Source organism: Cyclobacterium sp. 10D3-21 (assembly GCF_055809755.1).
Genome location: NZ_CM147924.1, coordinates 6,900,069 through 6,957,739, shown reverse-complemented (window position 1 = coordinate 6,957,739; position 57,671 = coordinate 6,900,069). Strand labels below are relative to the sequence as shown.

Here is a 57,671-nt window from a genome sequence, read left to right as displayed (position 1 = left end):
GTGTAAAGGTAAATACTTAATAATATATTTTGATAGAGCGCTATTGGACGAAAATTAGAAAATTAAGTAAGAGTTTGTTCTACTGGGAGGGAAACCCTTCCATGGAAGTACAGATTTATAATGCTCTTCTGGTAATCACAATTTTCAGTTGCCTAATATTCGTTGTTTTAAACTTGGTTTTATCCAACTTTATATTGGTTTGGGCGAGCTTAGGTGCTGCCTTATTTCTCGTAGGATGTTTTTATTTATTAAGGGTAAAAAATGCCTATAAAATATCCTTTATTCTGGCCATTACAATTAGTTATCCTGCTTTTGCCTATAGTTTTTTAAACCATGCAGGCATTTATGGGCCAACATTTTATATGTTATTACTTGTCCATTTAATCGTCCACAGTATCGTTAGATTAAAGTATCATTATTTTTGGAGTGTGTTAAATGCATTGTTTTTTTTAGGTCTTTATTATATTGGTCTTTATCATGAAGAATTGATATCACATAATTACACGAGCAAAGATGCCAATTTTGCTGACCATGCTTTTACCTACATTGTAGCCATAATAGGCTTTACCTTATTGATAAATAGTGTAAGGCGATTTTATGAAAATCAAAGAAATAAAGTGAAAGAACAGACGATTGCTTTGGTCCAGACCAACAGTAGTTTGCGAAAGACAAGTGCTCAAAAGGACAGGATCATTACCATTATTTCACATGATCTAAAAAACCCCTTACAATCGATTATTCAAACGTTGGAGTTGGTAAATACCGGAGAGCTAACCCCAGAAGAAGTCAAGTTCCTGCATGAAGAATTGATTAATACGACCAATAGAACTTTTCAAATGATGGAAAATATTTTGGAATGGTCCTCTTTTGAACTGAAAAATGAAGCTTCTCAAACAAAAAAAATCCTGATTAAAGACCTTATCGACGACACGGTAGAAATTTTGAAAGTAATTGCCAAACAGAAAAAGATAACCATTGAAGTCAATTACCTTAAAAACCCGTTGGTTAATATAGAAACAGACAGGTTATTGCTTATTTTTAGAAATTTAGTACAAAATGCAATTAAATTTACTCCTGCAGATGGATTAATTAAAATCACAATTAATAGCGAAGATGATTTCGTTATACTTGAGGTGTCAGACAATGGAATAGGCATTTCCCCAGATAGGTTGAAACGTATTTTTGATCAAGATATTAAATCTACCTATGGAACGGAACAAGAAAAGGGTACCGGCATGGGACTCCATTTATGCAATCAGAGTGCACATAAACTTAGTGGAACTTTAGAAGTTAAAAGCACTGAGGGTGTAGGTTCGAGGTTTAAACTCATCATTCCCGATGGTCTTAATAAATTTGCCTCCATTTGAGGAAAATGATTGCTCCATATGGAATGGTTTTTTGTAAATTTGGGACATACTTTAGCATTTGTACCATGACATTAATTTTTAGGCCTTTTTCACACCGTATATTTCAGTTTTTTGTTTTTCACTGGTAATTATAAATCTTATTTAACACCATTACTTCTATTCTTAAATTCTCAGCATAAAACTACCTTTTTAGAAAAAAAATTAATGAAAGCGAATGAAAATCAACTTTATAGCAGCGGAAATTTTTATCCAAGGCTGTCGTCGCTGGTTTGCTATTAGCCAATAGGGCAATTCAATGTAGCATTTCCATAATAGGGAAAAATGAGAAATACTGATGGTTTTTTGGAGACTAAAGATTATATTGAAAATGATTAATTTGAGGGGAAAGTGTTTGGGGATTTATAACAGTCAACCTTTTAAATTTTAAGTATAATTAATGCCCAAATCAGGTGAAAAAGGAATATTTGATGGGCGTCATTTACATATATACAAGTTTTTCAATAGGTTGTATTGTTTTAAATAATAGCAGGTTTTGAAAGTAGGTTCTTGGAAGAAAATTATAAAATTAAGTAAGAATTTGTTCTACTGGGAGGGTAACCCATCCATGGAAATTCAGATTTTTAATGCCACGTTGATTATAATTTTTATATTCAACTTTTTCCTGATGGCCTTGAATCTTTTTCTAACCAATTATGTGTTGTTTGGGCTATGTTTATACGTTTCGATAGCCTTAGCGTTCTATTTGTATTTATTAAGGGTAAAAAAAGCCTATAAGACAGCGTTTTATTTGGCAAGCCTTACCACTTACCCTATTTTAGCATATAATTTTTTATACAATGACGGTATTGATGGTCCTACTTTTTATGTTTTCATACTTGTCCATTTAATTATAATCTGCATTGTTAAGGTCAAGTATTATTTATACTGGGGCATCTTGAATGTGTTGTTTTTTCTAGGCCTGTATTATATAGACCTTTATCACGAAGATTGGGTGCCGATTAACTACGACAATAAAGAAGATGTTTTTATTGATCAATTCTTAACTTATACAGCCTGCATTATCGGAGCATCAATATTGGTTGCTAGTTTGAAACGTTTTTATGGCATTCAAAAAAGCCGGGTAAAAAAACAAAAGATTGAGTTGACTAATGTAAATAAAAGCTTGAAACAAACAAGTGATAAAAAAGACAAAATTATTACCATCATATCCCATGATCTGAAGAACCCTCTTCAATCCATTATACAAACACTTGAGTTAATAGATTCGGAGGATATTTCAGATGAGGATGCTAAATACCTTCGTCAGGAATTGTTGAAAACTACCAACAGAACCTACCAAATGTTGGAGAATATTCTGGAATGGTCCTCTTTTGAATTGAAAAATGTTTCCATGCGAGTGAAAAAGACTTTCGTAAAAGGGCTCATTGAAAACACAATAGAAATATTGATCGTAATTGCCAAACAAAAAAGAATTCAACTTGAGGTCAATTACCATAAAAACCCTATGGTTTATATTGAAACAGATAGGCTGCTACTTATTTTTAGGAACCTTGTTCAAAACGCAATCAAATTCACCCCTACAGGTGGGCTTGTTACTGTAGACATTAATTGTATAGATGAACTGTTAATCCTTGAAATAACGGACAATGGAATTGGAATATCTCCGGATCGATTGAGAAACATTTATGAGCAAGATATAAAATCTACCTACGGAACAGAACAAGAAAAGGGAACAGGAATGGGACTTCACCTGTGTTTTCAAAGTGCACATAGACTTAATGGTCAATTAAATGTGGAAAGTACAGAGGGCTTTGGCTCAAGCTTTAAGCTCGTTATTCCAACGGGGATAAATAAATAGCTTTACCTCTTGGATTGTGGTCAGAACCAATTCAATCGCATAATATGCAATCATTAAACTGATTTGAGGTAAAATCGCCTTAAAACAGGCTAAATCGTCACCGTGAACTCTTTTTGATGCTACTCGAGCGATAGAAGGTGTGGCAGTCACATATGTGAAATCAGCCTAATCTTTTTTAGCTTCCCATGCATGAACGAGCATAGGTAGTTGAGCGTAGCTTTTTACGCCTTCCTTCACACCCTGAGATTTTAAAAACAAGTCATTGGATTTCCTACTAAGTTCAATGGAATAGGGAATAATGGCACTATTGCTTGCCTGAATTTCTCTTATATCTCTTTTGATTAGCGCTGGGATATTGGCTACAAAATTGGAGTAAACTCCCTCATCCATTCTATAAAGATCATTGAGCTGATACCGAAATAATTTCATTGTAGCTGAATATCGAATAAATGGTTCTGCACTTTCCGAACAAATCAACCAAGCCATAAAATTGGCTTCCCCTTCATTCGTAATACCGAAACCATGGGCCAATTCATGGGCCATGGTAAAACTTTTTTCTAATGGGTGAAGGCTGGGGTCAAGGTATGCCTCGCCTGTAAAAGGGAAATAAATGCCGAAAATGCCTAGTTTTCTGAGCGTACCTTCGGGGTGAAATTGCTTTACCATAGGAGCTCCTTTCCAGCCAATATTCCTTTTTTTTAACAACCCTTTCATTTCACCTCGAACCAAGCATTTTTGATAGGTGAATTCTGGTGCAACGGGTAGCGAAGTTGTGTCATTCTGAAGCCCTTTTCGTAGGGAAACCAGTGCATTTTGAGTAGCCTCCATATCTTCAACCAAAAGGCCCAATGGTAAAGGTTCCGGATTTAGATTGAGATGTTGGTAAAGAGGAATACGATAATAATTATACCCCCAAAGCATTAAGAATAAAAAAATCACCCAGCCAGAAAAATTAATCAGAACCCTGGGCAAAAACAATAGTTTTTGCTTTCTGCTTTTATATTGTTTCAGGCCTCGGATTAAGCGATACCCAAGGAATAGCAAGAGCAACAACAAAAGGTAAAAGCTCGGGAAAGGCAAAAGAACAAAAGTGTAGTCAAACAGTCCTCTGATAATCGGATATAAGGTAACCGAATACCATTTTTCTGTCAGTTGAGGAGACTGTGCTGCTAAGAATCTTACTATTATTGCAAACAATCCCAAGCAACCACCTACCCACTTGCTAAACCCCATAACCTACCTAAGTGTATTATAATCTACAGCCACGAAAGGTTAAACCCCTTCGGCTTCCACACTTTTAACTTCAGGTAACATTCTGGTCAATAAATTTTCAATGCCAGCTTTTAGGGTAATGGTACTTGATGGGCATCCAGAGCATGAACCTTGCAATAATACCTTGACTACTCCCTCTTGAAAGCTATGGAAGACAATCGCACCTCCGTCTTGTTCTACAGCAGGACGAATGTACTCATCCAAAATGCCTTTAATTTTTTTGACAACCTCACTGTCGGTTTCGTCAAAAAGCGGGTCACTTTCAAATTGAGTCGTTATTGCTTGCTTACCCGTTTCCAAATAGCTTTTGATCTGGTTTCTGATATGTTCTTGAATATCTTCCCAAGGGATGTCTGCCTTTTTGGTAACCGTAACAAAATTGGAGGAAATGAAAACTCTTTCCACAGCAGCAAAATTAAATAATTCTAATGCAAGAGGAGAATTGGTAGCACTTTGCTCGTCAGGAAAATCAAAACTGACCCCATCATCTGCCAACATAAAATTGGCTACAAATTTTAAGGAATTTGGATTTGGATTGGCCTCCATGTACATGTGTACAGGTTTTTTTTGTGCTTCTAGCATTATTTTATGATTATAATTCTTAAATTTTTCCCTTTGATACTTTTAGAACGAAAGCGGATACATCTTGGTTCGATCCCTTGCCAATTCACATAGAATTATATTTCAGGTATTGGTCAAGGGGTTTGATTTCCTTATTAAACCTTCTGGTAATTCACCTTCTGTGGAAGCTACTACCGTGCATACCATCGCATCCCCTGTTACATTTACTATGGTCCTAAACATGTCCAATATTCTATCAGGAGCCAGGATCAACGCAATTCCCGCAGAAGGTACACCGATGGATTCCAAAACAATGATCAACATAATAATGCCAGCACCCGGCACTCCAGCGGTGCCAATTGATGCCAGTGTAGCCGTCATTACAATCATTAGTTGTTGGCTTAAGGAAAGGTCAAAACCCATGGCTTGTGCGATAAAAACTGCTGCCACCCCTTGATACAAACTTGTACCATCCATATTGATGGTGGCTCCCAATGGAAGGACAAAACTACTGATTTCCTCTGAGACTCCTAATTCTTCCTCAACTTGCTTCATCGTTACAGGCAAGGTAGCGGAGCTTGAGCTAGTTGTAAAAGCCAATAATTGTGCTGGGCGTAGTGCTTTAAAGAAATCCATGTATTTGACCTTGGTGAAGATCTTCAGTATCATCGGATAAAAGAAGACGACCATTAAAAGCAATCCTCCGATCACTACAAGACTGTATTTCAATAATGCCAATAACAATTCAACTGCCGAATCCGGATTGTCCCCTGTTATGTCTACGATTAGTGAAGCCATCAATGCAAACACCCCATAGGGCGCTAGAATCATGATAAATCCTACTATTTCGATAATTACATCATTTATACCTTCAAAAAAAGCAATTACTGGTGCAGATTTGGCTTTTGGAATTCGAATCAATGCAATCCCCATAATAATGGCAAAAAACACCACCTGTAACATCATTTCATTGGCTGCCGCTGCTTGAAAGATATTTTCAGGCACCATATCTACCAATGGTTGCAAAGGGCTTTGTTCTTGAAGTTGCTCCGCTTCCTGTGATTTGCTGCCGGCTGTTTCATCATACAATGCCATCAACTTATCTCTGGTATCGGAAGGAAGGCTTTTTCCAGGATTGAAAATATTAACCAATATCAAACCAACCGATACCGAAAGGGCAGTTGTACATACATAAATCAATATGGTCTTTCCGCCTATTCTACTCAGTTTGGAGATGTCTCCCAAATTTGAAACACCTACGATCAAGGAGGCCAAAACTAGTGGCACTGCGATCATTTTAAGCGCAGTGATAAAAACAGTTCCTATTGGTTTGACATAATCATTGATGAAGTCTGGTGAAAGCCCAAACTTCACTACCCCAAGGCCAACAGCCAATCCCAAAACCAGTCCTATAATGATTTGAGTGTGTAGAGGAATTTTTCTTTTCATAAATAATGGAGCTAGCGAAAATTAAATTTTGCTGGACCTGTTGAGTAGGAGATAATCTGCCAAAACCAAAGCACACATGGCTTCTACTATTGGTACAGCTCTAGGAACCACACATGGGTCATGACGCCCTTTGCCAGAAACAGTAGCAGATTCTCCTTTTGAATTTACACTCTCTTGATCCTGCATAATTGTAGCCACAGGTTTGAAGGCTACTTTAAAATAAATGTCTTCACCATTTGAGATACCCCCCTGGATTCCTCCAGAATGATTGGTTCTGGTTCTAACCCTGTCCCCTTCTTTATAAAAGGCATCATTGTGCTGAGAACCTTTCATGGTTACTCCTTCAAAACCACTTCCAAACTCAAATCCTTTGACGGCATTGATGCTTAGCATGGCATGGCCCAGAACAGCATGAAGCCTGTCAAAAACAGGCTCGCCTAAACCAACGGGAACGCCCTTTGCTACGCAACTTACTACGCCACCTATGGTGTCTTTTTCTTTTCTTGTCTGGTCGATCACTTGAATCATTTTATCCGCAGTCTCCTGATCTGGGCACCGGACGATATTTGATTCTGTAAGGCTAAAATCTAATTCCTGGTATGGTTTTTCAAGACGCACAGCACCGGCCTGGCTTACATAGGCATTGATTTCAACGCCATAAGTGGCAAGCATAAGCTTGGCAACCGCTCCTGCAGCTACTCTGGCAGCAGTTTCTCTGGCGCTACTTCTTCCTCCACCTCTGTAATCCCTTACACCAAATTTTTCGTGGTAAGTATAATCGGCGTGGGATGGCCTGAATTTTTCTGCAATATGTGAATAGTCTTTGCTTTTCTGGTCAGTGTTATAGATGACCATGGCGATAGGAGTACCCGTACTTTGCCCTTCAAAAACCCCAGAAAGAATTTCAAAATCGTCTTCTTCCTTTCTTTGGGTAGTTATTTTGGATTGGCCTGGTTTTCTCCGCTGCAATTCCAACTTGATAAAATCCTCATCGATCTTAATACCGGCTGGGCAGCCATCTATAATCACTCCGAGTCCTTTGCCATGGGATTCTCCGAATGTGGTAATTGTGAATATGTTTCCGAATGTATTACGCATGTATTATTTTTTCTTAACAATCAAATAGGCCAATAATATCAATGCCAGTAACAGCAAAATATTAATCAGACTGGAAAAATAAGACTTATATCCTTGGTTTAAAAGTTTATTGTCTTCTACTTCTATGAGGTCATATAATCCACCAAGCCTGGAAGAAGAAATGGCTTGATTTATTCTACTCTCCCCGGTAACCCTTACAACCGACTTTGGTAAGAGGGTGTCATATTGGGCCAATTCCGGATTAAAATAGATCCATTCAAAATGGTCTTTTAAAGGCACCACTTCTGCTTCATTTAAAGTGATAAAATAGCTGAATTCCTTCATTCCTGTAACCTTGCCTCTTCCCCTATTGATTTGGACTTGCTCATTGGGATCAAATGTATTTAGCTTTTGTCCTTTGTTAACTTTAGGAGGATGTATCGAACTAATATTGCCTTCACCGGTGATGATGAAATCGTAGGTAAAGCCTTCTCCAGTTTTGACATCCAAGTCACTAAAGTTCTCTCTAAGCCTGTAATTTCCCACACTTACTTCATTTTTTAGCGGGTGTGGAGGAAGTTCTTTTACTTTTATGGATTTTGGTTGGGAATAGAAAGTTTTAAAATCCTGCAACCTGTTGCTCCCAAAGAAACTAGGGTTTTTGGCCACCTTGTATTTTATCATTTCCCATCCTACAGAAGGGAAATCTACCGTACCGGCATTGAAAGGATAAAAATTGGCTTCATAAACCTTGTATTTTGTCCATTTCTTACCTCCGAACTCTACCCTTTCAGGTTGGATGCTTGTGATATTAAAATTTTCTTCCCAGGCATTTCCTGGTTTAATTTCATTGATGATCCTTTCAAGTTGTTTGCCGGGTTCGTGAAAATTAAAAGGTGCTTGATTACTTTCAGACATGTAGAAGGCAAAACTTACGCTGAAACCTTCACCTACATAAACCTCATCTTTGCTAACCGAAAGTGAGAAAAAGGCATCGTCCTCCACCTCAACATACTCAGGTTGGTCTGGAGTGGTTCTTCCAAAAAGGTCGTCAAAAGGATCCAGGGCGCGATTGCTTTGTGCACTGGTTCGGGCATCTACTACTGTAATGGATGTTCCTGAGGAAGAAGTCGAAATACCATTTACAGCTATTTTAAATCCTTGAAGGGTAAACTGCCCCTTTCTTAGAGGTTTATAATACTGAATGATACTGTTTGTACTACTCATCTGTCCATTAATGATATTCATCGATGAGCTTTGGGAAATACCTTGCTTTTGAAACCCGGGAATATCCGGTAATTGGTCATAGGATCTGATTTTATCCCCGGACACGATCACCTTTATTGTGAAAGTTTCATTGAGTGCGACTTCATTTTCGCCCAATTCGATTTTGACATCCTGAGCATGAGCGGATAATGAAAAAAGACCCAACAGGCATACAAAAAGAAAATGGTTTTTCGTTAAAGACATATAAAACGATTGTGTTTTTGTAATTTAATAACTGCAAATAAACAAGTATATTTTATACGTAACAAATCTAATCCAAAACCGTTAGTAGTATTTAAAACAATCTTTTTAATCAAAAACCTAAATTAAAATATCTCAAACCATGATGGAATATGTTAAGACTATTTTATTAAAGGTAAGTTTTGACGGCAAACTCTTCGAGAAAGAGTTAAGAAAAGGTCTGAATATGCTGGTTCCTGGGGAGCTGGAAGAATTCAGAAAGTGGTGTTACGGCACTTTTTCAAAAGTATATGAGCCAATATTGAATAAATACTTTATCTTATTGGCAGGTTAGTCCAACTACTTTAGCCCCACTTGATATTGGGGCTTTTTTTATGAGTGAGAGGACTATTCCTATATACAACACTTATTTTTAGGTGTTTTATACATTTTTTTACTTACTTTTAAAAAGTTAAACTTTGTTAAGCAATGGAAAAAAAGAACACAGGATTTGATGAAATTGAAAAAATGCTTCAGGAAGTTGGGAGCAAAATTGAAACTTTAATCCAAAAAGGAACCAAAGCAACAGGGGAGGCAAGTGAGGAAATTGAAAAGAAAATCAAAGACCTTCGCCAGAACAAAGAAAAATTAGAAAAAGAATTTAAGGAAAAGAAAGCAAAATTTGAGGATAAATACCAAAGCAAGTCCAGTACAGCCAAACCTTTTCTGGATGATTCCATCGCTCATTTTAAGCAAGGAGTCAAATCTTTGATGCATGCCATCAACGAAATGCTAAGGTAGTACCAAAATTTTATTCCTAATATGCTATAAACACTGAAGTCCTTAGTCTTGGCTTGACCTGTGGATTTGCATATAACATTGAGTAAATTTTCACAGATTCTTAATTTTAGAAATACTGAAGTGTTGTAACAGGGTTTGGCTTGCCAATGCAATACTAGGCATTTACTCTTTGAGATACCTCCTGAATTTTGCTCACTTAAGGTGATAAAAAGTCAATATTATTGAGGTATCATAGTTCATTTTTTCCAATTCATTGTATAATTCAAGATTAAAGCTTTTTAAATCCTTCAAAAGCGCCAAATCATCATTTTTTTTATATGTTAAAAACGTTTCATACTCAATGGAATTTATAAATCTATTGTTGCTATCCACTCCGCTAGGAACAGGGAGCAAAAAACGAATTAGATGTTGAAATTTATTAGAATTATTTGAAGTATAAACCTGTTGATTAGGTATATTGTAGTAGCCGTATAAATTCATGTTTTTATCTGTATAACTAAATATGAACCAATCAGACATTATTTTATAATTACTGTTTAAATAGGATACCTTAAGGTTCATTATTTCTTTATCAAACGCATGATGGTTATATATTTCACTTTCTGCCCATGTACTTGCTCCAAAATTTAATTTGTAAAGTGGCAAAAGATCAGCAGGTGGGCTTATTTTATAAATTAAGGATGATGTTGGAGCGCTATAATAGGTGTCCAACCCGTTCCCATTCATTCCCCCAGTAAATTCAAAATTCATGTAATTTCCTGCCTTAGGAAATTTTGCGGCTTTCTCCTTTACATTTCCATTTATGTCAGTAATTATTAGATTATAAAGTACATTACTATTCATTCTTACATTAAATGCGATATGATCATCATCTAATATTGATAATGTATTGAGGTATAGGTCATTACCTAAAGTAATTTTATTTTTAAAATCACCATTTAAATTGTAAAAAAGCATGCTTTTATGGTCGATGATAATAATTTCATTCCTATTTTCATGTACGGAAAAATCATTTATTGAAGTATACTCATTTGGTCCATCTCCTTTTTCACCAATATTTTTTATAAAGTCACCATCTAAACTAAAAACAAGTAAATTTGATCTTTTTTTATCTAGGAGTAGCAGCTTTTCATCATACTCAACAACTTTGTTTACTTTAAGTATAGATTTATCAGGTGGAATACCTTTTAAAGCTAAAAATTCAAAATCCGTTACCTGATCAAGGACATTGCTCTTAACAGTCTCTTGGTTACTAACATTAATTTCTATTGGAGCTTTTGTAATTTTTCCCTGTTTATTACGAATTTCATTTTTCTCCTTACAGGAAAAAGTGATCAAACCAAGTATTAAGAAAACATGGATTAATTTCATGTCTATGTGTGGAAAATTTGTATTATAGGTTTATGTTTCTTTGAAATATTTATTTTAATAATTGCCTAAATAATCCTTCAGCGTTTTTTAATCTAACTTGCCATGTTTTTTGAATGCCTTAATTTTCAGCCATGCTTTAAATGGCTCATTTCACATAAATAATTTCCTAATATCAAAGTAGCTTTGACTAACTATATCTACGTTTTTAAGTGATCTTGTCGCTAACAAGGTGTGATTCAGGATAAAAACCTTCGTGAATATATTAATTATGCGTTAATTTTACTATAAATAATAACCTTTTAGTTGATAAAGAGTTTTAATCATAAATTTTAAAATTCAGCTTTTTATTTTTTTTACATTTTGCTAAACATCAAATTTCCCCATTGGTCTCCTACACCTTGACCGCGAAAGAATAATTGCTTACTACGATTGTTCAAAATTTCGAATGATATTCGATTCCAATTTTCTGATTTAGGAGGAATCCTATATTACTCCTTTATGAAGCCATTGTTTGGCCATCAGTATATTTTTCCTTGCCAACTCCGTTCTTTAAACTATATGTAATGGAGGTCGGAAATATTTATAAATTCAAAATGAACTGCGAAACCTAGGTCATAATTCGGGATTATCCGAAATACCGTTGTAATTTTGTGCCATGAATTACCTTTCAGTAGATACACTTAGCAAGTCCTTTGGAGAAAGAGTCTTGTTTTCAGAAATTTCCTTCGGGATTGAACAAGGCCAGAAAACAGCTTTAGTAGGAATAAATGGGGCAGGAAAGTCCACCTTAATGAAAATCATTATGGGGGAAGAAATCGCAGATGCTGGGCAAGTCGTGATCAACCAGGAGATAAAAATGGCTTACGTTAACCAAAATCCTATTTTCACAGGTGGGAAGACGATTTATGAAACCATTTTTGATGACCCTGACAATGAAATCATTCAAGTGATCCATGCGTACCAGGAAGCCATGTTGGTGGCTGAAGATGGTACTGACAATAGCGAAGATTTGCAGCCCATCTTTGAGAAGATGGACAGACTGCAGGCCTGGGATTTTGAATACCAGATCAAAGAAGTACTTGGAAGATTGGGCTTACATGATACCACCCTTCAAGTGACGGCACTCAGTGGAGGGCAAAGAAAACGAGTAGCAATTGCCAGTGCAATTCTACATTTCCCTGATTTACTTCTTCTGGATGAGCCTACCAATCACCTGGATTTAGAAACCATTGAGTGGTTGGAAGATTACCTGTCCAAAGCAAACCTTTCCCTTTTGATGGTGACTCACGATAGGTATTTTCTGGATAAAGTAACCAACAATATTCTTGAATTGGAAAATGGTGAATTGTACCGATACGCAGGCAATTACAGTTATTTCCTGGAAAAGAAAGAAGAAAGAAAGGCCAATCAAGCTACTGAGCTTGGGAAAGCCAAAAGTCTTTACAAGAAAGAGCTTGACTGGATTAGAAGACAACCTAAGGCACGTGGGACCAAATCAAAGTCCAGAATAGAAGCCTTTAACGATACCAAGGAGAAGGCCTTTAAAAAACCAGAAGAAAGAGACATTAGCCTTGGAGTAACGGCGCAAAGGCTAGGGAAGAAAATTGTAGAAATAGAAAAAATCCATAAATCATACGGAGACCTAAATTTGGTTGATGATTTCAGCTATACTTTCAAAAAAGGAGACAAAGTAGGAATTGTTGGTCCTAATGGTGCCGGGAAAACGACTTTTTTGAATATGCTTATTGGTAAAAATGCTCCTGACAAAGGTGCTGTTACTATTGGGCAAACCACCGCCTTTGGCTATTATAAGCAAGAAGAAGATAGTTTTGATGAGACCATGCGGCTTATCGATATTGTGAAGGAAGTAGCTGAAGTGGTTACTGTGGCCGGTGGAGCTACGATCACGGTTAGTCAGTTTTTGACGCAGTTTGGTTTCTTACCTAAGCAACAGCATACCCCAATTGCCAAATTGAGTGGGGGAGAAAGAAGGCGACTTCAGTTGCTTATGATACTGGTTAAAAGCCCCAATTTTCTGATTCTCGATGAGCCAACCAATGATTTGGACATTGTGACGCTCAATACACTTGAGGAGTTTTTGGATGCCTTTCCAGGATGTTTGGTGATTGTTTCGCATGATAGGTACTTCATGGACAGGTTGGTTGACCACCTGTTTGTTTTTGAAGGAGAAGGGCAGATCAGTGACTTCCCTGGCAACTACACTGACCTTAGAGAAAAAGAGAAATCAGACAAAGCGCAAGCGCCTAAGCAAGTTGCCGAAAAGAAACCAGTCGCTGCTACCAAAGCAGCAGATAAAAACACAGACAAAGCTACTTTTAAGGAGAAGCAGGAATTCGAAACGATTTCAGCTAGCTTGGAAGAATTGATCGGTAAAAAAGACATTTTTATCCAAAAGATCAATAAAGGAACAGAGGACCACGAAGAATTGTTGAAATGGTCCCTAGAAATAGAAGGTCTAGACAAAAAAATAGAAGAATTGGAAATGAGATGGCTCGAATTAAGTGAGCTTGACGGTATTTCTTAATCAATTAGGCTCCCCAAAAAAGAATGACATATTCTATTTTGGGGAGCATTTTATTTTCTATAAATACAAATTAAAACCCGTAAGAAAATACCAAGGTTTAGGAATTAGTGCTTATTTTTTCCAGAACCTTGTTAATCAATTTGTCAATGATCAGATGAGGCGAGCTGGCGAACTTTCCTGAGATTCGGTTGGCTACGATGGCGTTCATACTAAGGACATCATGTCCTAACATTTTCCCCATGGCGTAGTAGCCAGCTGTTTCCATTTCAAAATTTGTAAAGGCCAATCCCTGATAAGAATTTGTGCCGAGTAAACTAAAAATTTGCGGTATACGAGGTTTTAACCTCACTTCTCTTCCTTGTGGTCCGAAAAACCCTGGGCAAGTAACCGTAATGCCAGAAGGAATACCTTCTCCAATTTTTGCCAATAATTTTGCTGAACCAGCCACACAGTATGGCAAAAAAGGCAAGGCCAGACATTTTTGAACATGATTGGCAATTTGACTTTCGAGCGTAGTTTGAGGGATGGTATAAAAGGCCATCAGAGTATCCAAGCCTACAGCCATAGAAGAAGCAAGCAAACTGCCTTCAGGTAGACTGCTTTGCATGCTTCCAGAGGTACCTATTCGGATTATATTGAGTCGTTTATGGCTGGATTTTGGTTTGCGGGTGTTGAAATCCACATTGAACAAAGCATCCAGCTCAGTCATAAAAATCTCCACGTTGTCTGTACCCATGCCGGTACTGATGACACTGATTCTTTTGCCTTGGTACAAGCCTGTATGGGTAACAAACTCCCTATGCTCAACCTCTAGCTCTATGCTATCGAAGCGAGCCGAAATCTTTCCCACCCGATTAGGGTCTCCAACCGTAATGACAGTATCAGCCACTTGCCCAGGCTTGAGCTTTAGGTGGTAAATACTGCCATCAGGATTGATGATTAGTTCCGATTCAGGTATCGGATTGGACATGTAGGGTGGTTTTTATTTTGTCAGCATTGGGCTTTTGGTAAAGGCCCTTATACGGATTGTAACCATTGGTATTTTTCTGGTAATAACCAGTACCATTATAAGGCCTCTTCTGAGGAGCAGTTTTGCAGCTTTCAGAGCAGGCACCTTCCATTTCCCAACCACAGGACTCACATATGGCCACGTGAGCATTGCACTCGGGATTAGCACAATTGACCATTCGGTCAGATAGGGTGTCGCAAACAAAGCACTTGGATACTGTTTTGGGGTTTACCTTGTTTACGTCTACAGCCAAGCGGTTGTCAAAAACGTAGCATTTACCTTCAAAATCTTCTCCACCTGCATCAAAACCATATTTTATGATCCCTCCATGAAGCTGGTAGACATCCTCAAAACCCTGCTCCAGTAAGAAGGCAGATGCTTTTTCACATTTAATTCCTCCCGTGCAATAGGTAAGGATTTTTTTGTTTTTGAGATGTTCTAGCTCTTTTACCTTCTCTGGAAAATCTCTAAAATTATCGATATCCAATCGTAGCGCATTCTTAAAATGACCCAACTCATGTTCATAGTTGGAGCGTACATCCAAAATCACTACGTCCTCTTGGTCTTTTAGGGCCTTAAATTCCTCAGGTTCCAGGTGTTTCCCTGTGTTTTCGCGAGGATTAAGATGCCTCAGACCAGAGTGTACAATCTCTTCCTTTGCCCTGACATTGATTTTAGCAAAAGCATGTTCGGGATGTTGGTCGATTTTGAATTCAGTGTCAGCAAATCTGGGATCTGACTTGACATAAGCCATGTATTTTTCACTGTCTTCTTTCAATCCTGAAACAGTTCCATTTAGGCCTTCCGAAGAAATAATAATGCGTCCTCTGATATTGTTTTCAACGCAAAAGAGGTGGTGTTCTTCTCGGTATGCTTCCAGATCCTCGATCTGGGCATAGCAGTAATACAATAATATGTTGTAATCCATAACTTAAGCCCTGTTTCAAGCAGGGTGTTATTTGTAAAATAAATATATAAAACTATTTCTTTATGACTTGTGCAGGGTTGCCAAATACCGTTTGGTTGGCTTCCACATCAGCAATGACCACTGAGCCTGCACCAATTCTTGCATTTTTTCCAATTTTAACTCCTGAAACTACAGTAACTCCTGAGCCTATGAAAACACCATTTTCAATAGATACATTGGAATTAATTACCGCTCCTGCACCTACTTGCACAAAATCTCCAAGTGTAGCTTGATGTTCTATCGTTGCATTGGTATGCAATATACAATGGTTTCCGATTTCAGCACCAGCTCCAATTGTAACTTTTGCATTGATAAAGTTTCCATGGCCAATACCTGCATCAGTAGAGATATAAGACAATCTGTGTAAGGCATTTACTGGCTGTACCTTTCTTCTTTTATTCAGTAATTTCACCAAGGCTTCTCTGTACTTTGGATCATCTACGGCTACAAATGCATCACACTTACTTCCAATAAGTTTTAAAAATCCGTCGTCTTCAAGTTTTCCCAGAATGGAAATGTTGTTAATTTCTTTTTGGTGCAGGGTCGCATCATCATCCAAAAATCCATAGACCACAACATCGTGACTATTGAATATTTCTAATGCAGGATGGGCAATTCCTTTGGCGCCAAAGATAATAATTGGTTTTTCCATAATTATGTTTTTCTAAAGACAAAATTACGGAAATTACCAACCTATGCAAAATATCATTTTCAATTTGGTCTAAGTAAGTTTTGACCGATTTTACATTGCAAACACATCCGCTTGTTACAATATTCATGGTAAAGACCCAACATGCCCTGACTGTCATACGCATTGGCTGCTGACCAGTCTACTTCCTGGTAGATACTTATCAGGCTATTTTTCTCTGCAGGGATTTCCTGAAGAAGATTAAAGCATTTCTCCTGCCAAACCGAAAGGTCAGTATACCTTCCATAAGCGTACCACAAGGGCACTATAAAGTTAATTGCCAGGAGATTCATAACACCGCTGGACAATGTCCCTTTTGTTGCCCGAAGGTTTGGTTTTCCAAAGTGATAATGCTTTTTCCAGTAATCACTGACTGATAGGTCAAACATCCGTTCAAAAGAGCTACTACTGTCCAATTCATGTAACACCGAATCAAAAAGGTGCGGACTCTTGTTGAGCAGGTTGGCAATCTGGGCAAGTCTAAAAGAGGGGAAATTGCTGGGCCTGACCTTCATAAACTTCCACTCTGAAGGGAAAAGGCTATTTTTTAGGGTGTATTTCTTAGCCAAATAAGCATATTCGTATTTGAGATTTTTTTCATAGCCTGGGTTTAAATCTAAAGTGTTGGTAAACATTCCCGCCTGACCAAAAAGCATTGCTTCTATCTGCATTAAATTCCCAGCATTCTTTTTTATCAACTTGTAGGGAAGGCTTTGAGCTAGTTTAAGCATTGGGAGGCTATTGGTTTTAAAACCGAAAGAATAAAACAACCATTGATAGGCTGTTTCTTCCCAATCATTTTCATTTTCTTTCAGCAATGTTAAAACTCGGTCACTCTTTTCCTGAAGTCGCTCCACAAGCGCTTTTTCTAACATGGAGAATTTTAAAATTTCAGGAGTGGAAGGAAGGCTATCAGTGCAAAGTAGTTTTTTCGGGGAACTTTGAAGTTTTTGGTAATTTCTGATTACATCCAATGGCACCTTACCATCAAGGACCAATGTAGGAATAAGTGTGCCGTCTTTTCTTTTTACTTCCACGTCATGTTGCCAGACCACATGTAGGACCACCGCATTGTAGGCATGGTCTGTCTGGTGATGATGGGATTTCCAATCAGAAGTGCGTAGGTGAATTTCGATATGACCAAAATGTCTGATGCCAGAAAGGGATATTTCAGCCTCTTTAAAATCAGGCCCTTCATGATGGTTGTGGAAACCGATTTTATGAATGAACAATGGTACTCCACCCTCAGTTTCCAGTGCATTTTTATCAAAATACTGGTACTTCCAAATTAGCTGAAGAAAATCTTCCTGAAAACGAAACATAGGCCAATTTCATGATTGCCTCATGAAATTACCTAAAATTAAAAGAAATACGAAATATATGCGTTGGATATTCTATTTACAGTAACTATCCAATAGCTGAGACATAGCTAATTGAAGGGCCAATGCTTCTTTCCTGGAAGCTTCGCCAAAATCCTTTTCGGCTGATGCATAAATAATGCCACGGGAAGAATTGACCAAAAGGCCGCACTGTTTATTCATTCCAAACTTGGCGACTTCTTCCAGACTTCCTCCTTGAGCACCAACTCCAGGAACCAACAGGAAATGATCGGGAACAAGCTTTCTTACTTCGGCAATTGACTCGCCTCTTGTGGCACCTACCACATACATCATGTTTTCAGTATTTCCCCAGGTTTTGCTTTTTTCCAGCACAGAAGCGTAAAGTGGCTGGTTGTCTTTGTTTTCTATTAATTGAAAATCCTGACTACCTTGATTGGAAGTTAAGGCGAGCAATATCACCCATTTACCATCAAATTCTAAAAATGGTCCAACGCTGTCCTCTCCCATATATGGGGCCACAGTGATGGCATCAAAATTCATTTGCTCAAAAAAAGCTTTGGCGTATAATCTTGAGGTATTTCCTATATCACCTCTTTTGGCATCTGCGATAGTAAAGACTTCTTCAGGAAGGTATTCCAGTGTTTTGGCAAGTGTTTCTAAACCTGCCGGCCCCATCGCTTCATAAAAGGCAAGGTTTGGCTTATAAGCCACAGCATGGTCTATGGTGTTGTCAATAATAACCTTATTGAAAGTGAATACAGGATCCTTTTCTTTTAATAGATGTTTGGGGATTCGCTGTGGATCGGGATCAAGACCTACACACAAAAAGGAGGCTTTCTTTTTTATTTGGGCAAATATTTCTTGAGAAGTCATGTGGTAAATTTATAAAAAAATGAAATGATTAACCTGGATCTGGGGCATTACCTCAAATCAATAACCTCTACATCTTGATTTTCACTTGCTTTAAACACAAAATAATCGTCTACAATCTGCACATTTGGATTCAATTCCTTAAAGGTATATTTGAAAGTTCCTCCCACATCATCCTTTATTTCCCAGGCAAGTATTTCATTTTTCACTTTATCTACGTAAAGTTTAATTTTTTTAAACCGTGCATTGGGTTTTTCAGAAGTTAGCAGAATCTCATTGGCAGGCACACCATTGATCTCGCTGCTACCTATAAGTTTGGAAATGTATCCTTTTTTATAAATGTTGTAAACGTTTGAGGGAGTCAACTCATCTGCATCGTCCTCTACATTATTGATAGTGACTTCTTTGTATTTGCTGGATTTGATCAGTGTCCATACTGTTTTTCCATCATTAAATATTTCCTGATCATTCAGTGTGAGCCTGTATTTGTCACCCTTAACCGTCACATTTCCCGTGTTGGTTTGGATGAGTCCTTCATCTTCAGTAGAATAGTTGTACTCGAAAAGGCCAGTGAAACCGTTTAGATTTTTATAGTTTTCGCTCACTTTAGAGAGTATTTTTACTGCTTTGGCGTCACTTTGTGCAAGTAAAGCATGGGAAAAGCAGGTAAAAAGGAGAATTAAGGTGATTATTTTTTTACTTAACATTTTATAAATCAATATATTTTAAAGGTTCTTCAATAACTGTTCCAAAGTGTTTTCATCCTGGACCAATACCTCCCTGGCTTTGCTGCCTTCAAAAGAGCCCACGACTCCTGCTGCCTCTAATTGGTCAATTATTCTTCCTGCTCGGTTGTAACCTAGCTTCAATTTTCTTTGTATTAGCGATGTACTTCCCTGCTGATGCATCACAATCAGCCTTGCCGCATCATCGAACAATGCATCTCGCTCAGCCAAGTCAACTTCTCCCACGCCACTATCACCTTCTTCGCCTACAAATTCAGGCAATAGGTAGGCATCCGAGTAGCCTCGCTGGTCACCTATCCAGTCACATACCGCTTCCACTTCAGGGGTGTCTAAGAAAGCACATTGCAAACGGATAACATCAGAGCCCATGGAGAGTAACATGTCACCCATGCCGATCAATTGTTCTGCACCACCTGCGTCGAGAATGGTACGGCTATCAATTTTACTCGTAACCCTAAAGGACAGTCTTGCCGGAAAGTTGGCTTTAATTATACCCGTGATTACATTTACAGATGGTCTTTGGGTCGCTAGGACAAGGTGTATACCGATGGCCCTGGCCAATTGAGCCAGTCTGGCTATTGGGCCTTCAATCTCTTTGCCTGCAGTCATCATCAAGTCGGCTAACTCATCGATGACCAATACGATATAGGGCATAAATTTATGCCCTTTCTCTGGGCTAAGCTTTCTTGCCACAAATTTCGTATTGTATTCTTTCAAGTTTCTACAACCGGCATCTTTCAAAAGATCGTAGCGGTTGTCCATTTCGATACAAAGTGAATTTAAGGTATAAATTACCTTTTTCGTATCTGTTATTATGGCCTCTTCAGCATTGGGCAGTTTGGCTAGAAAATGCCTTTCAATTTTATTAAATAAGGTAAGCTCCACTTTTTTAGGATCCACTAAAATAAGCTTCAGCTGTGAAGGGTGCTTCTTGTAGATAAGAGAAGCCAGGATCATGTTCAAACCTACCGACTTACCCTGACCTGTTGCTCCCGCCATAAGGAGGTGAGGCATTTTAGCCAGGTCAACAACAAACACCTCATTGGAAATGGTTTTACCCAAAGCCACAGGCAGCTCTTTGTCACTCTTCATGAATTTCTCAGTGCCCAATACCGATCGGGCGGCCACCAATTCTCTATTCTTGTTCGGCACTTCTATTCCTATTGTTCCTTTGCCGGGAATCGGAGCAATAATACGGATTCCTAATGCCGCCAGACTAAGGGCGATATCATCTTCCAGATTTTTAATTTTGCTTATTTTTACCCCTGGTTCAGGAATTATTTCATAAAGTGTTACCGTGGGTCCAATGGTTGCTTTAATTTCCTGGATACCTATTTTAAAGTTTATCAGGGTTTCAACAATCTTGTTTTTATTCTCCTCTAATTCCTGCCTTGTTACGGTTACTTTTTGTTGGTCGTATTCGTTTAGTAGGTTTAAAGTGGGGAATTGATAACTTGGAAGGTCTAAAGTAGGATCATAAGGGTCCAGGTTTTCGACCATTTCAGCAGTTTTTTCTTCCTTGCCGTTGTTGACCACAAAGTCATTTGTTGCCACTGATTCCTCTGATCTTACAGGGTTATCTTTGGTAGTGTCCTCTATTTTAAAAGCTGGAGCTACGGGTTTGTCTTTTTTAGCTGTATGGGCAGATTTATCAGCATCGGACACTTTCCAACTGTTAGTGTCCACTTCTGCTTCCTCTTCTTCTATCTCATCAATCTCTTCTTCCAGTGATTGTTCTTCGTAAGCGTCTTCGCTGAGGTATTCATTTTCACTTTGAGAATCCTCGTTTGGTTGCGTAGGCTCTTTATCAGCAGTATTAAACCAGGTGATTTGATCTACATTAAAAAAGACGATCACAAATATCAATAGCGTACCGAAAATCAGGATAAATGTTCCCCAACCTAGAAAGGCATCAGATAGGATAGCAAGTTCATAACCAAATCCGCCACTGAGGAAAGCCAGGTAATTGAAGCCATCAATAAGGTGTACCAAATATCCCATCAACAAGCCCAGCCAAACCAAAAAGAAAAGCGAGAACCCTGCATAACGGGTAAGGGACACCAATGAATCTTTGAAGGACAATTTATACCCCCAAAAGAACAGAAATGGGGGAAAGAACAATGCGGCGATCCCAAACCAACGGTAAATCATAAAATAACTTATAACTGACCCCGTGTAGCCAAGTAGGTTTTGGGTTTCACCAGCCTTGGTGCGAAGAGGCATCCCTGAGGCATTCACCAGGCTTTGATCTGCTTGACCAACAAATAAGTAGCTTAAAAAAGCCAAAAGCATAAAAATGGAAAGCATCATAAAAATGATTCCAAAAGACAAACTCCAGCGCTTATCTGTGAATAAAGCGAAGTTAAACTTCCTTTTGCTTTTAGGGGCTGGTTTCCCAGGCGTTTCCTTCTTCTTAAATGTATTTTTTTTGTACGTATTTGCAGCCATGGTGCTTCCTTTCTCCGCTGTAGGGATGTAATTTAATGCTTGCTTTGGAAATAAAAAAGTTCTGTTATTTCCCTGAATTATTTATCAGACCTTTTTTCAAGCGCTTAACCAAGCTGGGCCCCTCATAAATCATACCAGTATAGACCTGAACCAGACTAGCTCCCGCTGCTAATTTTGCTTTTGCATCTGCCACAGAAAAAATACCGCCTACTCCAATTACTGGAAAAGCATTTCCTGAGTTTTGGGTCAGGTATCGGATGACTTCTGTACTTCTTTCGTTCAATACTTTGCCGCTAATGCCTCCGGCACCCATGGCTTTTACCTGGTCTGCTGGTGTACGCAATACTTCCCTGTCTATGGTCGTATTGGTTGCAATTACTCCTGCGATCTTTGTTTCCTGTACTATTGAGATGATGTCGTCAAGCTGGCCATCTGTAAGATCTGGCGCTATTTTCAACAGTATAGGTTTGGGTTTGTCGTAAGTAAGATTGGCTTCATTGACAACTGCCAACAATTTTTTTAATGGCTCTTTTTCTTGTAACTCTCTTAAGTTTGGGGTATTGGGAGAACTTACATTTACTACAAAATAATCTACATGAGCATGTAATGCATGCAAACAGAAAAGGTAATCTTGTATGGCATTTTCATTGGGAGTAATTTTATTTTTACCAATATTGCCTCCCACCAATACACCAGACTTTCTGTTTTTTAATCTTTCTACAGCCGCAGCCACGCCGCCATTATTAAAACCCATCCTGTTGATCAGTGCTTCGTCCTCTGGAAGGCGAAACATCCTTGGTTTGGGATTCCCCTCCTGAGGTTTAGGAGTTAAGGTGCCAATTTCAATGAAACCAAACCCTAGAAGTGACATTTCATCAATAAGCCTCGCATCTTTGTCAAATCCAGCGGCCAAACCAATTGGGTTTTTAAACTTTAACCCAAACACTTCTCTCTCCAATTCTTTGTGTTCAAATGCAAAATTTCCCTTTATCGCTTGTTTAAGCAAGGGTAAATTGAACAGTCTTTTGATCCAGGAAAAGGTGAAATGATGCGCAGATTCCGGGTTTTTTAGAAAAAGAAGGGGCTTTATGATTTGTTTGTACACGACGATGAATTTTTCTCAGGCACAAAAATAACGCAATTCTTTGACAATCGACCGGAATTGTTCCAGCAATGTGACAGATATTAAATTTCTTGGGAGGAAATAATGACTGAAATTTTATTAAACTGAATTCAAGATAAAATTACCTTAAAAAAACCGAACTAACTGTCCCTTTGACACCTTTTGGGAAGGACTCGGTGTAGAAGTCTCAGCTTTTGAATATATATCTAGCTAAAGTGAGCAGGAAAAGGGTGAATTTTAAAAATGAGTTCTACCTTCTTATACCGGCTTCAGTACCGATCTGGATTTTCATCCTTCCAATCATCCATTAAAAATAATGCTGTTCCCTCGTCAATCACTCCAGTTATGACTTGAATTTGCAAACATTGGTACACAACTATCTGGTCCGTTGCTTTTTCAATAATGGAATTGAGGTTTTGAATAAATTTATCATCTAATTCATCCTCAGAAAGGCTAAAATAATTTTCCAGTCCTTCCAAAGCAGTAAACTGTTCATTTTTATTTTTACTATTTATTGAATTTATCAGAACCTCTTTTACTCCTGGAACCTGGTAAAAATCTTGTAATTCAACAATTAATTTCAATGAACCAGACCGCCTTAAGTCACTGCCTTTGCTGTTATCATCTTTAAGTGCGAGAATTTCATAGGCTAGTCCCAACAATTTTGACAATATTGTTTTTTCTGGGAAGGTGTAGGAAATATTGGGCAATAATTCTTCCTCTTCATCAATAGAAAGACCTTGTATTCCTATAAATTCAAATGGAATTATGTCGATGAAAGACCAATACTGGTTTTCCAGGTATCTCAAAATTCTGTTTTTTGTTCTTGCGATTTTTACTACCGCTTTGCAGAACAATTCTATATCTTCAACACTTAAATTGTTTTTCAATGCATTATTCAAATGCATCCGATTGTATTTATAGTTAATCTTTTCTGTCGATCCCTCAATAATCAGATCAATTTCCTTACAGATTTCTTTTATAGATTTTTTTTCTATTTTACTCATAGATTACTAGGGTTGGATGTCAGTATTAATTTGTCTAGCAAATTCAATCATGTTATAAATTTTAATTTTTACCTTTCCTTTAAAATTAGTGGAGGCTTATGTTTTTGCTGGAATATTAAAATACTTTTTTCTTAGCCAAAAGGAAACCCGAACCAATAAAATCAATGCTGGCACTTCTACCAAAGGGCCGATTACGCCTGCAAATGCTTGTCCTGAATTTAGCCCGAAAACAGCGATGGATACTGCGATGGCCAACTCAAAATTATTTCCGGCTGCCGTGAAGGCAACAGCTGCCGTTTGGTCGTATTTTGCGCCCATTGCTTTTGTAACGAAAAAGCCAATGATAAACATCAAGGTGAAATACAGTAGCAAAGGGATGGAAATGAGCAAAACGTCCATCGGAATTTCTACAATCAATTCGCCCTTTAAAGAAAACATAACCACGATTGTAAACAATAAGGCGATCAAAGTCATCGGAGAGATCCTTGGAATAAATACGCTATTGTACCATTCTTCGCCTTTAAGTTTAACCAATAGGAGTCGGCTCAAAATTCCCATCAGAAATGGGATGCCCAAATAGATGGCTACACTTTCAGCTATGGTTGCGATCGAAATATCCACTATGGCACCTTCAAAGCCAAAATAGGGGGGAAGGACGGTTATAAATAGCCAGGCATAAAAACTGTAAGCGAAAACCTGAAAAATACTGTTTAAGGCCACTAAACCGGCACCATATTCAGCACTTCCCTCTGCAAGGTCATTCCAAACGAATACCATGGCAATGCACCTGGCCAAACCAATTAGAATTAGGCCAACCATGTATTCAGGGTAATCCCTTAAAAAAGTGATCGCTAATAAAAACATCAAGACCGGGCCAATAATCCAATTGAGGACAAGAGAAATGGAAAGGATTTTTGTGTTTCTGAAAACCTTGGGCAGGAGGGAATAGTTGACCTTTGCCAAAGGAGGATACATCATTAAAATTAGACCTATGGCTATGGGGATATTGGTTGTCCCACTATTGAAGGAGTTGATAATAGAAGGAAAGGTTGGAAAGAAATAGCCCAAACTCACCCCAATTGCCATCGCCACAAAAATCCAAAGTGTTAAGTTCCTGTCTAAAAACCCTAATTTTTTAGCTGTCATTTTATGATTTGATTTGAGAGAAAACGTAGTAGCATTCAGTTGCAATCTGTAGGCTTCTTTCCTGGTATTTTTCCGCTTGCTCAGGTGTGTTGTCAAATGCTTTTGGATCGTCAAAAGTTATCGGAATCCGTTTCTCTGCCCCTGCGATATTGGGGCAAGCTTCATCTGCCTGTGAGCAGGTCATGATCGCTGCGAAGTTAGATTTTGGATTGAATTCATCGTCTAAGCTTTTGGAAAAACCTATGATAGGATGCTGATTTTGAGAATATTTTATGCTGTAAATTGGGTTGTTATCTCCTGAGATAGCTTTAATATGGAACCCTGAATTTTGTAGGGTTGCGGCAACCATTGGAAAAAGCGCTGTGGCTTCTGTTCCTGCTGAGTAGCAAAAAACATTTTTTACACCAAAATAATAAGCCATCGTTTGTGCCCAAATCTGGGACAAGTGGCTCCTCCTCGAATTGTGGGTACAAATGAAATTGATGCGAATTTCTTGTTGGTTGTCCACTTTGAGCTGAATAAATTCAATCAGGGGTTTTAACACTGTTTTGCGGGCATCCGTAATTTCTTCAGGTTTTAAATTTCGGATGGTGTTTATTATTTCCGGAAAAAGTGTAGACCGAGTTGCTTGCATTGGTAGGTGGATTGGATTAGGAATTTTTATCTATTTATTGCTATAATACGATTAATAAAGTAAAATTTTTTTAGCAGCAATTGGGTTTATTTGAAATGTCCTGGTCTAGAAATTCAGCCATAATTGTCTTCATGGCTGCCCATTTTTCTGTATTGATACAGTAGCAAACACTTGTTCCTTCCACATTGCCTTTTATCAAACCCAGGTGTTTTAGTTCCTTTAAATGTTGTGATATGGTAGGTTGGGCCAGGCCGATTTCATTTACTATGTCGCCGCAAACACAGGAATCTATTTTGAATAAGTATTGTAAAATGGAAACTCTGGCAGGATGCCCGAAAGCCTTTGCAAACAAAGCAATTTCGTTTTGTTTATCGGTAAATATCTCTGTTTTTGCTAGTCCCATGTTCCTGCATTATTTAATTGCAATATTACGATAAATAATTAAATCATCAAAATTGGCTATACGCTTTTGGTTGTTCTTTCCAGTGAAATATTAGTTCAAACCCATTGACAAAGGTCAAATGGAAACCCTGTCAACAACTTATTCCCTACAGGTTTGTTCAACCCGAAATATGCAATAGACAATCTATTACGTGCTGAAATCGCTTTAAAATCAGCCACTTCGTTGCTGTTTTCAATTTCACCATAGCGGTGCTATGCTAAAATCTCCAAACAGCCTGATTTTCTTGCGATTGCAACACTCATCACGAATTCTATTACATAATCCGGGTTCAATGGAGAAAATATGCCACCCTTCCAGGGCTTGGGAAATTATAAACCATTTAACACACACAGGGCTGACACCCTGTGCTGATATATATCGCCCTTTCAGGGCTAGGAATGGATAATCTGGAAAAATGTAGGAAATGTGGAAGTATAAAGGTTAAAATAATTTCTTGATCAGAATTATCTTGTAAAAGGAGTTTAATTGTGGATTTCGAAAAATCAAGCCCTGACCTCAGTAAAGAAGAAATATACAAGCCGAATTAGAAGGACAATTTAAGGAAAGGGTGAAATACTTATTGCATCGGAAGGTCCAAGTCCTGAAATGGCGATTAAAACTCGGAAGTGGTATTCCATAAAATGGATCGTAAATACTTGTGACAAAGCTCAAATAGAAACCGAAACCTAAAATTAATTGGTAATAGGTTTGTTGTGCAAACAGAAAAATTTCTCGCCCTTACAGCTTGTGAAAATATAAACCATATAACGATGGACTTCATCAATCGCTTGGAGATATCACCCTTTCAGGCCAAGATCACTATAATGCTTAGCTTTTGACTTCCTATTGAGGTTGATGGAGAATTGGTAATAAGGATGACCCGAAGAAGCCTGAGGGGCTTCACCAATAATAGCCACGGGTGAAAACCCGTGGACCAGAACTGGCATCATTTTTCTCAACCCCGAAGGGTTGAACATCTTTCAATAAGTTGCTTTTTTGTAGCTTTAATCATACGCCTGTGAGTAAAGCCATGATCATTTTAGTTCAGATCCTTTCAGGCCATGGGAAAGAAGATAAATCCAAGTCCTGAAAAGGTGGTATACTATTCTTCTGCCTCCAGGTTTAAATTGTACCAGTCAATTTTACGGGAGAAATACATCACGATACCTAGAATTATAAATACACCAATACTGCCTATTAGTAGGGCGTAATCCTGAAGTTGTATGATAACAAAAATAAAGGAATACAGCACTGCCAAAACCCCTGAAATCAGCATCGTCAATTTTGTTGATTTCAAAATCGCTTTGACATAACCAGCTATGAGAGAAAGTGTAGCAACGGCAGAAATAATAAATGCCAGGTTAAATTTTAAGTGTTCCGAGATGGCCAGTAATAGGGTGTAAAAAACGATCAGAGATACCCCAACCAGAATGTATTGAATAGGGTGAATGAAAATTTTATTAAGCACTTCAATAAAGAAAAACACCAGGAAGGTAAAACCGATAAACAATATGGCATACCGAATGGATCTATAGGACTTTTGGTAATTGTCAACGGGTAGGAGTAGGTCTATCCCAAAAGCCGAGTGCTCAATTGAATGGCGGCTACTTGCCCAAATTTGCGGATAGTTCCTGTTCAAGTGCAGCACATTCCAATTGGCATTGAACCCTTCTTCGCTTACTTCTCTGTTGTCTGGTAAAAAAGCCCCGTTGAAACTTGGGTTGGGCCATTCTGAGGAGAGGTCAATGTCCGTTACTTTGCCTACGGGTGTGAAGTATAGTTTTTGGCTTCCTTTTAGGTCCAGACTAAAATCGAAATTGTAGATTTTATCCGCATTTGGGTCGATTGCTAATGATGCATTGATGCCGCTGCCAGTGATGTCATTGGAGGGTACACCGGGATTGAATGAAATCTTTTCCTTGTCCCAGTTTAAATTCACTTGCTTTTCAATTCCTCTCAGGTCATTTATACCAACCACAAATTCTGCCTTGTCAAATAAAATATTTTCAGGTTGAATGTCCAGGGCCTTAAGGTCAAATTGGTTGAAAGTTCCTGAAATATCAAGTTTTGAATTGTAGACGACTATTTCGTAGATGCCCCTATGGCGCTTTTCCGGGTTAATTTGGCCTGAAATGGTAAGCTGTGTGGGCAATACATGGAGGTATTCCTTTAGCTGAACAATTTTCTCTATAGAGTCTTTCTGTGAGAATTGCTTTACATATCGATGATAGGGAATTGAAATAAATGGTCCTGAAATGGTCTGTTCCTCACCCCATTTGGCACTTACTTCCCTGATAGCATCATTTTGTGTCCACTCCCTTTCTGTAATTAAGGTCCTTATCATGAAAGTAGGAATAAGCAGTAATAAGGTAATGATTACGATTGTCGTCACCTTAAAGTAAATATTGGTTTTCATGTTTTTCATGAGGAGGAAGGCTTACTTAATTTGTATAATGTATCATAAAAAGGAGCTTGACTTTTTTCAGTTTTACAAAGAGCGTGCCTTACTAAGTTAATTTTGGTTAAACCCGGATTCGAGAAGAAAATATCTCGCCCTTCCACGGCTTGTGAAATTATAAACCCATGTAAGGACGGGTCAATACCCATCGCTGTGAGATGTCAGCCTTTACGAGGACTCAATAAAGAAGCAAAATTCCAGCCCTGAAAGGGCAAAATATCAAAGCCCAGGGTGAAGCCCTGTGTGAGCTTTAATCACAATTAGTTATAGATTTGACTCCACATCAGCGTTACAGTGACTTATATCATATAGTTTCTTATAAGTTTCAAGTAGGTTTAATGAGTAAACCAAAAGAAGCTTGTTATGAAAAAGATTTTGTATGCTACGGATTTTTCGCAAAATGCCGAAAAGTCTCTGGATTTTGCTTTGAACCTTGCCAGAAACCATGGTGCTGAAGTGGTAATGCTTAATGTTTTTGAAGTACCTACTGCCTGGGATTATCCCTATTTAGAAGACCCTCTTGATATGGAAAAATCAGGAATTAGGGAAGCAGATAAAAAATTAGTCAAGCTCTTCGAAGCACATACTGGCAGTGATGAAATTTTGGATGTCAGCTACCTGACTGTTGAAAATGATTCCGTGACAAAAGGGATATTAGAGGCAATTGAAAAAAGTGGGGCTGACCTTTTAGTGATGGGGACCAAAGGAGGAAGTAAAGTCAAAGAATTGTTGATTGGAAGTACCACCAAATCCTTATTGAGTAAATCTCCCATTCCGATTTTGGCCGTACCCGAGAATATCCTAAAGTTTAAATTGAAAACAGTGCTATTCGCCTCTGACTTCCAAAAAGAAGACCTTAAGGCTTTACAGCATTTGGTTCAAATCTTGTCTCCATTTCATCCAGAGATCATTGTTACGCATGTAAGCAAATATGATGAGGCCGAAAGTGCTGAGTTTTTAGAGTACTTTAAAAAACAAATTCATGACTTGATAAACTATCCCAGTATTAGTTTTCAAGGGCTGTATTCAGAGAAAGCCGAAGATCGGTTGGTGAATTTCATTGACCAAAACCAAATAGATTTATTGGTTATGCTTGAAAAAAAAGAGACAGGATTATTGGAAAAATTGTTTCATCCGGATCTGGTGAAAAAAATGGAATTCCAGAGCCATGTCCCTGTGCTGAGTTTAATGAAAAACAACTATACCAATTGATTCAAAATCAATAATTCACTTCATAACCCCTTAAAATCATGATAGCTAAAAGAATATCCTGGATTTTAATTGTCCTCTCCATTCTTATTGGTGGCTACTTTTATGGTGTGGCCTACCAAAATTACGCCGCTAGTTTCTTGCAATTATTTGCCGTTGTCCCATTTCTAATGTTTATGGGAGGAGTTCATGGCTTATTGTCACACAATATCTCTCCACAGACCAAACACAATATGCTTGTATATCCTCTGGTGATGGGAATGGTCTATGTGCTTTTGTTTTTCATACACCTCTTTATAATTTTTCCTTTGATATGTCCGGGCTATAATCTCATGGGATTTTAATTGCCTATAGTAAGAATGAAGCTGGACCAAAGGGACTTTTTTGTTTCATTTGGAGAGAAGGAAGTAGGAATGCTGTGGAGCCTTGGATTAGGCAATAGGTCAGCTAAATCTACCATTTAGTTATTTCAAGCATTGTGCTTTCGCTATTCTTTGTTAATTTCATTCGATTTTAACTAAGCATATTATAGCTCACTTTATGAAAGTCTTTTCTACTCTTCTTATTGCAGCATTTCTTTTTGTTGGATTCTCGGCATTTAGCCAGACAAAGTCCCAGGCGCTTTCCAAAATCAACACAGAAGGCTTTCAGCGATCGCAGGTCATGCAACTCATTGGAGATTTGTCTGATGTTTATGGGCCTAGGTTGACCGGAACAGATCAATACCTTACTGCAGCCCAATGGGCGAAGAAAACCCTGGAAAACTGGGGCGTGGACAAGGTGTACTTTGAGAATTATTGTGACGATTGCATGGGTTGGGAAGTAAAGTCCTTTAATGTGGAAATGATTGAACCGGCCTATATGAAAATACATGCCTATCCTTATGCCTGGACCGAAAGTTCAAATGGGGTGCAAATAGGGGACATGGTTTGGATAGAAAATTATGGCGACATAGAAGCCGTGAAAAAACAATGGGCAGGCAAACTGGAAGGCAAGACTGTTTTGATAGGTTCAGTTCCCAAGCAAAACATGTTATTTGATCCGCTCTCAACTCGATTTACCAATGAAGAAATAGAAGGTGCTAAAAAAGACATCCTACCTGCTTCCCCAAGCCCCCTGGGGCCAACTTCCGGAAATGTGGACTTGGTGGCCAATAAGGATGTTGTTTTCGAAAAAGGAATGCGGAAGAACGATGCTTTTTATGCCTTTTTGAAAGAGCAGGGAGCACTTAGCATTTTAGGAACTACCCCTTTATTTCCTGGCATTGTTCATCCGAGTGGTACCTACAGTTTTAGAGAAAGCCATATCAAATCCGTTCCCTATTTTGCGATTTCCCCTGAAAGTTTCGGGAAATTAAAACGTTTGGTAGACAGGTCCATTCAACCAAAAATCAAATTTCACCTGGACTCAGAACTTTATTTGAAGCCTAAAAATAATGTGAACATCATCGGAGAAATTACCGGTTCAGATCCCGTATTAAAGGATGAGGTGGTGATGATAGGTGCCCATTTTGATACCTGGCATCCGGCATCCGGAGCTACAGACAATGGGGCAGGCACGGGAGTGATGATGGAAGTGATGCGCATCATCAAAGCCACAGGATTAAAACCTAAGCGAACCATAAGAATTGCCCTTTGGGGAGGGGAGGAGCAAGGTTTTTTAGGTTCTTTGGCCTATGCTGAAGACCACTATGGCAAAGTGGGGGAAAGCAGCAGAAAAAAGGAAGTTGAAAAAATTTCCGCCTATTTGAATATGGACAATGGAGCGGGTAAAATGCGAGGCATCTACCTGCAAGGCAACGAAGGCGTACGGCCTATTTTTGAAGAAATGCTGACTCCCTACAAGCATCTCGACGTGGATAACCTAAGCATCCAAAACACCAATTACACAGACCACGATGTTTTCGATTATTACAAGATCCCCGGATTCCAGATCATTCAGGACATGCTAAACTATTTCACCGTAACCCACCATACCAATCTGGATGCTTTGGAATACGTACCGGAAAGAGATGTGATGATCAATGCCACAGTGATTGCTGCCCTTGTCTATCAGATTTCAGAAAGGGATGAAAGAATGCCTAGGGAGGAGTAGGGGGTTGATTTTATGGGTTTGGATCATGTATTAAAACACCTGGGATTTCATGTATGATTGATAAATTTCTTAGGGCAATAGGAAAGCTCTTTCGATTATTTTTTTAAATGCACAGGGTTTATAGTTTATAACTAACTAATGGCCATTGGTTATTAAAGTCGTTCTCTTCTTCTTCAAAATTAAATATAGGGTTGACACTTGAATACTTGTCCTAAATTCTTAATTTGACAGTTGGAAATTGAGGAGATAGGCTGTATATATGCAACTCTGAAGGTAAACATAGCTACATACAATTGTTGTGGTGCATTAAGAATGGACGAAATAAAAACATATCAAAGAAAAAAAGTTGTTTGTACTGATATGGATGGTAAAAACAGAAATGCAGAAATAACTGATTATCTCAACCGATTTGAACAAGGATGGTTCCCAAAAGATTGAATATGAATAGCTGGAAACCAATATAGATTAATGAACTGAATACGGAAATTGAAAAAGGTCTTAAACAAATGACACAAGTTCAGTTAGACTATTGGCAAAAGATTTCAATCGAACCTGAAAAATGGATTGAAAAGGAATTTGGAAAAGAAGGAGGAGGATTTCTGGTAGTAGCAATAAGTGGAGACCTTGCTGTATGGTATAATGATATAGAAGAAGGTTTTAATATTTCAACTTTTTCAACCTGCGGAGAGATTAGCGGGTATAAGGCTGAACAAGATGAATTGCAATGGACATTAAATAAATTAAAACGACACCATAACACTGTGTAAAAATGCATTTTACACCAAACGTTTGCGAGAATCATGAAACGCATAAGTAAAATAGTTTTTTTGGTGATCATCTTGAATTGCTGGGCTTGTCAGGCATTTGCTTGTTCTTGCGTGTCAGAATTACTGGAAAAAGAAATTGAAGAAACTGCCTTAATTTTCACGGGTAAAGCAATAAGTATTGAAACCTTCAAAGTATCTTCAAATGGATATGAACAAGAATATCACAGAACGACTTTTGAAGTTATAGAAAACCTAAAAGGAGAACCCAATGACAGACTAACATTAATCACCGATCCTTATGGTAGTTCTTGTGGCTATTCCTTTGATAAAGATTCATTGTACGTTGTTTTCGGAAGTTATGACTATTACGGAAATCTCTTTGAGAACTCAGAAATAACAACTGGATTATGCACCAGAACAGGCCCCCTTCCTAGAAGTTTGGGTTTAATTCGAAAACTGAAAAAACTTGGAAATAAGATTACATCCATAGGATCAATTAATTCAAACAGATTATACGAAGAAATTTGGCGAGGAGAAAAATTTACATGGACAGATGAATATACTGAACTTTTGCTTTCAGAGGAAGAACAACTAATGCTTATTCAGACCAACTTAATGTATTGCGAAACTGATTCTATTTTTCCTGAGAATACAATGGATTCAATAGCGCTTGATTATTGGAACTATAAACCAACTCGAGTAACAGTAGTATTTGATGTTGACGAACATGGAAAGACATCCAACTTCGATGTTTTTCCTTTTGGCAACACAGACAAACAATGTCAAGAAATCGCAATTCAATTTGTGAAAAGCCTTGAATCTTGGAAACCAGCAACCATAAAAGGTATAAATGTGCGATCGAATGGTTTTTACGAAGTTGATTTTGCTAAATGTAAATCCCGCTAACATATGCAATGAATGATTGGGGTTTGATCGGTCAGGATATTTTCGTAGGGATTGGAAAGTCCGACACAAGTTTTATATTTAAATCAAGGCGTGGCTTTGAGAAGTTTAAGAGGTTAGAGCTTTCTGATCCCCACTCATCATAGCTTAATCCTTATGTGCAAATCAAAAAAACACAAAATATGAAGAAGCTATTGTTAGTTCAAATGACTCTTTTCTTTTCAATAGTATCTTTTGCCCAAGAGAAAGAATACATTAATAAGGAAGACGGGTTTGCAATCAATTACTATCCGAACTGGAAAGCCGTAGAAAAGAAGTACAGCGCCTTGTCTCTTTTTGCCCCACCTGAAGGCCCAAACGACAAACAGGCTGAGACATTAGGCATAAACATAAATGACTCACAGGGCATGTCTCTCGATGAATATTATCAGACATTTGTTACTTATGGTGGTCTTGAAGAACTAAGTAGTTATGAAAAATTGAGTGAAGGGGAAGAAACGATTAATGGATTGAAAGGTAAATGGTTTGAGTGTAAGTATAAAGATCGCGGAATTTTTGTAACTAACTTGATATACCTGATAGCCAAAGGTGATAAGATATTTATGCTAACAAGCTTTTCTTCTACCGAGAAGTATCCTAAATATAAAGATAACTTTCTAGGTATGATCAAATCTTTTGAAGTAATGTGAACTCAGCACATAACACCTTGCAGCATAAACCCCTGTTTGCACCATATTAGAATACTAAATACCCCAACGGCAATCATTGATCAACGGAAGATAAGGTGCAAACAGGACCGGGGCATCTGCTGCATTTATCGTTTTTGTGCCACGAAGCTTTGGTAATCCAGTAGGCGAAAATCCTACCTAAACAATCTCCTATTCGATTAGGAATTAAACCCGTGAGAGTTTCGCTGAAGCTTTATATGCTCAAATGAGCAAGCCGTATAAGGGAAAACTTCTTAGACTGAGCCATGTTTTCGGGGTGTGGTTTGATGAAATTGGTGCTGGTTATTAAGGTTACTAAAGGGGAGGAATTTACCCTTATGATTTTTAGCACTGGGAGATTGAAAATGTAACTGTTTTTATTTGGACGTTGGTTTGGATATCTTTTTTTTGTGGTGGATCTCCATTGGCCCAAAGAGAGGAGTAGTTAATGGGGGGATTATTTTAGGTAGTAGCGAGGTTCATATACTTTAAAATTACAGGGACCTATTCCTATTATTGGTAAATAGAACAAGGAATACAATCAAATGACGGCAAAGTGGCATAAGCTTTTAAGGACCGGACGAGTCATAAACATAGGAGCAATTTAATTATGTTCACGTTTATTTCTTGTTCACGTAACGTGAACATGTTATATTTGTGAACGTATGGAGAGAGAAATATTAAATATTGCCTTAGAGAATGTACAAAAAGAAATTCCTTTGCAATTTCACTATACACCAAAAGGACAATTCGATGGTGAACTTGCACTGAATTATAACCAACAGCAATATCTCTTTTTTATTGAAGTAAAAAAAGAAGTACGGCAATACATTGTAGCTCAGCTAGAAGCGTATAAAGGAACAGATTCAGACGTCCTTTTAGTGGCAGAACGGATTCCTAGCAAAGTAAAAATTGCCTTGCGTGAACGAAAAATGCCTTATATAGAGGCAAATGGGAATGTTTATATAGAAAAAAGGGAATTATTCTTATTAGTAGATACCCACAAACCGATTAACCACACAAAAGAAAAAGGAAATAGAGCGTTTACAAAAACGGGTTTAAAAGTACTCTTTCATTTTTTACTTAAGCCAGAGCTCGTGAATAAAACCCAACGAGAAATCGCAGAATATACAGGTGTAGGTTTAGGTAATATCCCGCAAGTCTTAGATGGGCTGAAAGCAACTGGATATCTTCTACCACTAAATAAAAAAGAATATACTTGGCAAAAAAGAAAAGAACTGTTATTTCGCTGGGTCGAAGATTATGAAACTATCCTCAAGCCAGGGTTAAAGAAAAAGACTTACCAAATGAGGATAGATTGGAAAGATATTCAATTAAATGAAAGGATTGCTGCTTGGGGAGGGGAGCCAGCAGCCGACTTGATTACCAATTACCTGCGACCTGAGAAATTTATTCTTTATACGAATGAAGATCAAGCTAACCTAATAAGGAACTATAAACTTAAACCTAAAAAGGAAGGTGATCTAGAAGTCGTAGAAATGTTCTGGAATCAAAACCTGAATACCCAAATAGCTCCTTCAGTAATTGTTTATGCTGAACTTTTAATTGGAGGAGGTAAACGAAATAAGGAAACTGCAGAAATGATATTTAATGAGCAAATCAAACCAATCTTATAAAGAGTTAGCGATACCCCATTTTTCCGAGGTCTTTCATCTCATTGATGAAGTAATGAAACAATTTGGAGTCCCATATTATCTTATTGGTGCAAGTGCGATTGCCTTAGAATTACTTAAAGACAATATTAAACCAAGCCGAGGAACAAAAGATATAGATTTTGCCATTATGCTCTCTTCAATGAAAGAATACGAGGCGATTGGAGAAGCTTTAAAAATAAAAGGCTTTCGTAAAGCAAAAGAACCATGGACTTATTATTTTGAAAAGGATAATGTAGTTATAGATTTACTACCATTTGGTCAAATACAAGAAAATGACACAGAGGATTTTAATAAACGGTATTCAGATTTGCACATCCTAGGTTTTCAAGAAGTGCTAGAATCACCATCTCCTATACAAATAGAAAATAAATGGGTTAACGTCCCCCCTTTAGCTGGTATGATACTTTTAAAATTAATTGCATGGAGTGATAGGCCAGAAGAAAGAGATAATGATTTAGGAGATATCCTAAAAATAATAACGCATTTCTATGATATAGGATTCGATAAAATTACCGAAGAACATTACGACACGATGATTACCGATGATTTCGATGAGAAAATAATTGGGGCAGAGGTACTAGGTAGAGAGGCAAGGAAATACCTGAAAAAATCGAAACCATTTAATGACCGTATTCAGAAAGTAGTAGCTGAAAATCTTACTGAAGTACACCTTTCAGCTATTGCAAAAGAATGGGCCCGGCAATCTGAAGATGATGTAGAATATACATTTAGTTTACTGAAGGCATTTCAAAAAGGAATTACAAAAGGAAACGACTTGAAGAAGCGGCGCTGGTAGTTTACTCATTATTATTATCTTTAATGGTATTAAGTGGTTAGCTATCAGTATGTAGAAGCCTCACCATCAAAAAAGGAAATAATGATTGAAATACTTGAAAAATTAAAAAGCATTCTTTCTATTTTTGGAATGAAGCTCGATATGTTTCCTGGAATTCCAATAGCACTAATTCCAATATACTTTTTTGTTAACCATTTTAAAGAGGAAGTCTTGATAATAATTCGTGCAGAAGAGCTAAATGAAAGCGCCCAAACAGCGTTAATTATGATAATAATTTTGATATTGGCCATTACTTTATGGAAAGCATCAGGGTTTTTATTGGATTGGATTTATGATTTACTTTCCCCGCAAAAGAGAAATAAAGAATCCGATTTGAATAGACATATTAAACAGGCAAGAGAAAAGTGGGCAGAAAGAAATCCAATATATAAAAGTGAAAATGTTTCAATTTATGGAGATACAATAAAACTACTTGAAGAGAGTGATCAAAAGGGTTATAATGATGTTAAACTAATATTAGCTGCTTCTAAATTTTTCAGAATATTGGTTATTCCAACTTTAGGGTTATCTATTGTTAACTTTACTTCGAACCAAGTTTCCATTGGAATTATTTTATTGATGTTGGGGATATTATTTTTAATGATTTCATTTTCATTTAGAGCAGAGCAAAGTAGAAAGTTGTATAACTGGTTCATAATGAAAGGGTAAACATGAATGCTTCCGAAAACAATTGCTAAATTATAATACTTGTGCTAAGAAATTCATTGAGTAAGTATAAGATAGGTATTCAATTAAATAGGTTGTCGAAAAATAAAAACGACGCGAAGTCTATGTACTTCGCTTAGTATCATCAGTAGTAAGAATTCACAGAAGTCTAGCATAGTGGAACTTTTAATTTATGAAGTCTAATGGAGAATTATTTACTTAGATAAAGTTGTTTTCATGATAACTAAGACGCAGCTATTGAATTCTTTAGATCAACTTCCTGAAAATCTAACGTTTGATCAACGGTGGATCATTTGATTTTCATACAGAAAGTAGAAAAGGGGTTGGAGGATAGCTCAAATGGGGGAATCCATTCTAAAGTGGAAGCCAAACAAAAACTGAATCGATGGTTAAGTTAGTTAGGACTGATTCAGCCATTCTCGATTTAGACATTATTGGTGAATATATCGCAAAGGATTGCATTCGTTTGCATTCGATGAATGCTTGTAAGGGGAAAATAAAAAGCATATCCGGATGTTATCTGCAATTTCGATAAGATGAAAAAAGTAGCCATTGACATTGAATCAAAAATTTGGGCTGAAATAATTAGAGCTCTCCGAAAAGAAGGATGGATAGTAACAGCTAAATATTGGGGATTTGATGCTGGGATAGATGCTGATTATTGGTGTCTAAGAAAAGGGCTGAGAAAAATAGAATTTGGTTGGTCTAATTGGACGGAAGGAGAAATAAGAGCAAAAGAATCATTATTGAGTGAAATTGAAGAGAAATATAAAATCAAATTTAAATATGGAGAACCTTCGAACCTAAAGAGGTCTGTAATTGTAACATTTAAGTTACAATCCTTGCCACTTTGGATTCTCAATAGGTTTAATTTCTTAGATAATAAATTATGAATCAAAAATCACCTACACCATCCTTTAAATTTTTGTTGGTACTAATCGTACTGATACCTATTTCAATTTCAGTTTTTGCCCAAAAGAACAAGGTTTTAATAGTGTCCGACACCTGGCCTGAAATGGACGTCTTGGCAGATGGCTTGGAGGAACAGGGTTACCTCGTCAGCAAAGCAAATGAAGAAGAACTTCAATCTGATTTATCCGGTTTTGACTTTGTTTTTATGTATGTTCATGTAACCCAAAAACCTAGAACTACCAGCGTATTGATTGATTACACGATGAATGGTGGGTCATTAGTTGTCCTGCACCATGGTATTTCCTCTTCAAAAATGAAAAATCCCGAATGGCTTGACTTTTTAGGTATACAATTGTACCCAAGAGACCATAAGGAATACCCATGGAAGGTATTGGCTAATTTGACCTATTTCATGGTGAATTTGAATCCTGGCCATTTTATTACTAGTAATGGGATTGAATATGAAAAAGTCACCCCATTTAAATCTGAATACGAGACAAATTACGAGGGTGAATTTAGTGCTTTTCAACTCGTCAATACGGAGTTGTTTTTGAACCAACGCTTTACCGATGACCAAAGAACAATTCTCTATGGTTTCAGAACGGAAGATGGATCAAGAGTTCAACCCACTTCAGGCTGGTACCGTCCAAAAGGCAAAGGGATGGTGTTTTATTATCAGGCAGGCCATGAGGAATCAGATTATCAAAACCCGAATTTCCTGCAGGTTATATTGAATACGCTGGAATGGGATCCGAGTTAAGGTTTATCCGAACCGATTGATTTGTGCCCTTCGACAGGCTCAGGGTACAAATCAATCGAGAAATAATCATTCTAAGGGCTGGAAATGCCAAATAGGATTGTAGTATTGGATCTTTTTAAATTATTATTCTTTACTTGCAGAATATACTTTTTGTATATACATTTAGTCTGGTTAATCAGTAAAACGATGAAGACAATATCCTTGAAAATTGATGATTCTATTTTTGGCGAAACTGAAAAGATTCTTTCTCGAATAAAGAAGCCTAGAAATCGGTATATAAATGAAGCTTTAGAGCATTATAATAAAATGCAGAAACGGCTGTTAATTGAAAAAAAGCTTGCAAAAGAATCTGCCTTGGTAAAGAAAGATTCAATGGCAACACTTAAAGACTTTGAACAGATTGACCATGCAGATTAATCAATTTGAAATCTGGATAGCTGAACTGAACCCGAAGATTGGAACAGAACCAGGTAAAACCAGACCTGTATTGACTGTTCAATCCAATTTACTAAACAAAATCCCTCATCCCTCAACGATTATTTGTCCAATTACAACTAATGTTAAAAAAGACGCTCAAATTTTAAGGGTTCATTTGCCAAAAGGAATGGCAAATCTGCATCAGGATTGTGATGTAATGATTGACCAAATTAGAGCAATAGATAATAAGAGGCTTGTAAAAAGAGTCGGTGGTTTACCAGTAGAATTGGCTGAAATTATAAAGGAGAACATTAAGATAGTCCTTGACCTTGAATAAAAATACCCGACCAAGAACCTTGGATTCGGTCATTTGTGGTCTTTAACGTAAATGATCGAACTTTTTCCTGTCATAAAGGATAGTCAAATAAATCAAGAAATAACTCCTCAAACTGATTTTCAAATTCATGCAAAGAATTTATTTACTTTTGGTGGTTTTATCCTTAACCGTCCTTTCAATAAGTTGCAAAAGTCAGCAAGGCAATGAATTACTATTAGAAGTTAAGCAGTTGGACAAATCGTATGAAAACCTGTTCGTTTTTTATGCCAATTTGTATGATCCGGTTACCGGAGGATTTTATGATAGCCCCGAAAAGAAGACAGCCCCAAGGATTGAATCTACCTGCAGGGTAATAAGTAGAATTGATTACAATGGGTTGACAAATACTGTCCCCGATTCACTTAAGCAGTGATGGGTAGGGTTTCTGCAAGCATTTCAAGATGCGGAGACAGGTTTTTTTGATGATCCGAACGAACACCGCAATATAGACATGAGAAGGGGCAGGGCGCTAAGTTATGTGAAAGGTGCCTTTAGGCGATTAGATGCCAGTTCCAAATATCCTTACCCCTCAATCAAAAGCAACAAGGACGCTGAAGAAGATGGCCTAATTCATTTGAAATCAGTCGATAATTTTAATGATTGGTTGCATACTTTAGGTTGGGAAGAAAATCCATGGAAGGCAGGGGGAACCTTGTCTGCGCAGGGCAACGTAATCGGCTCTCTTGAAGGCCCCTTACAAGAAGAAATAGTGGAGGCCATGTTTGATTTTCTGGCAACTAATCAAAACGAAAATGGTTTTTGGGGTGGTAGTTCCTTGTATGTTCAACTTTCAGGGGCATTTAAAGTCAGTACCCTTTACAGTATTTATGACAGGCAAATGCCCAATGCCAACAGCATTCTCAAAAGTACCCTAAAGTGCATACGGGAAGAAGAATGCATCAATTCAACCTGGGTTAGGAATCCACTTAACTTACTGGCCGTTATCAAACCCTACGTTGGCATTAGCGAAAAAGAGAAGAATGATATCATAAAAATTTCCATTGACAATGTCCTGCAATTCTCACGTAATGATGGAGGCTTTGCGAATTCAGTAAAGGATGAATATGGTACCACAGATGGTTGTTCACAGGCAATAATCACCAGAAACGCTTTGCGCGATTGGGTAGGACTGGAGCCATTAATAATACCAAATACCGATTCTTTTTTAAGGACATTGGGATCGGCTCAAAAGATGTGATATAAGCCCAGTTTGTTTTAGGTTGAACAGACGCGAGCCTTGGCTATTAAAGGGTCGGCGAAATCTTACTGCAGAATTTCATCTAACTCTTTTAAAGTTTAGATTTCTTCCTGGGATAATTAGCCCGCTATTTTACTAAAACAAAGAGAACAATACGATTTTGGCGGTATTGTTGCTTTTTTTTCTGCAACAATGCTGACAAAATCTCTACTAATCGATGACTTATAGTCCGGGTTAAATCCGGCACCTTCCTTTACTTCTTTGTTGTCAAGTTTTCAAATGCAGAAAGAAATTCGGCTAGATGATTTCTCGTATTTTGATCTGTTATTTCGCCTTCGGTGTTAACCTTTCCCTTTATGCCTTGGATGAGCAGGGTGGTTTCTTCTACGAAAGTTGCCTGAATGGTTTCCATAATTAGCTTCAATTCTTCATGGCCTTTTACACCACTTGCTGATGCCGTTATCAAGCCAACAGGCTTTTCAGAAAAAATGGTGGTAGACACACACCATTCGATCAGGTTTTTTAAACCGCTCGGTATACTGAAAACATATTCCGGAGTACAAATGATTACCCCATCTGCCTTGGCAATTTTCTCTCTCAGGGCAATGATTTTTTCCGGCACATTGTTTTCCGTCAGTGCTGTTTGGAAATGGGGCAATTGGGTCAAATCATCTAACAGTTCCATGTTGAATTCAGTTTGGCCCAGTTTTGCCAGGTGTTTTAATAGAAATAGGTTTCCTGAATTTCGACTGGCGCTGCCACAAATTCCCAGAATGTTTTTCTTTGTGCTCATTTGAAATTTTATGCTATTGGATTGTGATTTTTATGCGATGGAGCAATTGATTTTAGTGCTTTGTCAAATTAAAAGGAGTACTAACCCGAGTTCGAGTTAAAATCACCTTAAAGCAGACGAAATCGTCACTGCGAACCCTTTTTGTGGCGGCATTATGGCGGGAAAGGGTGTGGCAGTCTTTTTTATCTTGGATTAACACGATTTCCTTTACTCAAAACTGCCTTTAAGGCTCTGAAGTTCAATTTTTTTTGGGCTATATAAAATCGAACTCAGGTAACTATTATTTAAAGAAAGGAGAGGCCAAACAATAGCAGGCCCTGAAGAATATAATTTCAATTTACACACTTTTTGTGATGCTGGTATGTTTCTGTAATGCTGTCACCCCTTTGGGGTTTTGATTTGAGATGAATTTGATACCTATAATCCTGTCATCCCTTTGGGATTCGGACTGAATTTGAAGGTTATTATTTAAACATGCTGTTCATTATAGTTGATGAGATATCATAGAAAAAACTGGTGTACAAAAATGGTATTTAACAAGATAACTTGGGTGGTAAAATAAGACCACGAACCCCAAGGGGGTGTTAAGATTATAGAAAATAGGACGACTCAGAATTGCTTATCTATAATCGTTTCATCCCTTCGGGATTGGTTTTTGTGCTGATTCATTTTCAACGTGGAGAGGGATGTTTAGGGCTAATTTGGGATGAAGGCTATGCCGATATGAGCAAGGTATTCAAAAATGCTAATTTTTTTAACCCCAAAGGGGTGCCAAGATTATAGCCGAATGGTACCTGAATAATGACCCGTCCTGAAAAAAGTTTACAGTTTTTAATTTTTTTCATTGGTAGTACTAACACAAATTTACAGAACATAGGATGTAAACCCTGTAGGGGTGGTGTCTCAATCTAGGTAATCAAACAAAAATTCAGTTTCAAATCGTTGATAAAAGTCAAGGATAAGATTTAGCTTAATTTTACCTTGAAAAAAGTAAGTCAATGTCATCCCTTTGGGATTCGGACTGAATTTGAAGGTTATTATTTAAACATGCTGTTCATTATAGTTGATGAGATATCATAGAAAAAACTGGTGTACAAAAATGGTATTTAACAAGATAACTTGGGTGGTAAAATAAGACCACGAACCCCAAGGGGGTGTTAAGATTATAGAAAATAGGACGACTCAGAATTGCTTATCTATAATCGTTTCATCCCTCCGGGATTGGTTTTTGTGCTGATTCATTTTCAACGTGGAGAGGGATGTTTAGGGCCTAATTTGGGATGAAGGCTATGCCGATATGAGCAAGGTATTCAAAAATGCTAATTTTTTTAACCCCAAAGGGGTGCCAAGATTATAGCAAAATGGTATCTGAAAAATACATGAATCCCGTAGGGATGGTATTTTTAATCTAGCCAGTCAAACAGATATTGTTCCTCGTATTCAATTTCAAATCTTTCAAGAAATTCAAAGTATTCTTCTTTAAAAGTTTTCTTTCGATGATGCTCTTCCTGATTAGCTATGTATTGGTACACATGATTCATCTGTGAATGAGAATAGGAAAATGCACCGTATCCTTCTTGCCATTCAAATTTTCCTTTTAGGAATTTTTGTTCATTGATAAAATTAGTTGAATTATTTTTTATGTCTCGAATCAAATCTGAAATAGGCATTGCTGGTTTTAAACCAACAAAAGCATGGACATGGTCAGCCATTCCATTTACTATAATTGCTTTTTGATTTTTGCCTTTTATTATTCCAGAAATGTATTTAAATACCTCATCACGCCAAGGTCTTTTCAATAGATTTACTCTGTCTTTTACGGCAAAAACATATTGGATATAAATTTGTGAGTAAGTGCTTGCCATTTTAAATTGAGTTAGGTTATTTTTTTAGGTTGTAATTATCACAAAATCAATATAATATAAATTCCCATCGTTGAAAAACTAAATTTTATAGTGCAGTATTGTGTCACCCCTTTGGGGTTTTGATTTGAGATGAATTTGATACCTATAATCCTGTCATCCCTTCGGGATTCGGACTGAATTTGAAGGTTATTATTTAAACTTGCTGTTCATTATAGTTGATGAGATATCATAGAAAAAACTGGTGTACAAAAATGGTATTTAACAAGATAACTTGGGTGGTAAAATAAGACCACGAACCCCAAGGGGGTGTTAAGATTATAGAAAATAGGACGAGCCAGAATAGGATTTAAACTCCGTAGGAGTGGTATCTCAATCTAGGTAATCAAATAAGATATTTATTTGAATCATTGATAATAGTCAAGTATAAGCCATAGTTTTTCACAGAAAACCCGGTATTGTGTCACCCCTTTGGGGTTTAGATTTGAGATGAATTTGATACCTATAATCCTGTCATCCCTTTGGGATTCGGACTGAATTTGAAGGTTATTATTTAAACATACTGTTCATTATAGTTAATGAGATGTCTTAGAATAAACTGATGCTTAATAAGGTAACTTTGGTGGTAAAATAAGACCACGAACCCCAAGGGGGTGTTAAGATTATAGAAAATAGGACGAGCCAGAATAGGATTTAAACTCCGTAGGAGTGGTATCTCAATCTAGGTAATCAAATAAGATATTTATTTGAATCATTGATAATAGTCAAGTATAAGCCAATAGTTTTTCACAGAAAACCCGGTATTGTGTCACCCCTTTGGGGTTTTGATTTGAGATGAATTTGATACCTATAATCCTGTCATCCCTTTGGGATTCGGACTGAATTTGAAGGTTATTATTTAAACATACTGTTCATTATAGTTGATGAGATATCATAGAAAAAACTGGTGTACAAAAATGGTATTTAACAAGATAACTTGGGTGGTAAAATAAGACCACGAACCCCAAGGGGGTGTTAAGATTATAGAAAATAGGACGAGCCAGAATAGGATTTAAACTCCGTAGGAGTGGTATCTCAATCTAGGTAATCAAATAAGATATTTATTTGAATCATTGATAATAGTCAAGTATAAGCCATAGTTTTTCACAGAAAACCCGGTATTGTGTCACCCCTTTGGGGTTTTGATTTGAGATGAATTCAATACCTATAATTCTGTCATCCCTTTGGGATTCGGACTGAATTTGAAGGTTATTATTTAAACTTGCTGTTTATTATAGTTAATGAGATGTCTTAGAATAAACTGATGCTTAATAAGGTAACTTTGGTGGTAAAATAAGACCACGAACCCCAAGGGGGTGTTAAGATTATAGAAAATAGGACGACTCAAAATAAGATTTAAACTCCATAGGAGTGGCATATCGATTTATTAGGCTGCTACCCTTTGGGATTTGGGTTTGTTCTTAAGGTGGTTTATGGGGATCTATTGTCGTTTGCAATAAATTTCTATAGTCAAAAAAAATCCCAAAGAATTTCTCCTTTGGGATCTATTGTGAAATTTAGGCAAATGAACATTAAAGCCAATAGTTTTACCGGTTAGCCAACTTTACCCCAAATCAATCTTTACTTTTTTACCCGTTTTTACGGCTTTGTAGATGGCATCTATTATGATTAGGTCTTTTAGACCTTCTCTTCCATCTACTGGAACTTTGGCCTCTTCACCATCTAAGATAATCCCTGCCATTTTATCCATTTGTACAGTTTGGTGGGTGATGTGTGGGTAGCTGAGAGGGCCTTTATTGGTTTTGGCTTTGATAGGGCCATAGCCTGTGGAAGGTTGCATCTCTGCAAAGCCTTTGGTGCCATTTAAGAAAAACCTATCCAGGTTGCTTGTGCTATAGGTTGACAAACAGGACGAAATCACTCCGCTTGGAAATCCAAATTGGAAGGTAATGGTTTCATCTACACCTTCCTTGAATTTCACGGGGTCGGTTTTGGTTTCTTGGGCCGTTACCCAGATTGGTTCTTCACCTACCATGTACCGGGCGCCATTGATAGAATAAATGCCTATGTCCATCATGGCACCGCCGCCTGCCAATTCCTTGTTGAGTCGCCATTGGGTCGGATCACCTATCCTAAATCCGCTTAAGCCCTGAAAGAATTTGATCTCACCAAATTCACCACTGTCACGCAAGCGAATAATTTCCAAAGTGTTGGGCTCGAAGTGCATGCGGTATCCCACTAATAATTTAACACCCGCTTTGTCACAAGCGGCCACCATTTCTCTGCCTTCTTTGGCATTCAGGGCCATTGGTTTCTCACAAATCACGTGTTTTCCAGCGGCTGCTACCCTAAGTGTTTGATCGTGGTGGAGGGCATTTGGTGTGATGATGTAAACGGCATCGATATCCGGGTTGTCCTTGATGGCATCAAAGTTTTCATAGTTGTAGCAATTTTTATCAGGGATATTATAAGTGGCCTGCCAGTCTTTAATTTTGGATGGCGTTCCACTTATCAAACCTACCAATTTGGCATTTTTGGAATCCAGCATTGCTTTGGCCACACGCGTACCATAGCTACCCAATCCCATTATGGCAACTCTTAATGTGCTTGCTTTTTTCGCATTGCTATTCATACCTGCTTGTGCTTTTTGAGTGAAATTTGGGATCAGGGGAAGGGAAACTGCGGAAAGAGTCAGTTTTTGCAAAAAGTTTCTTCTGCTTGTCATGGTTTAATTAGGTTTAGTTATACCTCAAATAAGCAAGGGCAAATCTATTTTGTGCTAATATCACAGGCACCATTGCCTAATTCGGGTCAAATTCTTTAATTACAAGATATTGTTTTTTATCTGAAAACGGAAAATAAATTATTTTTTACCTTTACACAAATAGGAAACCTAAAAACAGCGTATATGTCTTCTTCTCTTACTTATCAGCCCGAGCCTGAATTAAAGGCAGCCGATTTTCAAAAGCTGCTTATCGCTTCTACTCTCGGCGAGCGCAGGCCGGTGGAAGACCTGGAACGTCTGGAAAAGATGCTTGTGAATGCCGATTTGATCCTTACTGCAAGGAAGGATGGTGAATTGATAGGCATTGCCAGGTCCATCTCTGACCATTGCTATAGCACTTACCTTTCAGATTTGGCGGTACATAGTGATTATCAAAATCAGGGAATAGGAAAAATGCTCGTGAAACTTACCAAAGCGAAATTTCCATTGGCAAATCTAATATTGCTTTCGGCACCAAAAGCCATCGCCTATTATCCTAAAATAGGAATGAAAAAACATGACCACTGTTACCTTTCGGTTCCTGAGGACCCGATTTATTGATTGACTGCAACCTGGATATAAAAAAGGCTGCTTCTTTTCAGAAACAGCCTTTACAATTGTTTTAAACTTTATCCGGTGAGGGAAGGTCAAATTCTGATCTCCTCGGGTCAAATAGCAGTCTGTTAGCTTCCACAGATCTATCTCCAGTGAAAAATTCTGTCTCTCCATCAAATTCCAACCATGGCCCTACGATATAATCCGCCTGGTCCACAGGAACACCCATCCCATCTCTAGCGATTTCGTGGATTTTCATAAATTCTTCAAAAGCCAACTTATTGTCACCAAAGCTTCCGGCCTTTGCATTGAAAGGTACTTTTTCTCCCATTCTATAAGAGATGTTCATCAAGTGACCTAAGGTACAGCTGTAATGGGCATCAAACATATTGCCATTGGCCATTGTAGGATCATTGGCACGACAGGCGTTTACAAAGCTACCAAATGCTCCTCCAGGAGTCATAGGGACTTTCTTAACATCTACATTACGTGCCTGGCTTCCATTGTGTGATTTGTACTCGCCATCTATTAGTTTGCCACCATCTTCAAAATAAAAACGGTTGGTTACTTCTTTTACATAACCTTCATGGTTTGCATTTCTAACATTGAAAAATACATATTGGCCATTGGCAAATTGCGCCACAGCAAACATGGTATTTGGGGTTTCGCCCTGGTCATCCCAGTTGAACCTGCCACCCATAGCCATCACCCTTACCGGGTGGGTATTGGCTACCTCATCATCGAGTGCCCAATAGGCCACATCTAACTGATGGGTTCCCTGATTGTTCAATTCTCCGTTTCCTACCTGCCAGTTCCAGTGCCAGTTATAATGTACCAGGTTTTCATTGTACTGGTCAATTACCGCAGGACCTTTCCATAAGTTCCAGTCCAGATTACTAGGAGGAGCGGTATTTGGTTTGTAGCCTATACCTTCCCTTGGTTTACAGGCAAAGCCATGCGAAACCAACATTTTCCCATATTTTCCTGACTTGATATCACTAACCTGGTCACGCCATTCGTCGCTACTTCGCCTTTGAGCGCCATGTTGAACGACGATTCCATATTTCTCGGCAGCTGCCAAAGCAATACGCCCTTCGTGGACGTCATGACTGGCAGGTTTTTCTACATAGCAATGTTTGCCATTCTGTGCTGCCCATACCACCATTAAGGAATGCCAGCTATTTGGTGTCGCCACACTGATGGCATCAATGTCTTTTCTCTCAAGTACCCGACGCACATCTGCTTCACCTGTAACCCGATTGCTTTTGGTGTCTCCATCACGAAGAGATTGAACTCGTTGATTGAGTACATTCTTGTCAGGATCTACTAAATAGGCAATTTCAACATTGTCCATACCTGAAAAAGCTGCAATATGGGATTTCCCCCGTCCATTTACACCGCAAACAGCCATTCTAAAACGGTCGTTTGCGCCAATAATTGAACCGTAAGATTTTGCACTAAAGCTCATGGCACCGATGGTCAATCCACTGGCACCAAATATAGATTTTTTGATAAACTCTCTTCTTTCTTTCATGCTTTGGGTTTATATACTTCCGAAATGGAACCTGAAATATGCAATAGGAATTTTATTGCATATTTCGGATTAAAGGTATAAGTAAAAGAAAAATGAGTTTTATTTCAAGTTTTGCCGAACTTTTTATTTGATAGGCAAAACATTAGCGTTCAATATTTTTGAAATAAGAAGTTTTTTGTGGAGTGAATTTTTCCAGATAAAAAAATAATGTATTTTGGTACTGTAATGGCTAAAAATAAATACTCCTCAAATTGTACAATTTGAAAGTGTGAAAATGAAAAAGTTGGAACCAATCTTGTCCTCAAATATGGATATGAAAATACCCATTTTAAATGAGCTTAAGAGGCCTTTAGCAAGGTGTCAATAAGTTCTGATGGTGTTTGAATACGTGCTACTTTGTCATCTTCCAGCTCTTTATTCAACTCATATTCCAATTCGAAGATCAACCCAGACACAAAAATTTTGTCCATCCTTAAATCATAATAAAAGTTGGCTGCTTTTTGTTTTCCGGTTAAAGGGATACCGTAAGACTGGAAAATTTCAATTGCCTTACGCATTGCTGCAATATTGTTCATAAGTATTAAATTCAATTCAAATTCAATACGGTCATACCAGTTAATTTGTTGTGCATTTGAACAAATTTTTTCATTAAAATTTGTTATAGAGCCTATAAAACTACTGGAAATTTACTTTAAGTTTGGAATTTGACAATTATAAATCACCTAATTTTTCCCCTTTTCTCTTCAACAATTCTTCGTTTTTTGGGGAGCCTATTACCTGTGAATGGTAAATGCCCGAGTGGCCACTGAATAGGTAGGCCAAAACACAAGCCAAACCGATATACACACCTGGGAGGGCCCCAAATAGCTCAATTCCCATCAAGGTGCAGGCCAGAGGAGTATTGGTAGCACCTGAAAAAACGCCTACAAAACCCATTCCCGCTAATAGCGCTACAGGTAGTGGAATGATGGCTGACAATGCATTGCCAAGGGTGGCTCCTGTAAAGAACAAAGGTGTAACCTCACCTCCTTTAAAACCGGAACCCAGGGTTAGTGAAGTTTTAGCGATTTTCACCAAAAAATCATACCAGGGTAAATCTTGCGAAAAGGAGTCGACAATGGTAGGTATGCCCAATCCTATGTATTTGGTGTCTCCGATGATAAAGACTGAGGCGGCAATGATCACGCCGCCCACCAAAGGCCTGAATGGAGGATATTTTATTTTACGGCGAAAGAAATTTGACCAGAAATGGGTGGATTTGGAAAAAAGCCTGGCAGCCAATCCAAAACAAATCCCTGCAGGAATTACCCATAGCACATTGATGATATCAAATGGCGGTACCATCGGAACTGAGTACTGGGTATGATGTACCAACCAGATGCCCTCGCAGGCGAAATTTGCGATTATGGCAGCAAGAAAAGCAGGGAGAATCGATTCATATCTTACCCTGCCAACTATTAGCCACTCCAAAGCAAAAACGGCTCCTGCCAGTGGTGTGCCAAATACAGAAGCAAAACCTGCTGCTACTCCTACAGTAATGACCATCTTTCGGTCCCCATCAGTAAGTTTAAACCATTTTGTGAATTGATCTGCAATTGCCCCCCCCATTTGAATAGCGGTACCCTCTCGACCGGCAGACCCACCGAAGAGATGGGTAACTAATGTGCCAAAAAGGACCAGTGGCGCCATCCTTAGAGGGATTATTTTTAATGGATTGTAAAATTCCTCCAGCAATTGATTATTGCCTTTGACTACAGAAGTACCATATCGGTGGTAAACCCAACCAATGATAAAACCTCCAAAAGGTAAAAATAGGATAATCCAAATATTGGCCTCCCGGTATTGTGTTACCCAGTTTAGAGAAATTAAAAATAGAGCAGATGCAGATCCTACAAGCGTGCCAATGACCAATGCTAAAACCAACCACTTGGCAGTAAAGGCCAGATTTGGAAGCAATTCCTGAAATATATATTTGTAAAACGAAAGTAGGTTCCGGTTCCTATTTGACATGAAGCCAATAATTTACATTCTGAAATACCATTGCCCCAGGCCAAATTTAATAATTGGTGAAGCTGGTGACATTGAAAAGCGAGCCAGAAAGTTTTATCAATTTACCCTTATAAATCTTGTAAATCGCTTCGTATTTGAAGACCATCAGCAATTCAAAGCAAATATAGGCAAACATTTTATTATATTAATTTATAATAATTAATGCTTGTATCGGTGAGTGAATTCAGTAATTATAAAATCATTTCTGTTCTTTTTCCTGATGCGCTTTACTTTTATTGCACTTTCAAATAGAGGCTTTTATAGACGTTTTTGGGCAGGAAGGACCCTTGAAATTCTTTAAGTGATTGAAAAAATGTAAGCGTGAATAGGGATGTAACGGATTGTTTTTTGTACGATCCAGAGAGCTCTCTCTAATTCTTGTACTACTTTTTTTTCATTAGTAATTACATGGAATAATTTTTGTGGAGGCTAACTTTCGATGAATTTTAGAAAATTGGGGTAAATCAATTATGCGAAAAATACTTATTACCGGAGGATCAGGGCTTGTTGGTACTTCCATCACAAAAAAACTTGAAGCAAAAGGGAAAGAGGTAGCTTGGTTGAGTAGAAATCCGAAAGAATATTCCCAAAAGGCCTTCTTTTGGGATCCCAAAAATGGGAAAATAGAGGATAAAGCAATAGAATGGGCAGATGCTATAATCCACCTTGCAGGAGCTGGAGTAGCTGACAAAAGGTGGACAGAGGACCGAAAAAAAGTAATTCTGGATAGTCGGCTAGATAGCAGTGAGGTACTCTATAAGGCTTTGAAAAAAGCCACAAAAAAGCCACAAGCCATTATTTGCTCAAGCGCTGTAGGCTTTTATGGATTTGATACGGGAGAAAAACTGGTTTTTGAGGGAGATCCACCTGGTGATGATTTTTTGGCCGATGTGGTTCGGAAATGGGAGAAAGCCACAGATAAATTTCAAGAATTAAACATACGTACGGTTACTTTTCGCATAGGTATAGTATTGGCCAAAGAAGGGGGAGCACTAAAGGAAATGTTAAAACCACCAGTAGCAGCACCCTTGGGTTCAGGACAACAGTATTTAAGCTGGATTTTCATAGAAGATTTGTCCAGAATGGTTGAATATGCCCTCGAAAACCATGGCGTATCGGGAATTTATAATGCGGTAGGACCTGTTCCAGTTACCAATAAAGTACTTACCCAAAGGGCTGCTGAATACAAAGGAAAACCTTTTATTAATATAGGCGTCCCTTCCTTTGCACTGAAGCTAGGACTTGGTGAGATGGCCAATATGGTTTTGGGAGGAAACAGAGTCAGCAATGAAAAAATTGAAGGTACAGGTTTTAAGTTTGAATTTGGAGATCTCAACCAAGCCCTTAAAAAAATATTCGTCTAAGTTTTGATAAATGACGGTTCGATTTAAAAAAAAACATCCTAAATTTCGATTCCTGAAATAACACAACTGTAATTACGTGTAATTAACCCCACAAAAAATGAAAAGAGGCCTATTGAGCAGTATATTGTTATTTCTGTTTTTTTCGGTTAATGCTCAAACTGTTAATCTAGATTATTACCTTCCTAAGGATTATTCTTATGATGAAGAAATAGCAAAACCTTCTTCAATTCTAGGTTTTGAGGTAGGGGAGTGGCATGCCAATCACACCCAAGTGGTACAATACTATAAGGCCATAGCCGCCCAATCACCCAGAGCTACTTTGATTACCTACGGCTACACTTATGAAAAGCGGCCTTTAATCATGTTGGCAGTGTCTTCTCCAAAAAATATCAAGCAGCTTGACAAGCTTAAAGAGCAAAGGGGAGGTTTGAGATATCCTGATTTTAAATCTGATCTCGAAGGAATGCCAGTGGTGATGTATATGGGGCATTCGGTCCATGGAAACGAAGCGTCAGGCGTTAATGCTTCGCTTCTTTCAGCTTACCATTTTACGGCCGCTAAAGAAGTTGAAGAGGACCTGGAGAATATTATATTGCTGATTGATCCCGCTATAAATCCTGACGGAATCAACCGCTTCGCTTCATGGGTAAACAGTCACAAAAGCTATTATCCAAATGGGGATTCAAATAATAGAGAGCTGAACGAATCCTGGCCAAGGGGAAGAACCAACCATTATTGGTTTGACCTGAATAGAGATTGGATACCTGTACAGCATCCAGAATCCAAAGGTAGAATTGCCCAATTACAAGCCTGGCTACCAAATATAGTCCTTGATTTTCATGAGATGGGGACAGACAATACCTACTTTTTCCAGCCGGGAATACCTAGTCGAAACAATCCACTTACTCCAGCCAAGAATTTTGAATTAACAGCGAAAATAGCAGAATACCATGCGAAATATCTCGACGAAATAGGCTCCCTTTATTACTCCAAAGAAAGTTTTGATGATTATTATTTTGGCAAGGGTTCTACTTATCCTGACATTCAAGGAGCTGTTGGGATTCTTTTTGAGCAAGCTTCTTCTAGAGGAAACCTTCATGAGAGTGCCTATGGAGAGATTTCTTTTCCATTTACCATCAGGAACCAATTCACTACAGCCCTTTCATCGTTTGATGCAGCTACGGATATGAGGGTAGAGTTGAATACCTATATGTCTGATTTTTACAAGGATGCCAAGACTGAATATACTAAAGATGATGACAAGGCCATTATATTTGGTGCCATGGAGGATTATGGAAGGACCTACCATTTTGCGGATATCTTATTGCAACATAACATACAGCTTTATAGTCTTGAAGAGGATGTTACACTCAATGGCGTACCTTTTAAGTCGGGTAAGTCTTTCATTGTCCCTTTAGACCAACCCCAGTACAGGCTTGTTAAATCTTTGTTCGAAACCAGAACAACTTTTCAGGACAGTTTATTTTATGATGTTTCTACCTGGAACATGCCGATGGCATTCAATTTAAACTACATGTCCTTGAGCAGCAAAATATTAAACCTGGCGAAAGTTGTAAACGTCAGTAGCGGGCTTCCTTTTAAAGAAGGCAAAGTGCTAGGGGATGCAGGTGCATACAGTTATGCCTTTGAATGGGAAGAATATTATTCCCCCAAAGCCCTATACAAATTAATGGATCTTGGGTATCAGGTGAGGGTAAGTCACAAGGAATTTCAAACCAAGGACAAGAAAAGTTATGGAAGAGGAACCATATTGGTTGAAAAAGGAAAAGCTGATAAGAGCGACAATGCCTTTTATGAGGATCTCAAAACAATAGCAACATCTACCGGAGTGAATATTTATGCATTGTCTACCGGGCTTACAGGGGGTGTTAATCTTGGCTCTCCAAGCATAAGCGTATTGAAAAAACCATCCATAGCTCTATTAGTTGGGGATGGGGTGGGAAGTGCTGATGCTGGCGAAATATGGCATCTTTTTGATCAACGCATGGAGATTCCAATTACATTAATGGCCTCTCATAGGATGTCTGGTGCAGATCTCAACAGGTACAATGTAATAATTTTGCCTACTGGTGATTATTCTGTTTTTGGAGAAAAAGAAGCTGGAAAGCTAAAATCCTGGGTACAGGATGGAGGTACGCTTATAAGTCGGGGGGCTGCTATGAATTGGCTATCAGACCATGATATCGCCGTTTTTAACTTCCAAAATCCTGATTATAGTGACACTACAAGCCAAAAGCAATATGCGGACCTGAACAATGATAGGGGTGCAAAAGTAACCGGAGGAGCTATTTTCAATGCTAAATTAGACATTACACATCCTATCGGTTATGGTTATAAAACGGCTGATATTCATGTTTTTAAGCAAGGGAATCAGTTTCTTGAGCCTTCAGGTAATCCTTATGCGAATCCAGTGGTGTATACGGAAAGCCCTCTTGCAAGTGGCTATGTGCATCCGACCAACCTGGAAATGATGAAAAACAAAGGGGTGATTCAGATTTCAGGCAAAGGAAGAGGCAAAACCATTGGATTTGTAGATAACCCTAATTTTAGAGCTTATTGGTTTGGTACAAATAAAATGTTTTTGAATGCAGTGTTTTTTGGGCAGACTATAAATAACGCTTCTACCAGATAGAAGCTGAAACTACTCTTAAAAATAAGATTTCCTATATTGTCCAAAGCATTTCTCTTCAAGAAATATCGAAATTAAAAGCTGTAAATTGTGAAAAGACCGTATTTTTCTAATTACTTTTCTTTAATTTGCAGGATCAAAGGCGAATTATGAAAAGAAAACTGTTTCCATTAGATAAAAATTATATCCTTAGGCAAGCCCAAGATGCCATTGAAAAGGAGATGATGGATCTGATGGTGGAGGAATTGAAAAATGCCTTTACTTTATTGTTCAATCCACTTGAACTACAGGATGATACCTACTTAAAAATTCTTTCTAAAAAGTCTTTTCCGGAAGAGCATCTATCCATAATATACAAGCAATTGGCAGGTATTTTTAGGTACAAGTTTGGTACCAACCAGCTGGAGCTAAGGTTTGATGGAAAAAGCCACTTTGAAAAATATCAGGAAGACTGGAAGGGCACATTTCATAACTGGATACAGACTCTGGGCCAGAATCCAGCATATGTGAAGAACCTGTTAAGAATGACCTTGCTCTACGACACCTCATCCCGGGCACTATTTGCAGAAAACAGGTGCAAGTCTATTTTGAATGAACATTTTGGACTTCTAATTATTAAAAGAAAAGGGGATCTTCTTATGAAAACAGGTAGCTGATTTCCAGGGTTTGTATTAATCTACGGATTCTAAAACAGACTTGAAAGAAACAAACTGACTCCCAAACTTTTCTTTTATTATTTCACTAAGTACAGCGGCATATCTGGATTGGAAGAATTCTAAATCTTCCATACTTTCTGCAAGAAATTGGGCGGAAAAATTGATTCCATTACCATTGTCTTCCTGTAATAGACGGAAAAAGCGTTTCTCGTAAAATAATCCGGTTTGCATTATTCTTGCCAAATATTCCTCCTTCATCCAATTGATAAATTCTTCCTCTTTTTCACTGTCAATATTTATTGTTATGTTGTAAAGTACCATTGGCTCACGTGTTATGACTTGTTTAATTCAATTTCCATTAAATTCGTCCCGATTCTTTCGAACAAAAATGTAAAGAAACACTTATAGTATATTGAAAACAAAAATAACAGGTCAATATTTAATTTTCTGTTTTGCTATGCGTAATAATATGGTCAACGTAACCTTTTTGAAGCCTGAAAAATCCCAGGTCGCCAAGATTTTCGTTACGATACTTCACCTGGTGGGCTTATTGGGATTGTTTTGGGAAAAAAGCCGAGCAGTGTTTCAGCTGATTACACCATTTCATTTGTTATTGGTCACCGGCATCCTGCTCTATTTTCACAGGGACTTTAACAAAGGATTCTATGGATTTTTCTTGTTTTCATTTTTTGTCGGCATGATTACTGAAATTGTGGGTGTCAATACCGGACTGCTTTTTGGGGATTACAGTTACAGCGCCGTCCTTGGATTTAAGGTGTTTGGGGTGCCCTTGATGATAGGCCTAAATTGGTTTTTACTGGTTTACCTTACAGGAGGTATTTTTCAAAAAATGATAAAAAATGACCTTATTGCAGCAGCTTCAGGCGCGGCTTTAATGGTGCTACTGGATTTAAGTCTTGAAAGGGTGGCTATAGCCCTGGATTTCTGGCAGTGGCATCAGGAAAGCATTCCTGTATCTAATTATATCACCTGGTTTATAGTCGCCTTTATTATTCAAATTACCTATAGAAAGATTTCCTTTGAAAAGGAAAATAAGCTTATTCTGGTTGTATTTTTCAACCTGTTTGCCTTTTTTGCCATTTTGGCAACGATTCTATAATAAAACAAAATCACCCCTAGTTTGGTTTAATTAAAAATGATTTACGCTTTGTTTTATATTCTGGTTGGATTTATGTCCATGGAATTTTCCGGATGGTTTATTCATAAATATCTAATGCATGGTATTTTTTGGAAAATTCATAAAACGCATCATGGTCATTCCAAAAGCTTTTTTGAGCTCAATGACCTTTTCTCTGTGCTTTTCGCTAGTATTGCTATCATCTTGATTTTTTTAGGAGTGAGTACTTTTGACTATAGATTTTGGATGGGTTTGGGAATCACCCTATACGGTTTAAGCTATTTTATTTTGCACGATATATTAATTCACAGAAGAGTGAAACTCTTTAGTAAACCAAATGGTGGATACCTTGCAGGCATTTTCAAAGCCCATCAAGCGCATCATGCAAGTAGGAAAAGAGATGGAGCAGTTTCTTTTGGATTATTCATTGTACCTAACAAGTACTTTAAAAAAAAGGTAAATGAGTAAGTATTCTATAAAAGACCTGGAGAAATTATCTGGCATAAAGGCCCATACTGTCAGGATCTGGGAGCAGCGGTATAAACTACTCAATCCAAAAAGAACGGAAACAAATATCAGGTTTTACGATGATGATGACCTGAAGTTAATTTTAAATGTAGCCTTACTCAATGAAAATGGATTGAAAATTAGCAAAATCGCTAAAATGACTGTTGAAGAAATGAAAGGGGAGGTGCTTCAACTTACGGACCGGTCTTTTGCTTATGACGATCAAATTCACTCATTGGTTTTAGCTATGGTGGAGTTCAATGAGGAAAGGTTTGAAAAGATTATTTCCACCAATATTCTCAAAATTGGATTTGAACTGACTATGTTAAATATCATCTATCCATTTTTGTCCAAAATAGGTGTTTTATGGCAAACTGGAAGCATCCATCCGGGGCAGGAGCACTTTATATCTAATCTTGTAAGGCAAAAATTAATCGTTGCCATAGATGGACAAATGTACATGGGAGAAGGTAGGAAATTTTTATTATTCTTGCCAGAGGGCGAATTGCATGAAATATCGCTCCTTTTTACTTCTTATTTACTTAAGGCCAATGGACATAAGGTGATTTACCTGGGCCAAAATACTCCAGATGAGGATTTAAATAATGTATATAAAGTGCATAAACCAGATTT

54 protein-coding genes (1 of these 54 only partly in view) are annotated in these 57,671 nt (G+C 37.8%); 28 read left to right on the top strand and 26 right to left on the bottom strand.

All coding sequences use genetic code 11. The features are described from left to right. The first annotated feature begins 173 nt into the window (after nucleotides 1-173). On the top strand, nucleotides 174-1,367 hold the full coding sequence (locus tag AC0L7T_RS27220; RefSeq protein WP_473339905.1) for a sensor histidine kinase: 1,194 nt from the start codon (nucleotides 174-176) through the stop codon (nucleotides 1,365-1,367). 664 nt (nucleotides 1,368-2,031) lie between these two features. Beyond that, complete coding sequence (locus tag AC0L7T_RS27215) at nucleotides 2,032-3,225, top strand: sensor histidine kinase (RefSeq protein WP_473339904.1); 1,194 nt, start codon at nucleotides 2,032-2,034, stop codon at nucleotides 3,223-3,225. Between the two features lie 165 nt (nucleotides 3,226-3,390). On the opposite strand, the gene AC0L7T_RS27210 is transcribed toward AC0L7T_RS27215, so the two are convergent. From AC0L7T_RS27210 to AC0L7T_RS27190, 5 genes are all read right to left on the bottom strand, one after another. Continuing rightward, nucleotides 3,391-4,458, bottom strand: coding sequence for a DUF3810 domain-containing protein (locus tag AC0L7T_RS27210; RefSeq protein ID WP_473339902.1), 1,068 nt, complete (start codon nucleotides 4,456-4,458; stop codon nucleotides 3,391-3,393). Between the two features lie 39 nt (nucleotides 4,459-4,497). After that, complete coding sequence (locus tag AC0L7T_RS27205; RefSeq protein WP_473339901.1) at nucleotides 4,498-5,079, bottom strand: NifU family protein; 582 nt, start codon at nucleotides 5,077-5,079, stop codon at nucleotides 4,498-4,500. A 102-nt stretch (nucleotides 5,080-5,181) separates the two neighbouring features. Then, entirely contained in the window at nucleotides 5,182-6,507 is a 1,326-nt protein-coding gene (locus AC0L7T_RS27200) for a dicarboxylate/amino acid:cation symporter (RefSeq protein WP_473339899.1), read from the bottom strand. A 21-nt stretch (nucleotides 6,508-6,528) separates the two neighbouring features. Next, a complete protein-coding gene (aroC, locus tag AC0L7T_RS27195; protein ID WP_473339897.1) occupies nucleotides 6,529-7,605 on the bottom strand; it encodes a chorismate synthase in 1,077 nt (358 codons plus the stop codon). 3 nt (nucleotides 7,606-7,608) lie between these two features. Next, on the bottom strand, nucleotides 7,609-9,054 hold the full coding sequence (locus tag AC0L7T_RS27190; protein WP_473339896.1) for a BatD family protein: 1,446 nt from the start codon (nucleotides 9,052-9,054) through the stop codon (nucleotides 7,609-7,611). 139 nt (nucleotides 9,055-9,193) lie between these two features. Between AC0L7T_RS27190 and AC0L7T_RS27185 the strand changes: the two genes are divergently transcribed. Beyond that, nucleotides 9,194-9,385 carry a hypothetical protein gene (locus AC0L7T_RS27185; RefSeq protein ID WP_020892637.1) on the top strand — a complete coding sequence of 64 codons (192 nt, stop codon included), beginning with the start codon at nucleotides 9,194-9,196 and terminating at the stop codon, nucleotides 9,383-9,385. A 134-nt stretch (nucleotides 9,386-9,519) separates the two neighbouring features. Further along, nucleotides 9,520-9,831: a hypothetical protein gene (locus tag AC0L7T_RS27180; protein WP_473339894.1), complete on the top strand. Its 312-nt coding sequence runs from the start codon at nucleotides 9,520-9,522 to the stop codon at nucleotides 9,829-9,831. Between the two features lie 192 nt (nucleotides 9,832-10,023). Here AC0L7T_RS27180 and AC0L7T_RS27175 read toward each other — a convergent pair whose 3' ends face one another. Continuing rightward, nucleotides 10,024-11,202 (bottom strand): 6-bladed beta-propeller, encoded by a 1,179-nt coding sequence (locus AC0L7T_RS27175; protein WP_473339893.1) that lies wholly within the window; start codon nucleotides 11,200-11,202, stop codon nucleotides 10,024-10,026. A gap of 655 nt (nucleotides 11,203-11,857) precedes the next feature. Between AC0L7T_RS27175 and AC0L7T_RS27170 the strand changes: the two genes are divergently transcribed. Beyond that, nucleotides 11,858-13,747 (top strand): ABC-F family ATP-binding cassette domain-containing protein, encoded by a 1,890-nt coding sequence (locus AC0L7T_RS27170; RefSeq protein WP_473339892.1) that lies wholly within the window; start codon nucleotides 11,858-11,860, stop codon nucleotides 13,745-13,747. 97 nt (nucleotides 13,748-13,844) lie between these two features. Here the strand turns inward: AC0L7T_RS27170 and AC0L7T_RS27165 are convergent, their stop codons facing one another. The 13 genes from AC0L7T_RS27165 to creD form a co-directional block, all read right to left on the bottom strand. Beyond that, entirely contained in the window at nucleotides 13,845-14,717 is an 873-nt protein-coding gene (locus AC0L7T_RS27165) for a nucleoside phosphorylase (protein WP_473339890.1), read from the bottom strand. Beyond that, nucleotides 14,698-15,684 (bottom strand): oxygen-dependent tRNA uridine(34) hydroxylase TrhO, encoded by a 987-nt coding sequence (gene trhO / locus AC0L7T_RS27160; RefSeq protein ID WP_473339888.1) that lies wholly within the window; start codon nucleotides 15,682-15,684, stop codon nucleotides 14,698-14,700. Before trhO ends, AC0L7T_RS27165 begins: the two co-directional genes overlap by 20 nt. Before the next feature lie 52 nt (nucleotides 15,685-15,736). After that, nucleotides 15,737-16,375 carry an acetyltransferase gene (locus AC0L7T_RS27155; RefSeq protein ID WP_473339887.1) on the bottom strand — a complete coding sequence of 213 codons (639 nt, stop codon included), beginning with the start codon at nucleotides 16,373-16,375 and terminating at the stop codon, nucleotides 15,737-15,739. Nucleotides 16,376-16,434: 59 nt separating this feature from the next. Then, on the bottom strand, nucleotides 16,435-17,733 hold the full coding sequence (locus AC0L7T_RS27150; RefSeq protein ID WP_473339885.1) for a DUF2851 family protein: 1,299 nt from the start codon (nucleotides 17,731-17,733) through the stop codon (nucleotides 16,435-16,437). A gap of 72 nt (nucleotides 17,734-17,805) precedes the next feature. Continuing rightward, nucleotides 17,806-18,624, bottom strand: a complete 819-nt coding sequence (pyrF, locus tag AC0L7T_RS27145; RefSeq protein WP_473339883.1) for an orotidine-5'-phosphate decarboxylase — start codon at nucleotides 18,622-18,624, stop codon at nucleotides 17,806-17,808. Between the two features lie 47 nt (nucleotides 18,625-18,671). Next, complete coding sequence (gene lolA1 / locus AC0L7T_RS27140; protein ID WP_473339881.1) at nucleotides 18,672-19,328, bottom strand: outer membrane lipoprotein periplasmic chaperone LolA1; 657 nt, start codon at nucleotides 19,326-19,328, stop codon at nucleotides 18,672-18,674. Nucleotides 19,329-19,346: 18 nt separating this feature from the next. Then, the gene (locus AC0L7T_RS27135) at nucleotides 19,347-21,815 is read right to left on the bottom strand and encodes an FtsK/SpoIIIE family DNA translocase (protein ID WP_473339880.1); all 2,469 of its coding nucleotides are present in this window, start codon (nucleotides 21,813-21,815) and stop codon (nucleotides 19,347-19,349) included. A gap of 64 nt (nucleotides 21,816-21,879) precedes the next feature. Then, nucleotides 21,880-22,920, bottom strand: coding sequence for a quinone-dependent dihydroorotate dehydrogenase (locus AC0L7T_RS27130; protein ID WP_473339879.1), 1,041 nt, complete (start codon nucleotides 22,918-22,920; stop codon nucleotides 21,880-21,882). A gap of 287 nt (nucleotides 22,921-23,207) precedes the next feature. After that, nucleotides 23,208-23,945, bottom strand: a complete 738-nt coding sequence (locus tag AC0L7T_RS27125) for a hypothetical protein (RefSeq protein ID WP_473339878.1) — start codon at nucleotides 23,943-23,945, stop codon at nucleotides 23,208-23,210. 96 nt (nucleotides 23,946-24,041) lie between these two features. Continuing rightward, a complete protein-coding gene (gene arsB, locus AC0L7T_RS27120) occupies nucleotides 24,042-25,091 on the bottom strand; it encodes an ACR3 family arsenite efflux transporter (protein WP_473339876.1) in 1,050 nt (349 codons plus the stop codon). Between the two features lies 1 nt (nucleotide 25,092). Continuing rightward, nucleotides 25,093-25,725, bottom strand: a complete 633-nt coding sequence (locus AC0L7T_RS27115; protein ID WP_473339874.1) for an arsenate-mycothiol transferase ArsC — start codon at nucleotides 25,723-25,725, stop codon at nucleotides 25,093-25,095. A gap of 70 nt (nucleotides 25,726-25,795) precedes the next feature. After that, complete coding sequence (locus AC0L7T_RS27110) at nucleotides 25,796-26,128, bottom strand: ArsR/SmtB family transcription factor (RefSeq protein ID WP_473339872.1); 333 nt, start codon at nucleotides 26,126-26,128, stop codon at nucleotides 25,796-25,798. A 1,141-nt stretch (nucleotides 26,129-27,269) separates the two neighbouring features. Beyond that, nucleotides 27,270-28,583, bottom strand: a complete 1,314-nt coding sequence (gene creD, locus AC0L7T_RS27105) for a cell envelope integrity protein CreD (RefSeq protein WP_473339871.1) — start codon at nucleotides 28,581-28,583, stop codon at nucleotides 27,270-27,272. Between the two features lie 405 nt (nucleotides 28,584-28,988). On the opposite strand from creD, the gene AC0L7T_RS27100 reads away from it, so the two are divergent. The 16 genes from AC0L7T_RS27100 (at nucleotide 28,989) to AC0L7T_RS27025 (ending at nucleotide 41,166) form a co-directional block, all read left to right on the top strand. Next, nucleotides 28,989-29,837 (top strand): universal stress protein, encoded by an 849-nt coding sequence (locus AC0L7T_RS27100; RefSeq protein WP_473339870.1) that lies wholly within the window; start codon nucleotides 28,989-28,991, stop codon nucleotides 29,835-29,837. A 38-nt stretch (nucleotides 29,838-29,875) separates the two neighbouring features. Further along, entirely contained in the window at nucleotides 29,876-30,178 is a 303-nt protein-coding gene (locus AC0L7T_RS27095) for a hypothetical protein (protein WP_473339869.1), read from the top strand. 196 nt (nucleotides 30,179-30,374) lie between these two features. Then, nucleotides 30,375-31,928, top strand: a complete 1,554-nt coding sequence (locus AC0L7T_RS27090; RefSeq protein WP_473339868.1) for a M20/M25/M40 family metallo-hydrolase — start codon at nucleotides 30,375-30,377, stop codon at nucleotides 31,926-31,928. Nucleotides 31,929-32,159: 231 nt separating this feature from the next. Further along, nucleotides 32,160-32,366: a hypothetical protein gene (locus AC0L7T_RS27085; RefSeq protein WP_473339866.1), complete on the top strand. Its 207-nt coding sequence runs from the start codon at nucleotides 32,160-32,162 to the stop codon at nucleotides 32,364-32,366. A gap of 68 nt (nucleotides 32,367-32,434) precedes the next feature. Next, nucleotides 32,435-32,695: a hypothetical protein gene (locus AC0L7T_RS27080; RefSeq protein ID WP_473339864.1), complete on the top strand. Its 261-nt coding sequence runs from the start codon at nucleotides 32,435-32,437 to the stop codon at nucleotides 32,693-32,695. 33 nt (nucleotides 32,696-32,728) lie between these two features. Continuing rightward, nucleotides 32,729-33,601, top strand: a complete 873-nt coding sequence (locus tag AC0L7T_RS27075; RefSeq protein WP_473339863.1) for a hypothetical protein — start codon at nucleotides 32,729-32,731, stop codon at nucleotides 33,599-33,601. Between the two features lie 179 nt (nucleotides 33,602-33,780). After that, nucleotides 33,781-34,287: a hypothetical protein gene (locus tag AC0L7T_RS27070; protein WP_473339862.1), complete on the top strand. Its 507-nt coding sequence runs from the start codon at nucleotides 33,781-33,783 to the stop codon at nucleotides 34,285-34,287. Between the two features lie 683 nt (nucleotides 34,288-34,970). Then, nucleotides 34,971-35,942, top strand: a complete 972-nt coding sequence (locus tag AC0L7T_RS27065) for a type IV toxin-antitoxin system AbiEi family antitoxin (protein WP_473339861.1) — start codon at nucleotides 34,971-34,973, stop codon at nucleotides 35,940-35,942. Next, a complete protein-coding gene (locus tag AC0L7T_RS27060) occupies nucleotides 35,917-36,777 on the top strand; it encodes a hypothetical protein (protein WP_473339859.1) in 861 nt (286 codons plus the stop codon). The genes AC0L7T_RS27065 and AC0L7T_RS27060 overlap by 26 nt, the downstream gene beginning before the upstream one ends. 81 nt (nucleotides 36,778-36,858) lie before the next feature. After that, entirely contained in the window at nucleotides 36,859-37,485 is a 627-nt protein-coding gene (locus AC0L7T_RS27055; protein WP_473339857.1) for a hypothetical protein, read from the top strand. A gap of 554 nt (nucleotides 37,486-38,039) precedes the next feature. Next, nucleotides 38,040-38,396: a hypothetical protein gene (locus AC0L7T_RS27050; protein ID WP_473339855.1), complete on the top strand. Its 357-nt coding sequence runs from the start codon at nucleotides 38,040-38,042 to the stop codon at nucleotides 38,394-38,396. Then, entirely contained in the window at nucleotides 38,393-39,175 is a 783-nt protein-coding gene (locus tag AC0L7T_RS27045) for a ThuA domain-containing protein (RefSeq protein WP_473339854.1), read from the top strand. Before AC0L7T_RS27050 ends, AC0L7T_RS27045 begins: the two co-directional genes overlap by 4 nt. Before the next feature lie 186 nt (nucleotides 39,176-39,361). Next, the gene (locus AC0L7T_RS27040) at nucleotides 39,362-39,592 is read left to right on the top strand and encodes a hypothetical protein (RefSeq protein ID WP_339679520.1); all 231 of its coding nucleotides are present in this window, start codon (nucleotides 39,362-39,364) and stop codon (nucleotides 39,590-39,592) included. Further along, nucleotides 39,582-39,929: a type II toxin-antitoxin system PemK/MazF family toxin gene (locus AC0L7T_RS27035; RefSeq protein WP_473339852.1), complete on the top strand. Its 348-nt coding sequence runs from the start codon at nucleotides 39,582-39,584 to the stop codon at nucleotides 39,927-39,929. Before AC0L7T_RS27040 ends, AC0L7T_RS27035 begins: the two co-directional genes overlap by 11 nt. Before the next feature lie 127 nt (nucleotides 39,930-40,056). Continuing rightward, on the top strand, nucleotides 40,057-40,341 hold the full coding sequence (locus tag AC0L7T_RS27030) for a hypothetical protein (RefSeq protein ID WP_473339850.1): 285 nt from the start codon (nucleotides 40,057-40,059) through the stop codon (nucleotides 40,339-40,341). A 78-nt stretch (nucleotides 40,342-40,419) separates the two neighbouring features. Continuing rightward, nucleotides 40,420-41,166, top strand: coding sequence for a hypothetical protein (locus AC0L7T_RS27025; RefSeq protein WP_473339849.1), 747 nt, complete (start codon nucleotides 40,420-40,422; stop codon nucleotides 41,164-41,166). A gap of 253 nt (nucleotides 41,167-41,419) precedes the next feature. On the opposite strand, the gene AC0L7T_RS27020 is transcribed toward AC0L7T_RS27025, so the two are convergent. The 3 genes from AC0L7T_RS27020 to AC0L7T_RS27010 form a co-directional block, all read right to left on the bottom strand. Beyond that, entirely contained in the window at nucleotides 41,420-41,959 is a 540-nt protein-coding gene (locus tag AC0L7T_RS27020) for an NADPH-dependent FMN reductase (RefSeq protein ID WP_473339847.1), read from the bottom strand. A gap of 1,403 nt (nucleotides 41,960-43,362) precedes the next feature. Beyond that, the gene (gene tnpA, locus AC0L7T_RS27015; RefSeq protein WP_473339846.1) at nucleotides 43,363-43,824 is read right to left on the bottom strand and encodes an IS200/IS605 family transposase; all 462 of its coding nucleotides are present in this window, start codon (nucleotides 43,822-43,824) and stop codon (nucleotides 43,363-43,365) included. Nucleotides 43,825-45,424: 1,600 nt separating this feature from the next. Further along, nucleotides 45,425-46,546: a Gfo/Idh/MocA family protein gene (locus AC0L7T_RS27010; protein WP_473339842.1), complete on the bottom strand. Its 1,122-nt coding sequence runs from the start codon at nucleotides 46,544-46,546 to the stop codon at nucleotides 45,425-45,427. Nucleotides 46,547-46,729: 183 nt separating this feature from the next. On the opposite strand from AC0L7T_RS27010, the gene AC0L7T_RS27005 reads away from it, so the two are divergent. Next, complete coding sequence (locus AC0L7T_RS27005) at nucleotides 46,730-47,146, top strand: GNAT family N-acetyltransferase (RefSeq protein ID WP_473339841.1); 417 nt, start codon at nucleotides 46,730-46,732, stop codon at nucleotides 47,144-47,146. Nucleotides 47,147-47,207: 61 nt separating this feature from the next. On the opposite strand, the gene AC0L7T_RS27000 is transcribed toward AC0L7T_RS27005, so the two are convergent. From AC0L7T_RS27000 to AC0L7T_RS26990, 3 genes are all read right to left on the bottom strand, one after another. Continuing rightward, on the bottom strand, nucleotides 47,208-48,674 hold the full coding sequence (locus AC0L7T_RS27000; RefSeq protein ID WP_473339839.1) for a Gfo/Idh/MocA family protein: 1,467 nt from the start codon (nucleotides 48,672-48,674) through the stop codon (nucleotides 47,208-47,210). Between the two features lie 338 nt (nucleotides 48,675-49,012). Next, the gene (locus tag AC0L7T_RS26995) at nucleotides 49,013-49,249 is read right to left on the bottom strand and encodes an acyl carrier protein (protein WP_473339838.1); all 237 of its coding nucleotides are present in this window, start codon (nucleotides 49,247-49,249) and stop codon (nucleotides 49,013-49,015) included. 136 nt (nucleotides 49,250-49,385) lie between these two features. Beyond that, nucleotides 49,386-50,684 (bottom strand): voltage-gated chloride channel family protein, encoded by a 1,299-nt coding sequence (locus tag AC0L7T_RS26990; RefSeq protein WP_473339837.1) that lies wholly within the window; start codon nucleotides 50,682-50,684, stop codon nucleotides 49,386-49,388. A gap of 509 nt (nucleotides 50,685-51,193) precedes the next feature. On the opposite strand from AC0L7T_RS26990, the gene AC0L7T_RS26985 reads away from it, so the two are divergent. The 3 genes from AC0L7T_RS26985 to AC0L7T_RS26975 all read left to right on the top strand — a co-directional run bounded on the left by AC0L7T_RS26985 (nucleotide 51,194) and on the right by AC0L7T_RS26975 (nucleotide 55,393). Then, nucleotides 51,194-52,087, top strand: a complete 894-nt coding sequence (locus AC0L7T_RS26985) for a TIGR01777 family oxidoreductase (protein ID WP_473339835.1) — start codon at nucleotides 51,194-51,196, stop codon at nucleotides 52,085-52,087. A gap of 97 nt (nucleotides 52,088-52,184) precedes the next feature. Continuing rightward, entirely contained in the window at nucleotides 52,185-54,740 is a 2,556-nt protein-coding gene (locus AC0L7T_RS26980) for a M14 family zinc carboxypeptidase (RefSeq protein ID WP_473339834.1), read from the top strand. 146 nt (nucleotides 54,741-54,886) lie between these two features. Beyond that, the gene (locus AC0L7T_RS26975; RefSeq protein ID WP_473339832.1) at nucleotides 54,887-55,393 is read left to right on the top strand and encodes a hypothetical protein; all 507 of its coding nucleotides are present in this window, start codon (nucleotides 54,887-54,889) and stop codon (nucleotides 55,391-55,393) included. Between the two features lie 15 nt (nucleotides 55,394-55,408). On the opposite strand, the gene AC0L7T_RS26970 is transcribed toward AC0L7T_RS26975, so the two are convergent. Then, nucleotides 55,409-55,714, bottom strand: a complete 306-nt coding sequence (locus AC0L7T_RS26970; protein WP_473339831.1) for a DUF4286 family protein — start codon at nucleotides 55,712-55,714, stop codon at nucleotides 55,409-55,411. Between the two features lie 136 nt (nucleotides 55,715-55,850). Here AC0L7T_RS26970 and AC0L7T_RS26965 point away from each other — a divergent pair, with 136 nt between their 5' ends. The 3 genes in view from AC0L7T_RS26965 to AC0L7T_RS26955 are tightly spaced (at most 36 nt apart) and all read left to right on the top strand, a layout consistent with a single transcriptional unit that may run on beyond the window. After that, nucleotides 55,851-56,513, top strand: coding sequence for a carotenoid biosynthesis protein (locus AC0L7T_RS26965; RefSeq protein WP_473339830.1), 663 nt, complete (start codon nucleotides 55,851-55,853; stop codon nucleotides 56,511-56,513). A gap of 36 nt (nucleotides 56,514-56,549) precedes the next feature. Then, a complete protein-coding gene (locus AC0L7T_RS26960; RefSeq protein ID WP_473339828.1) occupies nucleotides 56,550-56,999 on the top strand; it encodes a sterol desaturase family protein in 450 nt (149 codons plus the stop codon). After that, nucleotides 56,992-57,671, top strand: the 5' portion of a protein-coding gene (locus AC0L7T_RS26955) for a MerR family transcriptional regulator (protein WP_473339826.1). Its footprint extends 217 nt past the window's final position; 680 of the gene's 897 nt are visible here — the first part of the coding sequence; its start codon is at nucleotides 56,992-56,994; the stop codon falls past the right edge of the window. Before AC0L7T_RS26960 ends, AC0L7T_RS26955 begins: the two co-directional genes overlap by 8 nt.

Bases quoted from the DNA above. Each gene is read 5' to 3' on its own strand.
- AC0L7T_RS27215 (WP_473339904.1), top strand. From the start codon at position 2,032: ATGGCCTTGAATCTTTTTCTAACCAATTATGTGTTGTTTGGGCTATGT.
- AC0L7T_RS27210 (WP_473339902.1), bottom strand. From the start codon at position 4,458: ATGGGGTTTAGCAAGTGGGTAGGTGGTTGCTTGGGATTGTTTGCAATA.
- AC0L7T_RS27205 (WP_473339901.1), bottom strand. From the start codon at position 5,079: ATGCTAGAAGCACAAAAAAAACCTGTACACATGTACATGGAGGCCAAT.
- AC0L7T_RS27200 (WP_473339899.1), bottom strand. From the start codon at position 6,507: ATGAAAAGAAAAATTCCTCTACACACTCAAATCATTATAGGACTGGTT.
- aroC (WP_473339897.1), bottom strand. From the start codon at position 7,605: ATGCGTAATACATTCGGAAACATATTCACAATTACCACATTCGGAGAA.
- AC0L7T_RS27190 (WP_473339896.1), bottom strand. From the start codon at position 9,054: ATGTCTTTAACGAAAAACCATTTTCTTTTTGTATGCCTGTTGGGTCTT.
- AC0L7T_RS27185 (WP_020892637.1), top strand. From the start codon at position 9,194: ATGATGGAATATGTTAAGACTATTTTATTAAAGGTAAGTTTTGACGGC.
- AC0L7T_RS27180 (WP_473339894.1), top strand. From the start codon at position 9,520: ATGGAAAAAAAGAACACAGGATTTGATGAAATTGAAAAAATGCTTCAG.
- AC0L7T_RS27175 (WP_473339893.1), bottom strand. From the start codon at position 11,202: ATGAAATTAATCCATGTTTTCTTAATACTTGGTTTGATCACTTTTTCC.
- AC0L7T_RS27170 (WP_473339892.1), top strand. From the start codon at position 11,858: ATGAATTACCTTTCAGTAGATACACTTAGCAAGTCCTTTGGAGAAAGA.
- AC0L7T_RS27165 (WP_473339890.1), bottom strand. From the start codon at position 14,717: ATGTCCAATCCGATACCTGAATCGGAACTAATCATCAATCCTGATGGC.
- trhO (WP_473339888.1), bottom strand. From the start codon at position 15,684: ATGGATTACAACATATTATTGTATTACTGCTATGCCCAGATCGAGGAT.
- AC0L7T_RS27155 (WP_473339887.1), bottom strand. From the start codon at position 16,375: ATGGAAAAACCAATTATTATCTTTGGCGCCAAAGGAATTGCCCATCCT.
- AC0L7T_RS27150 (WP_473339885.1), bottom strand. From the start codon at position 17,733: ATGTTTCGTTTTCAGGAAGATTTTCTTCAGCTAATTTGGAAGTACCAG.
- pyrF (WP_473339883.1), bottom strand. From the start codon at position 18,624: ATGACTTCTCAAGAAATATTTGCCCAAATAAAAAAGAAAGCCTCCTTT.
- lolA1 (WP_473339881.1), bottom strand. From the start codon at position 19,328: ATGTTAAGTAAAAAAATAATCACCTTAATTCTCCTTTTTACCTGCTTT.
- AC0L7T_RS27135 (WP_473339880.1), bottom strand. From the start codon at position 21,815: ATGGCTGCAAATACGTACAAAAAAAATACATTTAAGAAGAAGGAAACG.
- AC0L7T_RS27125 (WP_473339878.1), bottom strand. From the start codon at position 23,945: ATGAGTAAAATAGAAAAAAAATCTATAAAAGAAATCTGTAAGGAAATT.
- arsB (WP_473339876.1), bottom strand. From the start codon at position 25,091: ATGACAGCTAAAAAATTAGGGTTTTTAGACAGGAACTTAACACTTTGG.
- AC0L7T_RS27115 (WP_473339874.1), bottom strand. From the start codon at position 25,725: ATGCAAGCAACTCGGTCTACACTTTTTCCGGAAATAATAAACACCATC.
- AC0L7T_RS27110 (WP_473339872.1), bottom strand. From the start codon at position 26,128: ATGGGACTAGCAAAAACAGAGATATTTACCGATAAACAAAACGAAATT.
- creD (WP_473339871.1), bottom strand. From the start codon at position 28,583: ATGAAAACCAATATTTACTTTAAGGTGACGACAATCGTAATCATTACC.
- AC0L7T_RS27100 (WP_473339870.1), top strand. From the start codon at position 28,989: ATGAAAAAGATTTTGTATGCTACGGATTTTTCGCAAAATGCCGAAAAG.
- AC0L7T_RS27095 (WP_473339869.1), top strand. From the start codon at position 29,876: ATGATAGCTAAAAGAATATCCTGGATTTTAATTGTCCTCTCCATTCTT.
- AC0L7T_RS27090 (WP_473339868.1), top strand. From the start codon at position 30,375: ATGAAAGTCTTTTCTACTCTTCTTATTGCAGCATTTCTTTTTGTTGGA.
- AC0L7T_RS27080 (WP_473339864.1), top strand. From the start codon at position 32,435: ATGACACAAGTTCAGTTAGACTATTGGCAAAAGATTTCAATCGAACCT.
- AC0L7T_RS27075 (WP_473339863.1), top strand. From the start codon at position 32,729: ATGAAACGCATAAGTAAAATAGTTTTTTTGGTGATCATCTTGAATTGC.
- AC0L7T_RS27070 (WP_473339862.1), top strand. From the start codon at position 33,781: ATGAAGAAGCTATTGTTAGTTCAAATGACTCTTTTCTTTTCAATAGTA.
- AC0L7T_RS27065 (WP_473339861.1), top strand. From the start codon at position 34,971: ATGGAGAGAGAAATATTAAATATTGCCTTAGAGAATGTACAAAAAGAA.
- AC0L7T_RS27060 (WP_473339859.1), top strand. From the start codon at position 35,917: ATGAGCAAATCAAACCAATCTTATAAAGAGTTAGCGATACCCCATTTT.
- AC0L7T_RS27055 (WP_473339857.1), top strand. From the start codon at position 36,859: ATGATTGAAATACTTGAAAAATTAAAAAGCATTCTTTCTATTTTTGGA.
- AC0L7T_RS27050 (WP_473339855.1), top strand. From the start codon at position 38,040: ATGAAAAAAGTAGCCATTGACATTGAATCAAAAATTTGGGCTGAAATA.
- AC0L7T_RS27045 (WP_473339854.1), top strand. From the start codon at position 38,393: ATGAATCAAAAATCACCTACACCATCCTTTAAATTTTTGTTGGTACTA.
- AC0L7T_RS27040 (WP_339679520.1), top strand. From the start codon at position 39,362: ATGAAGACAATATCCTTGAAAATTGATGATTCTATTTTTGGCGAAACT.
- AC0L7T_RS27035 (WP_473339852.1), top strand. From the start codon at position 39,582: ATGCAGATTAATCAATTTGAAATCTGGATAGCTGAACTGAACCCGAAG.
- AC0L7T_RS27030 (WP_473339850.1), top strand. From the start codon at position 40,057: ATGCAAAGAATTTATTTACTTTTGGTGGTTTTATCCTTAACCGTCCTT.
- AC0L7T_RS27025 (WP_473339849.1), top strand. From the start codon at position 40,420: ATGAGAAGGGGCAGGGCGCTAAGTTATGTGAAAGGTGCCTTTAGGCGA.
- AC0L7T_RS27020 (WP_473339847.1), bottom strand. From the start codon at position 41,959: ATGAGCACAAAGAAAAACATTCTGGGAATTTGTGGCAGCGCCAGTCGA.
- tnpA (WP_473339846.1), bottom strand. From the start codon at position 43,824: ATGGCAAGCACTTACTCACAAATTTATATCCAATATGTTTTTGCCGTA.
- AC0L7T_RS27010 (WP_473339842.1), bottom strand. From the start codon at position 46,546: ATGACAAGCAGAAGAAACTTTTTGCAAAAACTGACTCTTTCCGCAGTT.
- AC0L7T_RS27005 (WP_473339841.1), top strand. From the start codon at position 46,730: ATGTCTTCTTCTCTTACTTATCAGCCCGAGCCTGAATTAAAGGCAGCC.
- AC0L7T_RS27000 (WP_473339839.1), bottom strand. From the start codon at position 48,674: ATGAAAGAAAGAAGAGAGTTTATCAAAAAATCTATATTTGGTGCCAGT.
- AC0L7T_RS26995 (WP_473339838.1), bottom strand. From the start codon at position 49,249: ATGAACAATATTGCAGCAATGCGTAAGGCAATTGAAATTTTCCAGTCT.
- AC0L7T_RS26990 (WP_473339837.1), bottom strand. From the start codon at position 50,684: ATGTCAAATAGGAACCGGAACCTACTTTCGTTTTACAAATATATATTT.
- AC0L7T_RS26985 (WP_473339835.1), top strand. From the start codon at position 51,194: ATGCGAAAAATACTTATTACCGGAGGATCAGGGCTTGTTGGTACTTCC.
- AC0L7T_RS26980 (WP_473339834.1), top strand. From the start codon at position 52,185: ATGAAAAGAGGCCTATTGAGCAGTATATTGTTATTTCTGTTTTTTTCG.
- AC0L7T_RS26975 (WP_473339832.1), top strand. From the start codon at position 54,887: ATGAAAAGAAAACTGTTTCCATTAGATAAAAATTATATCCTTAGGCAA.
- AC0L7T_RS26970 (WP_473339831.1), bottom strand. From the start codon at position 55,714: ATGGTACTTTACAACATAACAATAAATATTGACAGTGAAAAAGAGGAA.
- AC0L7T_RS26965 (WP_473339830.1), top strand. From the start codon at position 55,851: ATGCGTAATAATATGGTCAACGTAACCTTTTTGAAGCCTGAAAAATCC.
- AC0L7T_RS26960 (WP_473339828.1), top strand. From the start codon at position 56,550: ATGATTTACGCTTTGTTTTATATTCTGGTTGGATTTATGTCCATGGAA.